The organism is Streptomyces sp. M41 (assembly GCF_043673425.1).
Classification (GTDB): domain Bacteria; phylum Actinomycetota; class Actinomycetes; order Streptomycetales; family Streptomycetaceae; genus Streptomyces.
Map to the genome: position 1 here is coordinate 56,899 of NZ_JBIMKE010000021.1, position 57,426 is coordinate 114,324.

The window sequence follows — 57,426 nt, forward strand, 5'->3', positions numbered from 1 at the left end:
GCGACCTGCGGATCGAGCAGGACCTGAGCCGCTGGTTCCCCGTCTGGGGTGCCCCCGGTCTGTGACCAGGGGCACCCGGTCACAGGCCGGGGGTCAGTGGCCCGGCCGGTCTCACTTGCTCTTCTCGCGTTCCTGACGGCGGGCCTCCAGGGGGCGCTCGCGGCGGTAGCGGCGCTCCCACTTGGCCTGCATGTCACGGCGGTCGCGGTAGGCGCGGTAGTCCGCGGGCATGGCACCCCCTGACGGGCCTCCCCCGGCTCCCCCGGCTCCGCGGCTCGATGCGGTGGAGTCCCGGCCGTAGCGCAGGTACAGGAACAGCACCGCGACCGCGGCCAGCCAGTAGATGTGGTTTCCGAATCCTAGAATCACCAGGACGACAGTCCCGGACATGACGATGGTGCCCATCACGGGCCTCCGTGAACGTGGGTCGAATCTGGATCTCGAGCGGTGACCGATGTCCCGACGGGGCGCTGGGGGAAGGACGACCGTCCGTCGGTGCGTAGAGACTAGCCCCGAGTCCGCGGGGTGACGCCTGCCCTGCGGGAAGCGGCGCGAGCTGCTCCGTTACGCGTGTCCAGCGTAGGGATCCGGTCACCGGCGGTGCATCTCCTTTTCCCGTGACACAAGTGCCGTGAATGAATGGGGCACATGACCGAGCTCTCCTCATTCACATGCGCCCACGACGGCGAACTGCTCAGCGGTGTGTACGGCGGTGACGCCGCCGGCCCCGGGGCGGCCACCGTCGTTCTGCTGCACGGCGCGGGCAACGGCACCAAGGACCGGCTGCTCCCGCTGCTCACCGAGTTCGTCTCCCGGGGCTGCCGCGGGCTCGCCTTCGACTTCTCGGGGCACGGCGAAAGCACGGGCGAACTGCGGGAGTTGAGTCTGCGGCGGCGACTGGAGCAGGCGGTCGCCGTGATCGACGCGCGGGTGCCGGCCGGCGGGCCGCTGATCGTGGTCGGGTTCAGCATGAGCGGGCAGACCGTGGCGGACGTCGTCGCGCACTACGGGCGGCGTGTGGTGGCGGTCGGGCTGTGCGCGCCCGCGGTGTACGCCGAGGAGGCGTGGGAGGTGCCCTTCGGGGAGGGCGAGGGGCGGTTCAGCGAGATCATCCGCCGGCCGGACGGCTGGCGCGGGGCGCCCGCGCTCGATGTGCTGCGGTCCTACGAGGGGCGTGCGGTGCTCGCGGTGCCGGGGACGGACGCGATCATCCCGCCGGCGGTGACGGAGGCGGTACAGGACGGGCTGGCGGCGCACGCCCAGTTCAGCCGGTTCGACGTGCCGGACGCCGAGCACATGCTCGGGCTGTGGTTCGAGGAACACGCCGAGGACCGGCGGGAGTTCGTGACGGCCGTGCTGGCCGGGCAGGGGGACGGGGGCTGGACGGCCACCAGGGCCTGGCTCGCCAAGCAGCTGCCGCAGGGACGGACGGTCACCGACACGGCCTTCTCGAAGGGCGGTTGGAGCTCGCAGATACGGCGGCTCACCCTCGACGACGGCACGCGGCTCGCCCTGCGCACCTTCGTGAAGCCCTTCTTCCGCAAGCATGCGCCGGGACTGCTGACCCGGGAGGCGGAGGTCCTTACGCTGCTCGCCGGGCGGCCGGACGTCCCCGCACCGCGGCTGATCGCCGTCGACGCCACGGCCGAGCACTGCGACCATCCGTCGCTGCTGATGTCCCTGCTGCCGGGCCGGGTACGGGTCGACGAGGACGAACTGGACCGTCGCCTGGATCTGCTGGCGGCCCAACTGGTGGCCGTCCACCGGGTCGTACCCGCGGAGCGCCCACGGACGTACCAGGCGTGGACCTCCCCCGAGCGGGTGCAGGCACCGGGCGGGGCGCTGTGGGAGCGGGCCGTGGACGTGCTCCGCCGCGAGCCCCCCGCATACGAGGGCTGCTTCCTGCACCGGGACTTCCACCCCGGCAACGTGCTGTTCGACAGCGCGGGCGGGCAGCTGCGGATCAGCGGGGTCGTCGACTGGGTGGAGACCTCCTGGGGCCCGGCCGACCTCGATGTCGCCCACTGCTCCACGGCTCTCGCGCTGCTGCACGGCCCCCGCTACGGGCTCGGCTTCCGGCAGCGCTACGAGGCCCACGGCGGACGCCGGCTCGCCGACACCGGCGACCATCTGTACTGGCGGCTGCTGGACGCCCTGGCCTACGCCCCCGACGCGGCGAAGCTCGCGGGGCCGTGGCGGGAGCTGGGGCGCACGGATCTGACGCCCGAGGTGCTGGGCGAGCGGCTGGCGGCGTATGTGACCGGGCTGCTGGAGCGGTACGGCTGACACGGCCCGGTACGGCTGACACGGCCGGTCAGCTGGCACGGCCCGGTACGCCGATGCGGCCGTGGCCGGTGCCGGCCCCGGTCAGATCCCCGGCGCGGCGTTGACGACGCCGGCCGCGACGGCCGCGCACAGGGCCGCGCGGTCGGCGGCGTTCCGGTCGGCGTAGGCCAGCGCGAAGTCGGTGACCGCGCGGTCGAAGGTGTCGGCGCCGCCGAGATAGCCCGCGATGGCGATGCGGTCGCCGGAGCGGGCGTGCGCCCGGGCGAGGGCGGTGCCGCACAGCCGGGCGTAGGTCAGCAGGTCGGCGGGGCTCATCCCGGCGACGTCCGCGGTGCCCTTCATGTCGCGCAGCTGACGCCAGTAGAAGTGGCGGCCCTGCGGCCCGGACATCCACCCGAGGAAGATGTCACCGGCGGCCTGGAGCAGCCGCTGACCGGCGACGACACGATGGCCGTGATGGTCGTAGGGCCCGCCCGGCAGATGTTCCTCGAGGACGGACTGCCGGGCCTCCTTGATCTGGAGGAACAGCGGGTCGTCGGCGTCCCGTCCGGCGAGCAGCACGATGAAGCAGCGCAGGCCCACGCTGCCGACGCCGACGACCTTGCGGGCGGCGTCGACGAAGCGGTAGCGGTCCAGGAGCAGGCGGCGCTCCTCGGCGAGGGTCGAGCGGTAGTCGCTGAAGATCTTGCGCAGCGAGGCCATGTCGGAGCTGCCCGCGGGTTCGAGGAGTGGCGGGTCGTGGATGATGCGCCGGCGCCCGTCGACCACGTCGGTGAGCTTGCCGAATGCCTGGAGGCTGGTGCGGCGGCGGGCCCGGCCGAGGGTGGCCTCGACACGGCGGCGGTCCCCGGCGGAGCGCACCAGGGGCAGCAGCTGCTCGGCCTCGATGCGGGTGTACCAGACGTCGAGCTCGCCGCGCCGGGCCAGCCGGCGGATGGTGGTGCGGTACGCGGTGACGGCCGCCAGGGCCGCGCGGCCGGCCTTGGCCTCCGGGTGGCCGTTCTCGCGGGCGGCCACGGCGACGGAGGTGGCGAGCCGTTTGACGTCCCACTCGAACGGCCCGGGGAACGTCTCGTCGAAGTCGGTCAGGTCGAACAGCAGGACGCGTTCCGGGGAGGCGTAGAGGCCGAAGTTGAGCAGATGGGCGTCGCCGCACAGCTGCACGGTGAGGCCGGTGTGCGGGGTGGCGGCGAGGTCGGCGGCCATCACGGCGGCGGCGCCGCGCAGGAAGGCGAACGGCGAGGCGGCCATGCGCCCGTAGCGGATCGGCAGCAGCTCGGGCAGCCGGTCGCGGCCCTGGCGTTCCAGTACGGCGACGGGGTCGGGGCGGTCGGGGGAGGGGACCCAGGAGGCGTGTGCGGAGCGGGCGACCCGCTTGCGGGCGAGCTTGCCGGCGAGGGCCCGGTCGGCGGGTCCGGCGGGGGTGCCCGAGCCCGTCATGAGGGTCCGGCTCCTCGTCCGGCCGGCCCGTGCGGCGGCTGCCGTATGCCGTGCGTGCCCTCGCTGCCCATCGTGCCTCCCGCTGCCGCGCCCGCCGGGGCGGGGCGCACGTCCTGATCGCAGTGAACGGCGGGACGGGCGACGTGCGCATGCCGGGTACGGCAATCGGGTGACGGCGCCGCCCGGCGACCGGGCGGGGGGCCGTTGTCAGTGCCGTCCGGGAGGATGCCCTCAGGGGCAAAGACCGGGTGACGGCGGGACGGGTGGAGGCCGGGAGATGGGTGACGGGCTGCGGTACATCGGCGTGGCGGAGCGGCGGGCCCGGCTGGGGCTGCGGCACCGGCTGGCCGCCGAGGCGCGGGCGGCGGATCCGGTGGAGGTCGCCGAGTCCCTGGTCGCGCTGCACGGCAGCGATCCGGCGACCGTGCACCTGGCCGTGGGCGCGCGGCTGACGGAGCCCGCGAAGACCGTGGCCCGGACCGAGCGGGCGCTGTACGAGGACCGGACGCTGGTGCGTATGCACGGCATGCGGCACACCGTGTTCGTGTTCCCCACGGAGCTGACGGCGGTGGTGCACGCCTCGACCGGCCTCGCGGTCGCCGCCCGGGAGCGGGCCTCGCTGGTCAAGGACATGGCGAAGGTGGGGGCGCCGGACGCGGCCTGGCTGAGGGAGGTCGAGGAGTCGGCGCTGGCCGCGCTGGCCCGGCGCGGGCAGGCGACGGCGGCCGAACTCGCCGCGGACGAGCCGCGGTTGCGTGAGCAGTTCGTCTACGCGGCCGGGAAGAGCTACGAGGGCGTGCACACGGTCTCCACCCGCCTGCTGCGGGTGCTCGGCGTGGAGGGGAAGGTGGTGCGGGGCCGGCCGCTCGGCTCCTGGACGTCCTCGCAGTTCCGCTGGGCCCCGGCACCCCCGCATCCCGAACTGGACGTCGGCGGCGCCCAGGCGGAGCTGCTGCGGCGTTGGCTCGCGGTGTGCGGACCGGCGACCGAGGCCGACCTCAAGTGGTGGACGGGGTGGCGGGTGACCGAGGTGCGCCGCGCGCTGACGGCGATCGGGGCGCGGGCCGTGTCCCTGGACGAGGGGACGGGGTACGTCGTCGCCGGCGACGACGGCCCGGTGCCGGAGCCCACCGAACCCTGGGCGGCCCTGCTCCCCGGCCTCGACCCCACGGCCATGGGCTGGCAGCTACGCGAGTGGTACCTGCCCCGGGAACTGTGGCCGGCGCTCTTCGACCGCAGCGGCAACGTCGGACCGACGGTGTGGTGGAACGGACGGGTGGTGGGCGGCTGGGCCCAGCGCAGGGACGGCGAGATGGTCTGGCGGTTGCCGGGGGACCTCGCGCCCGCGGAACGCCGCCAGGTGGAGGCGGCGGTCGCGGTGGAGGCGGAGCGGTTGCAGGAGTGGGTGGGTCCCGCCCGGGTGACCCCGCGGTTCCGGACGCCGCTGGAGCGGGAGTTGGCGGGGTAGGGGCGGCACCGGCGCCTTCGGCACCGGGCCCGGCAGTGCGAGCGCGGCACGCCCGCCCGGTGCGGACGGGTTCCGACGGGCGCCGTAGCGTACCGCCGGGCGCCGCCGCGTACCGACGGGCGCCGCTCGCAGGAGACGGCGCCCGCGGTACGGCTGCACGGCGCCCGGCGGCACGGCTACCGCGAGTACCGCATCAGCGCCCGGACCATGTGGCACGTGGTCTCCGACGGCGGATGCACGCCGATCATCTCCGCGGTGCTCCGAATCGTCTCGTTACGAGCCTGGTTCGGCATGTATACGCCCGAGTCGAGCAGGGCGATCGCCAGACGCATGGCCTTCAGGCGCCGGTTGTGGGTGACGTACCACTCGCGCGGTCGCCCCGCCGGCAACGGCCGCTTCTCCACGGGCGCGTACGGCAGGTCGAGCAGCACCGGGTGCTGCACGGTGGACTGGGTGGGCAGCGGCCCTCGGATCGTCCTCGGCTTCAGTGCGGCAGCGGGCACAGGCATCCTCCTGTCGCGGTCGGAGCGCCGGCCGGCTACCCGGCGACGCCCTTTCGAACACTACCTACAGTCTACTGCCCGCCACTGACATTCACAGGGCCGCACGGACGACTAAATCGCCTGGTCAGCAAGGAAATTGCGGTCGCGTCACAGCAGGTCCGGAAGGGACGCGTGAGACCTCGGCAAATTCGAACAGAGCCTCGCCGCACGCCGCCGTGGGCCACCCCGGGATACCGTGAGACGCATGGAGATCTGGATCAACCCGGCCTGTTCCAAGTGCCGCAGCGCCATCAGCCTGCTCGACGCCGAGGGCGCCGACTACACCGTCCGCCGCTACCTGGAGGACGTACCGACCGTGGACGAGATCCGGGACGTGCTCGACCGGCTGGGGCTGGAGCCCTGGGACATCACCCGGACCCAGGAGGCCGCCGCCAAGGAGCTCGGGGTCAAGGAGTGGGCCCGGGACGCGAGTGCGCGTGAGCGCTGGATCGAGGCGCTGGCCGAGCACCCCAAGCTGATCCAGCGGCCGATCATCACCGCGCAGGACGGCACGGCGGTGGTCGCGCGCACCGATGAGGCGGTACGGGACGCCCTGTCCCGCGAGGGCTGAGGGCTGCTGAAGTCCCCACTGCGGTACGGACCTTGGTGTGACGCACGTTACTTCAGAGACTCGCGCAACCGCTGAGTAACCTCGTTCGGTATCTCGTACATAACGACGTACGCTCCCCTACCTCCCAGGAGGCGCGCATGTCGCGTAGGAGAACTCTCGGTACGAAGAAGAAGCTCGCGCTGCTGGTGAGTGCGGCGACGGTGGCGGGAGGCGGTGCCTTCGTCATGGCGAGCACGTCCAACGCCTCGCAGACACCGACGGTCAAGTCCGCCGCGGGCTCGAACGTCTGTCAGGGGCTCGCCACCGCCCTCGGCAACAACCAGCGGTTCATCGAGGGACAGAAGGCCAACCCGGACGCGCAGTCCGCGGCGCGGATCGCCAACCGCGAGGCCGTCATCAAGCAGATCCAGGTCCAGCAGGAAGCGTCCGGATGCGAGGTTGGGGAGTCGGCTCAGGGCTCCCAGGCATCGCAGCCGGCGCAGGGCGGGCAGCAGGGCGCTGGTGAACAGGGCGCCGGTGAGCAGGGCGCCGGCGAACAGGGCGGAGGCGCGCAGGCGGGCGGCGCGGCACCGTCGCAGAGCGCCCCTGCGGAGGACGAGAACGCGGGGAACAACGGTGGCGGGGCCGCGGCCTCGGGCGAGCAGGTGTGCAACGGCTCGACGGTCACGCTCTCCGGCGAGGGCGGTGCCCCGGCGGCGTCCAGCAGCGAGTTCCCGGCGGGCACGAAGCTGAAGGTCACCAACCTGGACAACAACAAGTCCACGACGGTCGAGGTGACGTCGGTCTCCGGCAGCTGTGTGCTGCTGAACAACGCCGCCTTCGAGCAGGTCCGTGAGCCCGGCAAGTTCCTGATCCGCCGTGCGGTGATCGAGAAGGTGGGGTGATGCTCGACTAGTCACGGCGTACGTGTCACAGGTCCTGTCGCTCGCGGCCACGAGCGGCAGGACCGACGTGTTCCACGGCCGCGCTTCCCACGGCCGCGCTTCCCACGGCCCCGCACGGCCCGGTGCTTCTCGGCGGTTCTCGGGGTTCTCGGCGTGAAACGCGCCACACCACCCCCAGGTAACACGGGGTTCACATTCGAGCAATGACCGGGAAATCGCCTGTTGACAGGCTCGCGGACATCAACGGCGGCGCCCCAGTGCCGCAGCGCCGCAGCACCCGCAACTGCGCCCAGACCCACCCCCGAAGGATGTGGCCCGTGACCTTCAAGGCTGAGTACATCTGGATCGACGGCACCGAGCCGACGGCCAAGCTGCGTTCCAAGACGAAGATCATCGCGGGCGCCCCCGCCGGCCTCGAGGCACTGCCCATCTGGGGCTTCGACGGGTCCTCCACCAACCAGGCCGAGGGCCACGCCTCGGACTGCGTGCTCAAGCCGGTCTTCACCTGCCCGGACCCGATCCGCGGCGGCGACGACATCCTGGTCCTGTGCGAGGTCCTCAACATCGACCTCACCCCGCACGCCAGCAACTCCCGGGCCGCGCTCGCCGAGGTCGAGGAGAAGTTCGCCGCGCAGGAGCCGATCTTCGGCATCGAGCAGGAGTACACCTTCTTCCAGGACGGGTACCCGCTGGGCTTCCCCAAGGGCGGCTTCCCGGCCCCGCAGGGCGGCTACTACTGCGGCGTCGGCGCCGACGAGATCTTCGGCCGTGAGGTCGTCGAGGCCCACCTGGACAACTGCCTGGCCGCCGGTCTCGGCCTCTCCGGCATCAACGCCGAGGTCATGCCCGGTCAGTGGGAGTTCCAGGTCGGCCCGCTCGCCCCGCTGGAGGTCTCCGACCAGCTGTGGGTCGCCCGCTGGCTGCTCTACCGCACGGCCGAGGACTTCGGCATCTCCGCGACGCTGGACCCGAAGCCGGTGAAGGGCGACTGGAACGGCGCCGGCGCGCACACCAACTTCTCGACGAAGGCGATGCGCGAGGGCTACGACGCGATCATCACCGCCTGCGAGTCGCTCGGTGAGGGCTCCAAGCCGCTCGACCACGTCAAGAACTACGGCGCCGGCATCGACGACCGTCTGACCGGTCTGCACGAGACCGCCCCGTGGAACGAGTACTCCTACGGTGTCTCCAACCGTGGCGCCTCGGTCCGTATCCCGTGGCAGGTCGAGAAGGACGGCAAGGGCTACATCGAGGACCGCCGCCCGAACGCCAACGTCGACCCGTACGTGGTGACCCGCCTGCTCGTCGACACCTGCTGCGCCGCCCTGGAGAAGGCCGGCCAGGTCTGATCGACCAGGATGTCCGCAGGGGGCGCCCACCGTCGAGGTGGGCGCCCCTTGCGTCTTGTGGGGCGGCTCGAGAGGTGAGACGCGGGGTCCCCCGCGGCCCGGGGGTCTGCTTCAATGGAGGCATGGTCGGCATCCAGAAGTACTCCGCGACAGGTCGTCATGACCTCGAGCCCTTCTGGCCTTCCCGTCAGCACCACGACTTCGACCGGGTGTGTTGCCGCGCGATGAACGCGCCGGCCCTCTGAAGCCGTACCCCCGGCCTTCGGCCAGCGCGACACGACGTACGTCTCCCACGGACTCCTCGCGCGAAAGAGCTGACCTCTCATGGCGACCACCCGTTCTCTGTCCACCGCCACGCTCGACTCCCCCGCCCCGAACGGCTCACGGCACCATCTGCGTGCCGTGGACCGGGACGAGGTGCTCGATGTCGCGGACCTCCTGCCGCCCGGCGCCACCTGGCTGCCCGCTCCCCAGCACTCCCTGCCCACGCTGCCCGGGCAGCCGCCGATGATCGGCTATCTGGTGCTCGTCCCGGCCGACCGGCAGCCGCCGACCGCGCCGGTGCCGCCGGCCCCGGCCACCGACGGCGACCCACTCGTCACCATCGACGCCGTGCGTCGCACCGCCGCCGTCGCGGGACGTGAACTCGACCTCACCTACCTGGAGTTCGAGCTGCTCGCCCATCTGGTGGCCAACCCCCATCGCGTGCACACGCGCGACCAGCTGGTCACCACGGTGTGGGGCTACGGGCATGTGGGGGACGGCCGTACGGTCGACGTCCACATCGCCCGGCTGCGTCGCAAGCTGGGCGCCGAGCACCGGGACACCATCCGGACGGTGCGGCGGGTGGGCTACAAGTACGCTCCGCCGACCGGCCGCTGATCCGCGGCCGGACGCGAATCCCGCCGGATACTGATCCCGGCGGGCGCGGATCCCGCCGTGGGCCGGCGGGTCTGCTGACGGCAGAGTTCCGTTTCCGTTCCCCGCCGCATGGGGCACAGTCGGCGGCATGAGGCTATTGATCCTGGGTGGTACGCAGTTCGCGGGACGGGCCGTCGCGGAGGCGGCCCTCGGGCGCGGCTGGGAGGTGACCGTCTTCCACCGGGGCACGCACGAGCCGCCGGCCGGGGTGCGGTCGCTGCACGGTGACCGCACCGCACCCGACGGGCTCGCCGCCCTCACCGCGGCGGACGGCGCTTGGGACGCCGTCGTCGACACCTGGTCGGCGGCGCCCCGCGCGGTGCGGGACACGGCGCGGCTGCTGCGGGGCCGCGCCGGACGGTATGTGTATGTGTCGAGCTGCTCGGTGTACGAGTGGGCCCCGCCCACGGGGTACACCGAGGACGCGCCGGTCGTGGCGGGCGCCGACGCCGGCGCCGAGCACACCGACTATGCGCGGGACAAGCGGGGCGGCGAGCTGGCGGCCGTCGACGCCTTCGGGGCGGAACGCTCCCTGCTGGTGCGGGCCGGGCTGCTCCTCGGGCCGTACGAGAACATCGGCCGGCTGCCGTGGTGGCTGGCCCGGGTCGCCCGTGGGGGTCCCGTGCTGGCACCCGGGCCGCGCGAGCTCGCCCTCCAGTACGTCGACATCCGCGACTTCGCGGAGTGGATCCTCACGGCGGTGGAGAGGGAGCTGAGCGGGCCGTACAACCTGATGAGCCCACGAGGCCACACCACCATGGGTGAGCTCCTCGACGCGTGTGCGGCGGTGACGGGTTCGGACGCCGAACTGCGCTGGACCGACCCCGAGGTCGTCCTCGGCGCGGGCATCGAGCCGTGGACCCAGCTGCCGGTGTGGGTGCCGCCGGGCAGCGACATGCATGACGCCCTGCACGGCGCGGACGTGTCCAGGGCTCTCGCAAAGGGCCTGCGCTGCCGGCCGGTCGCGGAGACGGTGGCCGACACCTGGCGCTGGCTGCGGAGCGTCGGGGGCAGCGCGCCCCGGCGGCCGGACCGGGCGCCGGTGGGCCTCGATCCGGAGGTGGAGGCCAAGGTGCTGGCGGCGTGCGAGCAGGGTGTATCTGGCACCACCCCCTGATCCGGGGGCCTGGCCCCGTGACCCCCCGACGCCCGCTCGGCGAGACTTGGCGGCATGACCAACGACAAGTCGAGCGGGGTCGGTTCGCGGGCCCGGGGCATGGGAACGGCCGCGCTGCGGGGGCTGGCGCTCGCGCTGGTGTCCCTGCCGGGGGCGGTCCTGTGCTTCACGCTCTCCCTGGTGTCCATCGCCCTCATCCCGATAGGCATCGGCCTCGTCACGACCCCGTGGGTGCTGACGGGGGTACGGGCGTTCGCCGACTGGCGGCGGCTGCTCGCGGCCGAGTGGGGCGGGGTGCGGATTCCGCCGGCGTACCGGCCGTTGCCGAAGGACGCCAACCCGTGGACGCGCACCTTCGGGATGCTGCGCGACCCGGCGACCTGGCGGGACCTGCGGTGGCTGCCGGTCGACATGACGGCGGGTTTCGTCACCGCCCTGCTCCCGGCCGTGCTCGTCCTGTACCCGCTGGAGGGCTTCGCGCTGGCGGCCGGGTTGTGGCGGACCATGGCGGGTGGTCCGTATGCCGAGTACGGGCCGTACTGGTACGGCTTCGTGCCGGTCAGCGACCAGCTGTCCGCGCTCGGCGCCGGCGCGCTGGGAGCCGTCCTGCTGATCGTCGCCCACCGGTACGCCGTGAGCGCCTTCCATCTCCACTTCCGGCTCACCCGGGCCGTCCTGAGCCCCAGCCAGACGCAACTCGCCGAGCGAGTCCGGGTGTTGACCGAGACCCGGCGGGACGCCGTCGACACCTCCGCCGCCGAACTGCGCCGGATCGAACGCGATCTGCACGACGGGGCGCAGGCGCGGCTGGTGGCGATGGGCATGGACCTGGGGACGATCGAGATGCTGCTCGACAAGGACCCGGCGAAAGCCAAGGAGCTGGTCGCGCAGGCCCGCCGGTCCTCCGTCGACGCGCTCACCGAACTGCGCGACCTGGTGCGCGGCATCCATCCGCCGGTCCTCGCCGAGCGCGGACTCGGGGACGCCGTCCGGGCGTTGGCGCTTCGGCTGCCGGTGCCGTCCGAGGTGGCCGTGGAGCTGTCCGGGCGGGCCGAGGCGCCCGTGGAGTCGGCGGCGTACTTCGCGGTCAGCGAGGTGCTCACCAACGCCGTCAAACACTCGGGGGCCGACCGGATCTGGATCGACCTGCATCATGCGGCCGGGGGCGGCGGCATGCTGCGCGTCACCGTCACCGACAACGGCAAGGGCGGTGCGGAGATCGGGGCGGGTTCGGGCCTGGCCGGGATCGAGCGGCGACTGGGTACATTCGACGGCGTCCTGGCCGTCAGCTCTCCCGCGGGCGGTCCCACCATGGTCACCATGGAGATTCCTTGCGCGTTGTCCTAGCCGAAGACCTGTTCCTGCTGCGCGACGGACTCGTCCGGCTCCTTCAGGCCTACGACTTCGAGATCGCGGCGGCCGTGGAGACCGGCCCCGAGCTGGCCCGCGCCCTGGCCGAGCTGGAGCCGGGCGTCGCGGTCGTCGACGTACGGCTGCCGCCGACGCACTCCGACGAGGGGTTGCAGTGCGCGCTTCAGGCCCGCCGGGAGAAGCCCGGGCTGCCGGTGCTGGTTCTCTCACAGCACGTGGAGCAGCTGTACGCGCGGGAGTTGCTCGCGGACGGCAGCGGCGGGGTGGGGTATCTGCTGAAGGACCGGGTCTTCGACGCGGACCAGTTCGTGGACGCCGTACGACGGGTCGCGGCGGGCGGCACGGCCATGGATCCGCAGGTCATCCAGCAGCTGCTGACCCGCCGCGCGGCCGACGACCAGCCGCTGGCCCGGCTGACGCCCCGGGAGACGGAGGTGCTGGAGCTGATGGCGCAGGGCCGGACGAACGCGGCGATCGCCGAACGCCTGGTCGTCACGGAACGGGCGATCGCCAAGCACACCGCCAACATCTTCGCCAAACTGGGCCTGGAGGTGTCGGACGACGACAACCGTCGCGTGCTGGCGGTTCTCGCGTATCTCGACCATGGCCGGTAAAACCGGACCCACTCATTCACCCGGTGTGCGGGATCAACAACTCCTGGTGCCGCAGGGGCGGTTGAGCACACAGCGTTCTCACGAATCTCTCAACAATTCCCGAGGCGGCTGAACACCCCTGGGACGCCTTCCGTATGAGTGAGAGCCGCTTCACTCCTGTCGGGCGCCCTCGATGCCCCCGAAAAAGGAAGTCAGAGGAGTTCCATGGGACGCAACACAAGAAAACGCCGTACGCCGCTGGCCACCAAGGCCATTGCCGCATCGGCGGCCCTAGCGCTCGGTGGGGGCGGGCTTGTATGGGCCAACTTTTACGCCTCGGCGCACGAGGACAACTCTGGGTGGAACCAGACGAAGTCCTCGAATGCCCGGGTCGCGACGATCAACTGCCCTGATGTCGGCCAGAAGCTGACGAAGGTGCCGAGGAGCGCGCGCAGGGGTGTCGCCAAGGAGCTGGCGCTGCTGGACAGGCAGGTCACGGATGCCTACAAGCGTCTCGCCGAGACGCGGAAGGCCCAGGCGGGGGACGCCAACTACGTCAACAACGCCATCCTCGGCCCGCTGAAGTCCAAGCGCGTGGCCACGCTCGACCGGATCGGCATCAACATCAACCGGGCCGGCGGCAAGGCCCCGCGGAGTCTCGGCCAGTTCGCCCAGTGCCAGGGTGTCCCAGCCGAACAGCCGGAGGTCAACGACGGCAACGGTGACGGCCAGAACAACGGCGGTCAGGACAACGACGGCCAGAACAACGACGGCCAGAACAACGACGGCGGCCAGAACAACGGCGGTCAGGACCAGGGCGGCCAGGACGGCGGCGGACAGGACCAGGGCGGCAACGGCGGGCAGGCCGGCAACGGCCCGTCGGCGGACGACTTCGTGGACATCACGCAGGTCCAGGGAGACGCCCAGCTGGGCGTCGGCGCGAACGGCCTCCCCGCGAACGGGGACAGCGGTTCGACCGGCAGCTTCACCACGAATTGCGGCACCAACGAGAACGAGAACCGCAACTCGGACAACGTGATCGTCGCTCCGGGGGTCAGCAACGGTGCGCAGCACCAGCACGACTACGTCGGCAACCAGGCCAACAACGCTTTCGCGAGCGACCAGGACCTGGCGAACGGCGACACCACCTGCCAGAACCAGGGTGACAGGTCGTCGTACTTCTGGCCGGTACTGCGTATCCAGGACGGTCAGAACGACATCGACGCGGACGCGCCCGGTGGCGGTCAGGACGGCAACGTCGGCACGATCGTCGAGCCCAGCGAGGCACAGCTGAAGTTCGTCGGCAACAGGACGAGCGATGTCGTCGCGATGCCGCAGGCCCTGCGCATCATCACCGGTGACGCCAAGTCCTTCGTGAACGGCAACGCCAACGCCAACGCCAACTGGAGCTGCACCGGCTTCGAGGACCAGGTCCAGCTGGAGGACAAGCTGCCGATCTGCCCCGAGGGCAGCTCCGTGGTGCGGACGTCCAACTTCCAGAGCTGCTGGGACGGTCAGAACATCGACAGCGCCAACCACCGTACGCACGTGGCGTTCGTCCAGGGCGACGGCACCTGCGCCAACGGTTTCCAGGCGATCCCCCAGCTCCAGGTCCGCCTGGTCTACGACGTTCCGGCCCCGCAGATCCAGAACGGACAGGTCCAGAACGCCTTCGCGGTCGACTCCTTCCCGGACCAGCTGCACAAGGCGATCACCGACCACAACGACTTCATCAACTTCTTCGACGAGAACACGATGAACGAGATGGTCGACTGCATCAACAGCGGCCAGAACTGCCAGTAGCGGTCCTGAACCGGTAGCGAAAGCCGGCGGTGGGAATTCCCACCGCCGGCTTTCGTCCGTCCGGGTCCGGGCGGTCAGCTGTGGTGGCCGCCGTCGTTGTGACTGCCACCGGGGTTCATGTGCGCGGAACCCTCCTCCATGGTCCCGCCCAGCTTGCTCTGCAGCGTCGTGACCGTTTTCTCCTGTCCCACGGCGACCCACTTGCGGCCGACGAGGTAGTAGCCGCCGTAGTCCTTCGCGCCGCTCAGCCACTCGGCCTGGCCGCGGTCCGTGGCGAAGGTGGCGAGGATGTACTTGTCCTTGCCGGTCTTGCAGATGGCCTGGCGGAGCTCGTCCGCGTCGGTCTGCATGTTCGGGTCGCACTTCGCCATGGCCGCCAGATGCTCCAGGCTGCCGGTCGCCGTCTTCGGCACCTCGGCCTCCTTGTCGCCGCCGGAGCCACAGCCGGCCAGCGCGAGCACCGCCACCGCGCCGGTCAGCGCGAGCATCGGTCGGGTCAATGTCATCGGTTCCTCCGGTCCATGCCGCACAGAGCCCCGACGGGGGCCCTCGTCTCCCATACGGCTGTGGTGTGCGCTGCGCTCAATCAGAGGCTCTCACGGGCACGGATGTGCGAGTGTGACTCAGTGGACAAGGACTGGGAAGACCGCGTGACCGCCGCATGGGTGGCCTTCGACACCTCTGCCTCGACCGGGGCCGCCGACTTCCGCGCCGTCATCGACGCCCTCGTCGCCGAACTGCCGGACGACAGCCCCCTGGGCCCCTTCGAGCGGGCCTGCGCCTGGGACTCCACCGGCCACTCCGACCGGGCGGTGCCGCTGTACCGGGAGGCGCTGGCGCGGGGTCTGAGCGGGTACAAGGGCCGCCGGGCCAAGATCCAGCTGGCCAGCTCGCTCAGGAACATCGGCCGGGCGGAGGAGGGCGTCAAGCTGCTGACACCCGAACTGACCGCCCCCTCCGACGAGCTCGACGACGCGGTACGCGCCACCCTGGCGCTGTGTCTGTCGAGCCTGGGACGCGATCGCGAGGGCCTGGCTCTGGTATTGGGGGCGCTCGCCCCGCATCTGCCCCGCTATCAGCGTTCCATGGCGAACTACGCCCGTATGCTGGTGACCGGTCCGCCGGACGAGCCCCGCTGAACCGCCGACCGGCGGCAGACGGCCGTCCGCGGGTGCCCGCCCACGGGAGATTGTCCACGAGTGACTGTCTACGGGTGCTTCGTGACCGGTCGCGCCGAAGCCGTGGATCCGCGGGTGCGGGCCGGCCCGCTCCCCCGCCGGCACCCGCGCGCCGCCGGCCGGTCCGCGAGGACCTGGCAGGTGGGGAATGCGCCGTCCGCGTGGCGGTGACCTCCGGACCATTCGCTCGTTCTGCTGAACGTGCAGTCACAGGATGTCGCCCCGCGCCCCGCCCCCGCCCCGGCCGATCCGGTCGTCGACGTCGAGCGGGCCGAGGCCGCGCTCGTCGAGCACTATCCGCGTCTGGTCCGGCTCGCCTACCTGGTGCTGCCGCCGACCCTCGGCCGCAACCGGCGCGTGGTGACCGCGCACTCCCTCGCCCAGCGCGCGCTGCCCCGTGGCCGGGCGAGCTCGGCACCCGTGATCCCGGCCCAGTCGACCGGCCGCGAGGGCGACCCCGGCTACGCCTTCCTCCGGCTCAGGGTGCTGCGCACGGCGCTGGAGGCCGACCGGCCGCTGAAGCGCCTGGCCTGGCCCAAGCGCTCCCAGCTGCCGCCCCTGCTGCCCCATGTCTGGGGCCTGCGCCTCTTCCCCCGGTCGGGCGGTGCCGACGAACTCGCCCTGGACCAGCGGTTGTCGGCACTGTCCGGCCCGGCGCGGGCCGCCTATGTGCTGCGCGGCCTGGAGAAGCTCGCGGACGACGACGTGTGCGAGGTGCTGGCGGCGGCCGGCGTCGACGACTGGGAGGGCGCGCTGGAGGAGGCCGACACCGTGGAGGCGCAGTACGCGCTCCTCGACTCCCCCGAGTTCGACCCCTGCTCGCTGCAGGCCCGGCCGACCGATCTGATGCGGCGCAGGCAGCATCTGAAGGCCGCGCTCGCCGCCGGGGCCGCCCTCCTGGTGTGCGGGGCGCTGCTCGGGCTGCCCGGCGAGGGCTGGAGCCCGGACGGTCCGGCCGCGCCCCCGTACGCGCAGAACCCGGCGGCCGAGGCCGCCCTCGACCCGGCCCAGCTGACGAAGGTCCCGGCGCTGGCCTGGCAGTCCTCCGCCCGCACCGACTTCTCGGTGTGGCCGGCCCGCGGTGACCTCACCGACGACTCGGACCTGCTGCGCCGCGCCCTCGCCGTCTGGGCCCGCCCGGGCGAGACGGTCGCGGTCTCGGCGACACCCGGTACCCCCTCGGGCGGCCCGCCCGGCGCACCGCAACTGCTGTACGCGGGGAACGTCGACAACGCGCGCGTGGTGATCCTCCACGACGGTCTACGCATCGCCCGTTATGCCGAGCCGAAGGACGGCACGTCCGGTGCCGCCCTGGACTTCTCCCGGGTCGACGGCGCGACCAGGGCCGAGGCGAGCGCGGTGGTGCTGAGCCGGGCCGACGGCAACGTCCGCTTCCTGATGGCGCCCTGGGTGAAGAAGGCGGCCGAGCGGGATCTGCTCAAGCCTCGTTCCGGGGCGATGGATCTCACCGTGACCGACGGCGTCACCTCGCCGATGGCGAGCCCCGCCACCCAGGCGACCGGCACCTGCACCTCGTGGAACGTCCTTCAGCTGACCGACGGCACCGGCACCCGGGTGCTGACCGACCTCGCCGAGCTGGTCCCGGCCCGGCTCACCACGGGCCGCCCCGGGCAGGTCTCGGATGCCTCCGGACCGGCGGCGCTGCGCACCTGGGCGCCGTACTCCTGCTGGCTGGGCGCGCTGCGTTCGGCGGGTGTGCGCACGGTCAACGCCTGGACGTTCGCCCGGCAGCCGCTGCCCGACGGGACCGGCTCGGCGGACTGGGTGTGCACCCGTGCCGAGACCTGGCGGGGCGGTGGCGAGCGGGTGCTGGCCCAGTTCCGGACGCCGGGCTCGACGAACGCCGCGGTGGTCGCGAAGGCGCAGAACGTACCGGCGTGCGGGGCGCGGGATCCGCATGTGCTGGCCGGGGTGCTGTGGAAGGCGCAGACGGGCGACTGGTACCTGCTGGCGGCGGGCGCCCGGGACACGGCGTCGATCCGGGCCACGGGTGGCGTCCGCGGCACCTCGCAGGGCAGCCTCCTGACCGTGCGGGCGAAGCAGGGCGCCCAGGCGGAGCTCAAGGGCACGCTGACGAGCGGGCGGTCGGTCGACGGGCTCGGGTGACACCACCGGCGGCACGGCGGGGCGGCGAGCCTTGCTGACAGTTTCGTAAATAAGAGGCCGCACAGGGGTTCACCCCGGACCTACCCGTCAGTACATTGACGCCATGTCCAATAAGCAGGAGCGGGTGCCTCTCAAGGCCCGCAAGGTGTCCTTCGCCTGGGACGGCACCCCTTTGCACTGGGTGCCCGGGGATCCGATCACGACGCACACCATCAATGTGCTGCATCTGCTCCTGCCCGCCGGTGAGCGATGGTTCGTGCACGTCTACAAGCAGGTGCTGCCCTACATACGGGACCCGCAACTGCGCGAGGACGTCCTCGGGTTCATCGGGCAGGAGGCGATGCACTCGCAGGCCCATGACGAGGTGCTGCCGTATCTGCGCGAGCAGGGGCTCGATCCCACGCCGTACACCGCGCAGGTGGACTGGTTCTTCGAGAAGCTGCTGGGTGATCGCACTCCCCCACTGCTCAACGCGTGGGTGGTACCCCCATCGCCGGGCCGGGCGCGCCGCTGGTGGCTGTTGGAGCGGGTGGCGCTCATCGCGGCCATCGAGCACTACACGGCCTTCCTGGGCGACTGGGTGCTGAACGCCGAGGAGCTGGACCGGCGCGGCGCCGATCCGACCATGCTGGACCTGCTGCGCTGGCACGGCGCCGAGGAGGTCGAGCACCGGTCGGTCGCCTTCGACCTGTTCATGCACCTCGACGGCGGCTACCGGCGGCGGGTGCGGACCTGGGCAGCGGCGTTCACGGCCCTGGTCTTCCTGTGGCAGCGGGGGGCGCGGTTCTTCATGGAGAACGACCCGACGCTCATCGACGGCAAGGCCACCTTGAAGGACTTCTACGTCCGCGGCAGGCGCGGCACGCTTCCCACGGTCGAGGACATGCTCAAGTCGATCCCGCGGTACCTCAGCCGCGCCTACCACCCCTCCCAGGAGGGCTCCACCGAACAGGCCCTGGCCTATCTGGCCACCTCCCCCGCGGCGTCGGCCGCGGAGCGGTACGAGAAGGGTGCTGGCTGATGCCGAAGCTGCGGACCGTCATGGTCGTCGCCGGTGCCGCCCTGCTGACCCGGCGGGCGATGCGGCGCCGGATACAGGCGTCGCCGCTGTGGCCGATGCCCGCCCTGGAGGAGCCGATCTCGGGCCGGCCGCGGTCACGGGCGCTGCGGCTGCTGGTGACCGCGTGCGAGCCGGTCGCCGACGGGGTCGTCGGGCTGCGGCTGGAGGGACACGACCTGCCGCGCTGGGAGCCCGGTGCGCATCTGGACCTGGTGCTGCCGTCGGGGCTGGTGCGGCAGTACTCGCTGTGCGGCGACCCGGAGGACACCTCGTCGTACACCGTGGCCACGCGGCTGGTCGTGGACGGCCGGGGCGGCTCGCGCGAGGTGCACGAGCAGGTGCGGGAGGGGATGGAGCTGGAGGTGCGGGGGCCGCGGAACCGCTTCCCGCTGGTCGAGGCCGAGTCCTATGTGTTCGTCGTGGGCGGCATCGGGATCACGCCGGTCCTGCCGATGCTGCGGGCGCTGCCGGACGGTGTTCGGTGGCGGCTGCTGTACTGCGGGCGCAGCCGGGCCTCGATGCCGTTCCTGGAGGAGGTCGAGAAGTTCGGCGCGGACCGGGTGACCGTCGTGGAGGGGCTGCCGGATCTCGACGGTCTCCTCGCGGACGTCCCCGAGCAGGCGGCCGTCTACTGCTGTGGCCCCGAGGGGCTGATGGCGGCGGTGCAGGAGCGGTTCCCGCGGGTCCACCTGGAGCGGTTCGCGCCGCGCGCCTCGACGGGCGGCGCCTTCGAGGTGGAACTGCGGCGCAGCGGGCGGACCTTGACCGTGCCGGCGGACTCGACGGTCCTGGCCGCCGTGCGGGCCGAACTGCCGGACACGGCGTACTCCTGCGAGCAGGGCTTCTGCGGGACCTGCCAACAGCGGGTGCTGGAGGGTGAGGTGGACCACCGGGACGAACTGCTGACGGACGCGGAGCGGGGTGACTCCATGCTGATCTGTGTGTCACGGGCGCGAGGCGACCGACTCGTTCTTGATCTTTGAACGCCTCTGACCGGTCCGGTCCGTTCGCGGCTGGAATCGATCGGTAGGGTGTGCCCATGACTACCGGGGTACGGCGAAGAATGGGAGTCGAGGAGCGGCGGCAGCAGTTGATCGGCGTCGCCCTCGAACTGTTCAGCCAGCGCTCGCCCGACGATGTCTCCATCGACGAGATAGCGTCGGCCGCGGGCATCTCGAGGCCGCTGGTCTACCACTACTTCCCCGGCAAACTCAGCCTGTACGAGGCCGCGTTGAAGCGTGCCTCGCAGGATCTGGCGGACCGGTTCGTCGAGCCGCGGGAGGGGCCGCTGGGGGCCCGGCTGCTCCGCGTGATGCGCCGGTTCTTCGACTTCGTCGACGAGCACGGCCCCGGTTTCTCGGCGCTGATGCGGGGCGGCCCGGCGGTCGGCTCGACGGCGACGAACGCGCTGATCGACTCCGTGCGGCAGGCCGCGTATGTCCAAATCCTTTCGCATCTGCGGGTGGAGAACCCGCCCGCGCGGCTGGAACTGGTCGTCCGCTCCTGGATCTCGCTCGCCGAGTCGACGGCCCTGATCTGGCTGGACGGCCGGCGCATCCCGCGCGAGGAGCTGGAGAAGCAGCTCGTGCACGACTTCGCCGCGCTGGCCGCCGTCAGCGCCGCCTACGACGAGGAGATGGGCGCCCTGCTGCGCCACATCCTGCGGGACGAGCCGGCCGACGGCCCCTTCACCGACCTGGTCACCCGGCTCGTCTCCCTGGCCTCCTGAGGCTCAGGCGTCGAACTTGCGGTACGACGCGTCCAGGTCCCGCACCTCGGCCGACGCGTGCAGCGCGGTGCCGTCGGCGGGCTTCACATGGCTGCGCAGCAACTCCAGCACGGCTTCGGTGAGGCGCGCCTTCGTCTCGTCCCGTCCCGCCAGCAGCCCGAGGGTGACATGGACGATCGCGTGCCCGCCTTCGTCCCGTCCGACGGTCGTGTCCTCGGTGGCCCGGAACTGCGTCTTGCACGCCTCGTACTTCGCTGCCGCGATCTCGACCACCGCGTCGTGCAGGGCGAGCGCGAAGCCGCGCCGGTCGAAGCCTTCGGCGAGCGGTGCGGAGTAGTCGACGGTGATCTGCGGCATGGGCACTCCTGTTCTACGACGGCACGTCTCACCCTAGCCGCAGGGCCAGCATCGCGATGTCGTCCTCCTGCTGGCCCCCGAAGGCGCCCAGCAGTGTGTCGCACAGCTCGTCCACGCCGGGCGGGGCATCCGCGGCGGCGGTGCGCAGTTGCTCCATGGAGGCGGAGAGGTCGATGCCACGGGTCTCGATGAGGCCGTCGGTGACCATCAGGAGCCGCTCCTTACCGGTGAGGACCACCTCGCTGGGCTCGGGCCGGTCGAGGCCGAGGCCGAGCAGCGGTCCGGCCACGGGGACGTACTCGGCGTCGCCGTCGTCGTGCACGATCAGCGGCGCGATGTGGCCCGCGTTGGCGATACGGCTGCGTCCGGTCCCCGGGTCGACCAGGGCAAGGCAGACCGTCGCGGTGACCTCGGGGTGGTAGTGCTGGAGCATCCGGTCGAGCCGCTCCGCGAGCACGCCCGGGTCGCTCTCCTCCACGCAGTAGGCGCGCAGGGCGTGCCGGATCTCGACCATGACGGTGGCCGCCTCCAGCGAGTGCCCGACGACGTCCCCGACCGCGGTGAGCACACCCTGCGGGGTGCGCAGGGCGGCGTAGAAGTCACCGCCAATCTCGGCCTGCCGGGACGCGGGCACGTACCGGACGACGACCTCCACACCGGGCAGCTGGGGCAGCCGGTACGGCTGAGGCAGGAAGCTGTGCTGGAGGGTGAGGGCGATGTGCCGTTCGGCCTGGTACATCAGCAGCGGTTCGGCGGCGAGCGCGGTGGCCTGGGCGAGCCGGGCGAGGAGGTCGTCGTCGGCCGGGCGCACCGGGGTGGCCACGCACACGGGCGTCCGGCCCGCCTCGGGGAAGACCAGCAGCAGCCGGGCGTCCTCGCGGACACCGGGGTGGAAGAACCCGGCGGGCCACAGTGAGGCGGGCACGACGGTGTGGTGCGCGCCCCGCTGCTCGGTCCAGTTCCGGGCGATCCGGGTGACCAGCCGCGCCGCCGCCACATGCGGGGCGGTGCCGGGCAGCGCCGCCTCGGGCACGGCGGTCGGGGTCGCCGGCCGGCCGGCGGCGCCGTGGCCGCGGGGCGGGCCCGGGAGGCTGCCGCCCCAGTGCGGTTCGCCGTCCGGCCCGATGACGAAGACGACGGCGGGCGTTCCGGTGAGCCGGGCCGCACCTGCGGCAGCCGCGTCGGCCAGCTCCCCCAGGCAGCGCGCGGTCTGCACGGTGACGATCACCTCGGACAGCAGCGTCAGCCGGTGCGCGAGCGTCTCGGCGGCGGTGCGCCGGCGTGCCCCGCGGACGGCGGCCCGTACGACGGCCTGGATCTCGCTGGGCTCGGCCGGCACCGTCAGATAGGCGTCGGCACCCGCGTCCAGCCCCTGGCACCGGTCCCCCGCCTCCACGGCACTGGCGGAGAAGTGGACGACGGGCAGCGCGGCCATGGACGGCCGGGACTTCACCCGGCGGCACAGTTCGAAGCCGTTCATGTCCGGCAGCCCCACGTCGACGAGGGCCGCGTCGGGCAGGGCGCCCGCGCGCAGCCGCACATCGAGTTCGTCCAGCGCCTGGCCCGCGCTCGCGACGGGGACGACCTCATGGCCCGCGCGGCGCAGTACGGCGCCCATGGCATAGCGGTTGGCCGATACGTCGTCGACGACCATCACGGTCGTACCCGGCTGCCTGCCGTAACCGTCCATCGCCGCCAGCCCCTGGAGCCCCTGGATACACACACGAATGGGGCGGGCCCGGCGTGACGGGTCCGCCCCATTCAAACTAGCGTCGTGTCAGGGCGTCCGTGCGAAGACGGCGACAGTACGCCCCGGAACGGCGAACGTGCCGGATTCCTTCGCGTACGAAGCGGACTTGACGATAGGGTCCGCACCCTCGGCCTGCACCGGATGCAGCCGATAGCCCTCCCCGGCCAGTGCCCCGACCCGCTGTTCCCGCTGCTGGGGCGTGGCGTTGAAGACGACGACGAGGTCACCGAGCCGCATGGTGATCACGCCGGGCGTCTCGTCCTTCCCGGACAGCGGGAAGGACAGCTTCGACTGCACCTGACCGGCCGTACCGAGGGAGAAGGCACTCTCCGCCGAACGGATCCTGAGCAGGTCCCGGTATGCCGCCGAGGCTCCCTCGATCTGCTCGCACCCCACCTTCACGGTGCTCAGCAGCGGCTTGGCGTACGGCCACTTGGACTGGTTGTCGGCCGCCATCGGCAGTCCGCGCCCGAAGCCGTTGCCGTCGGCGCAGTTCCAGTGGATGGCGTTGAACCAGTCGCCGCTGTCGTAGGAGTTGCGGTCCAGCGACTTCGAGCGCAGCAGGTCGGTGCCGGCCTGGGAGAGGGCCGGGCCCTGCGAGAGGGTGGCCGTGGCCATGGCGAGGACCTGCATACGGGCGCGGTCGGCGGCGCTCACCGAAGCGGGCAGCTTGAAGGCGAGGGCGTCGAACAGCGACTCGTTGTCGTGCGCGTCGGCGTAGGCGAGGGCGTCGCCGGGGGCGTCCGCGTATCCGGCGGGTGAGCCGTTGTAGTCGACCTCGGAACCCTTGACCCCCTTGCCGCTGGTGTCGGTGAAGCGGTAGCCGGCGAGGTTGCCGGACAGGCCGACCTTGATCAGGTCCTGGTAGTGCAGCAACCGGGCCTTCTGCTCGGCCTCGGTGCCGTTGTTCTCGGACGAGTTGGGCTCGGTGTACAGCCCGGACGCGAAGCCCTGGACGCCGGGGTCCTCGTCGAAGGGCCCGCCGCCGCGTACGGCGTCTCGCGCACGGTCGGAGAAGGTCGCGATGCCGGTGCCGGCCATGTTCTTCTGCGTGGCCTGCGTGAACCGGGCGTCGTCGGCGACCTCGCCGAAGTTCCAGCCCTCGCCGTACAGGATGATCTTCTTGCCGTCGACGCCGTCGCGCGCGAGGGTCAGCTCGTCCAGAGCCTTCCTGACCGCCAGGATGTTGGCCTTCGGGTGGTGGCCCATGAGGTCGAAGCGGAAGCCGTCGACCTTGTACTCCTTGGCCCAGGTGACGATGGAGTCGACGACCAGCTTGCCCATCATGGCGTTCTCGGTGGCGGTGTTGGCGCAGCAGGTGCTGTTGGCGACCGAGCCGTCCGGGAGGAGCCGCTGGTAGTAGCCGGGGACGATCCGGTCGAGGACGGAGGTGTCCGCCTGGCCGCTCGCCGCGGTGTGGTTGTAGACGACGTCCATGACGACCCGCAGGCCGTCCTCGTTGAGCGCCTTGACCATCTTGCGGAACTCGACGTTGCGTGCGGTGCCGTCCGGGTCGGAGGCGTAGGAGCCCTCGGGGACCGTGTAGTGGTACGGGTCGTAGCCCCAGTTGTAGGCGTCCTTGGCGGCGATCTTCGCCACGCACTCCTGCTGCTTGTCGGAGTCGGCCGGGAAGGAGGCGAGGTCGCAGTCGACGCCGGCCTGCTCGGACTTCTTCTCGGGGATGGTGGCGATGTCGAACGCCGGCAGCAGATGGACGTACGACGTGCCCGCCTCGGCCAGCCTCCTCAGGTGCTTGGAGCCGTCGCTGAGCTTGTCGGTGAAGGCGAGGTAGGTCCCCTTGTCCTTCGCGGGAACCGTCTTGTCCGCCACCGAGAAGTCCCGGACGTGCAGTTCCTGGATCTGGGCGTCCTTCAGCGGCACCGCCTTCGGCTTGGTGTAGGTGGACCAGCCGCTCGGCGCGAGGGACTTGTCGCGCAGGTCGACGAGCAGGCTGCGCCGGGAGTCGGCGGTGAGGGCGAGCGAGTAGGGGTCGGTGACCTTGTTGGTGACGACCTCGCGGACGCTGGACGCCCAGACCTTCACGACGTACCGGTACGGCTTGTTCTTCCAGGACCTGGGCCCGGTGACGGACCAGACGCCGGTGCTGCCCTCGCGCTTCATGGCGACGGTGGAGTCACCGATCTCCAGCTTCACCGACTGTGCCGTGGGTGCCCAGACGGCCAGCGTGGGGCGGCCCTTGTGGAACGTCGGCCCGAGGTCGGCCTTCGTCGCGCCGGGGTACAGGTCGTCGAGCACACCGGCGATCTGCACTCCGGTCGCCGCGAGCACGGCACCGCCTGTGGCGTGCTGCGAGGCGACGACCTGGCCGCGCAGGGCCTCGCGGACCCGGTCGCGGTCGCGCGGGTCGACCGACCAGGCGGTGTGGTCCTTCAGATGCGGGAACTTCGCCTTCTGGGCGTCGGTGAGGGCTGTCTTCGTGAGCCGCAGCCATTGGGCGTCGCCGGTCAGCGCGCCGTCCCGCACCGCGATGCCGCCGTCCCGGCTGTACAGCAGCTGGGTGGAGGCGGCGGCCTCGGAGCCGTTCCAGGCGAGGGTGTTCCGGTCGATCCAGACCGCCTTGGAGGTGGTCAGGTCGAGCGCGGCGGCGGCGGACCCGGCCGGCTGCGGGAGGAGGTACCTCTCCTGGCCGCTCACCAGCCACACCTCGTGGCCGTTCGCCCTGAGGTCGAGGGACTGGTCGGTGGGCAGGTCCTTCTCGTCGCCCTTGTGGAGGATGTAGCTGAGGCTGGTGGCACCGTCGGTGAGCGGTACCTCGAAGACCGCACCATAGGTATCAGTCTTGACCGGCTTCAGCGGGTTCGACCACTCGGTGGGGTTCGCGGCACCCGTCCAGGTGTGCAGTCCCCAGCCGTCGTAGTTCCCGTCGGGCCGGTGGTAGTGCAGCACGGCCTTGGACTTGTCCGGGGCCGGGTAGTCGGCGGCCGGCTTCTCGGTGCGTTGGGTCTCCTTGCCCTGCTCGATCCAGATCTCGCCGGTCTTGGTGACGTCGATGGTGCGGTCGGCGGAGACGTCCTTGTCGCCGTCCTTGTCGATGACGAGGTAGCCGACGCTGGAGGCGCCCGGCTTCAGCTTGACGTAGGCGAAGGCGCCGTAGGAGTCACGGCCGGTGAAGGGGTGGCTCTCCGGCCATTCGGTGGCCTCGCCCTCGGCCAGGTCGCCCCAGGCGTACAGGCCCCAGTCGGCATAGTCGCCGTCGGCGCGCTTGTAGTGGACGATCGCGTAGTCGCGGGAGGCGGCCGTGGGGGGTTCGGGGGCGGGCGGGGTGCCCGTGGTGGAGGCCGCCATGGCGCTCGCCGTGCGGCCCGCCGAGTCGATCACGACCGCCTTGTAGCGCAGGGCCGTGCCGGGCGGTACGTCCTTGCCGATGGTCTGGGTGACCTTGTAGGGGGCGTGGTCGGCGGAGCCGAGGGTCCGCCACTTGCCGCCGCCGACCTGGGCGGCGAAGACGACGCGGTTGAGCTGCCCGCCGTCGACGTCGGCGGAAAGCTCCACGGTGCCGGTGGCACCGGCGTCGGGGGCCTTCAGGGTGAGCGAGGGCTTCGAGGCGGGGGCGCCGGGCTTCTTCGCCGCCTTGTACACCACGGCCGAACCGGCCGGGACGGTGACGGTGACCGACTTGTCGGCGTCGCTCCGGACCGAGCCGTCGGCCCCGTAGATGCCCTTGAACGTCATGCCTGCCGAACCGGTCGCGAAGCTCGCCGTCCTGGCGTCGTCGGCGTTGTTGAAGGCGACGACGTACTCGGTGCCCGTTCTCGCGTCGGTGCGCGAGAAGGCGTAGACGCCGGCGCCGTCGGCCGCGTGGCGCTCGGTCTGGATGCCGTCGGCGAGGGCCGGGTTGGCCCTCCGCAGCTCGGCCAGGGCGCTGATCCGACGGTAGAGCGGGGTCTTGGTGTCGTAGGCGTCGCTCGCGTGGGTGCGGTCGGTGCCGAGCTGGTCGTCGTCGAGGTAGTCGGCCGTCTTCGAGGCGAACAGGGTCTGGCGGGCGTCCTTGTCGCCGCCGGCGCCGGTGAAGCCCTGTTCGTCGCCGTAGTAGACGACCGGGTTGCCGCGGCTGAGGAACATCAGCTCGTTGGCGAGCCCGGCCTTCTTCACCAGGTCGGCGTCCGTGGCCTTCGGGTTGTCCTGGTTCAGGAAGTACCCGATGCGGCCCATGTCGTGGTTGCCGAGGAAGGTGACCTGTTCGTAGGCGTTGGCCTTGTCGGTCGTGTACTTGTAGTCGTCGCCGAAGACGGCTGCGAGCTTCTTGGCGCTGCCGCCCTGGGAGGCGTACTGCCGTGCCGCCTCCTGGAAGGGGAAGTCGAGGGTGGCGTCGAGGCGGCCCTGGGTGACGTACGGCGAGGTGATGTTCGTGTCGGCGGAGTAGACCTCGCCGAACATGAAGAAGTCGTCGCGGCCCTTCTTGGCGGCGTAGGAGTCGAGGGCCGTGGCCCACTGGGTCCAGAACTCCATGTTGACGTGCTTCACGGTGTCGATGCGGAAGCCGTCGATGTCGAAGTCCCTGACCCACCGCTGGTAGATCTTCTCCATGCCGCTGACGACCTCGGGACGCTCGGTCCACAGGTCGTCCAGGCCGGAGAAGTCGCCGTGGGTGGAGCTCTCACCCGCGAAGGTGGAGTCGCCCCGGTTGTGGTACATCGTCGGGTCGTTGAGCCACGACGGGACCTTGTTCTTCCTGGCGACGACGGGCGTGCGCGGGAAGGAGTCCCGGCCGACGGCGGGGAAGCGCTTGGTGCCGTCCGCGTAGTCGGCGTCGTCGAAGGGCTTTCCGTCCTTCGTCAGATACGGGAAGGCGCCCTTGGAGAGGTAGTCGTACGACTTCTCCTCATAGTCGACGAGGTCCGCCGTGTGGTTGGTGATGACGTCGAAGAAGACCTTCATGCCCTTGGCGTGGGCCTTGGAGATGAGGGTCTGGAGGTCCTTGTTGGTGCCGAAGTGCGGGTCGACCTGGGTGAAGTCGGTGATCCAGTAACCGTGGTAGCCGGCGGAGGCGTTGCTCCCCGTCCCCTGCACGGGCTGGTTCTTGAAGATCGGCGCCATCCAGATGGCGGTCGTGCCCAGACCCTTGATGTAGTCCAGGCGCTTGGTCAGGCCCTTGAGGTCGCCGCCCTGGTAGAAGCCCTTGTCGGTGGGGTCGTAGCCGGTGGCGAGGCGGGATCCGGTCAACCCGCCCTTGTCATTGCCGCGGTCGCCATTGGCGAAGCGGTCGGGTAGGACGAAGTAGAACTGCTCGCGGGTGGCGTCGTGCCGGGCGGGCTCGGCGGCGAGCTTCTTGTCGGACGGAGGCGGGGGCGGGGCGTCCGCCCGCGCCGCGAGGGGCTGGACGAGCGCTGCGGCCAGCACGGTCACGGTGACCGCAGCGACCCGTCCGGTATGGGCGGTTCGGCGCCTCGACGGCGTCGGCCATCTCGGTATCACAGATGGGCTCCTTGCGATTACGGCTCAGTGGGTCCGACCCCGCGTGACCGTATCGCCGCCGCAATGCTTACAGCAAGAGGCTTGAAACCATCGGAAAAAACTTTCAGTTGGGCGTTCAGCAGCTGGACTTGCCCGCGTAGACGGCCAGGGCGGTGCCGGAGCCGAGGGTGGCGGTGAGCCGGCCGCCGGAGTCCACGGTCACGGTGGTGTTGTTCTGCACGTTGCAGTACGTCCCGGCCGGCAGCGACGTCTGGTACGTGCGGCTCAGCGAGCCCGGCTCGTGGTTGATGGCGACGAAACCCTTGCTGCCGCGCCCGAAGGCGATGGCGTCGCCCCCGTTGTCCCACCAGTTGGTCACGGCCTGGCCGCGCGTGGCGTTACGGAAGGCGACCATGGACTTGATCTCCGGCCAGTTGTGCTGGCACTTCCAGCCGTCCTGCCAGCAGGCGTTCACCGCACCGCCGTTGGGCGGCCCGGCGTCCGTGTCGGAGAACTCGTAGCCGGAGTTGATGTCGGGCGCCCCGTAGGGCCAGGCCAGCATGAAGACATTGGCCAGCGTGTAGGTGGCGCCGTTCTTGTAGTTGAGGGTGGAGCCGTTGCGCTCGGTGTCGTGGTTGTCGACGAAGACGCCGGAGACACCGCTGTTCATATAGCCCCAGCCCTCGCCGTAGTTCTTCAGATAGGCGAGGTTCTCGTTGTTGAAGACCCGCTTGAGGTCGTAGGCGTAGCGGAACTCCTGGACGTCGCCGTTGCCGGTGTACTCGCTGGGCTGGACGGCCTCACCGGAGCCGTGGATGGCCTCCTGCTTCCAGTACACCGACGGGTTGCTCAGCCGGGACTTGATGTTCGCGAGATCGGCCGCGTCCATGTGCTTGGCCGCGTCGATGCGGAAGCCGTCGACGCCGAGTGAGAGCAGGTCGTTCATGTAGCCGGCGATTGCCCCGCGGACGTAGTTCTCACCGGTGTCGAGGTCGGCGAGCCCGACCAGCTCGCAGCGCTGGACGTTCCAGCGGTCCTGGTAGTTGCTGATCTGGCTCGTGCAGTCGTCGAAGTCGAACGACGAGTACAGGCCCGGGTAGTTGTACTTCGTGTACGACGAGCCGCCGGTCCCGGTGCCGTTGCCCGCGGCCATGTGGTTGATGACCGTGTCGACGACGACCTTCACGCCCGCCGCGTGACAGGTGTTCACCATGTTCCGGAAGGCCGTACGGTCGCCGAGCCGGCCGGCGATCTTGTAGCTGACCGGCTGGTACGAGGTCCACCACTGGGCGCCCTGGATGTGCTCGGCGGGCGGGGAGACCTGGACGTAGCCGTAGCCGGCGGGGCCGAGGGTGCTGGTGCACTCCTTGGCGACCGAGGCGAAGTTCCATTCGAACATCACCGCGGTGACGTCCTTGGTGCCGGGCGGGGAGGCGGAGGCGGTGGTGGCCGGAGCGAGAACGGCTGCCGCCGTGGCGGCGAGCACGGTCGCGGTGGCCGTGGCGGTGGCGGACCATCTCGATATCACAGGCAACTCCTTGCGAGGACGGCCAGGCGTCGTTGCCGGGCGCCGGCGTGAACGTACCGCCACGAAAGGTTTACAGCAAGAGAGTTGAAAGTCATAGCAAGTACTTTCATTCACGACCTTGACGCGCTCTGCTCAACTCCCTCACGCTCCCCAGTGGTTGACGCCATGGACGCGAGTGCCCGGCCACCGCCGAAGCGGTGGCCGGGCTGCTGCGGTGGCCGGGCTTGTGTCGGGCGTCGGTCAGACGGTCGTCCACCACACCGTGGTGTCCGACGGGACCTTCGTCTCACCGTCCGCCTCGGTGATCTCACCGCTGGCCAGCAGCACGCGCCCGTACGCCGGGAGCGTCACCGACTCGCCGCTGGTGTTCGCGACGCAGACGAACTCCCCGCGGCGCAGCGCCAGGACGCCCTCGGGAGCGCGCAGCCACTCCACCGAGTCGCCGGCGCCGAGGTCGGGGTGCTCGCGGCGGGCGGCGAGGGCGGCGCGGTACAGCTCCAGAGTGGAACCGGCGGCACCGCTCTGCGCCTCGACGCTCAGCTCGCCCCAGCCCGCCGGCTGCGGCAGCCAGCTGCCCCCCGTGCCGAAGCCGTACGACGATCCCGTGCGGGTCCAGGGGATCGGGACGCGGCAGCCGTCCCGGAACCCGTCCTGGCCCTCGCCACGGAAGTACGCCGGGTCCTGGCGCACCTCGTCCGGCAGGTCGACGACGTCCGGCAGGCCCAGCTCCTCGCCCTGGTAGACGTAGGCGGAACCGGGCAGGGCGAGCATCAGCAAGGTGGCGGCGCGGGCGCGGCGCAGGCCCAGCGCGCGGTCGCCGGCGGTGCGGATCTGGGTGCCGAGGCCGGGCGGGTTGGCGAAGCGGGTGGCGTGGCGGGTGACGTCGTGGTTGGACAGCACCCAGGTGGCCGGGGCGCCGACCGGGCGCATCGCCTCCAGCGTGCGGTCGACGACCGCGCGCAGCTCCTCGGCCTCCCACTCCGTCGACAGGTACTGGAAGTTGAAGGCCTGGTGGAGCTCGTCGGGGCGGACGTAGTTGGCGGTCCGCTCGACGGTCGGGGTCCATGCCTCCGCGACGAAGATGCGCTCGCCGCTGTATTCGTCCAGGATCAGCCGCCACTGGCGGTAGATCTCGTGCACCCCGTCCTGGTCGAAGAACGGCATGACATCGTTGCCCAGCAACTTGAGCTGGTCGTGGTTTCCGAGGTCGGGCAGGCCCTCAGCCTTCACCATGCCGTGTGCCACGTCGATACGGAAGCCGTCCACGCCCATGTCCAGCCAGAAGCGCAGGATGGAGCGGAACTCGTCGCCGACGGCCGGGTGCTCCCAGTTGAAGTCGGGCTGTTCGGGGGCGAACAGATGCAGGTACCACTCCCCCGGTGTGCCGTCGGGCTCGGTGACCCGGGTCCAGGCGGGTCCGCCGAAGATGGACTCCCAGTCGTTGGGCGGCAGTTCACCGTCCGCGCCCTTGCCGGGCCGGAAGTGGTAGCGATCCCGGGAGGGCGAGCCGGGGCCCTCGGCGAGGGCGCGCTTGAACCACTCGTGCTGGTCGGAGGAGTGGTTCGGGACCAGGTCGACGATGATCCTCAGGCCCAGCTCGTGGGCGTCACGGATCAGCGCGTCCGCGTCGAGCAGGTTGCCGAACATCGGGTCCACGGCCCGGTAGTCGGCGACATCGTAGCCGGCGTCGGCCTGCGGCGAGGCGTAGAAGGGGCTCAGCCACACGGCGTCCACGCCGAGGTCGCGCAGGTACGGGAGGCGGGAGCGTACGCCTTCCAGGTCGCCCATGCCGTCGCCGTTGCTGTCGGCGAAGCTGCGCGGATAGACCTGGTAGATCACCGCGTCCCGCCACCAGTCACGGCGCTTGGCGACGGTGGCGACGGCGGAGGTTTCGGCCGGGGCGGTGGGGTGCTGGCTCATGGCGTCCTTGATGCGTAACGGATGAGTGGTCGAAGTCATGGGTGCGTCTTCGCGAGCGGGGGGCGGGAGGACGAGGCGGCCCGCGGTGACAGCGGGGTCGGATGGACACCGCGGGCCGCCGCCCGCGCGACGAGCGCACGGGAGTCGAGGTGAGCCTCGGGCTCAGCCCTTGGTGCCGCCCGCCGTCAGACCGGTCACCAGGTTCTTCTGCACGAAGTAGAAGAACGCGGACACCGGTATGGCGATCAGCACCGCGGTCGCGGCCATCAGGTTGCGCTGCGCGTCGTGCTCACTGACGAAGGTCTGGAGCCCGACCGCGAAGGTGTACTTGGTGTCGGACAGCATGAACGTCGACGCGAAGGCGACCTCGCCGAAGGCCGTGAGGAAGCTGTAGAACGCGGCTACCGCCAGGCCCGGCTTGGCGAGCGGCAGGATCAGCCGCCCGAACGTGCCGAAGGGGCTCAGCCCGTCGACGCGCCCCGCCTCGTCGATCTCGAACGGGATCGTGTCGAAGTAGCCCTTCATCAGCCAGGCGCAGTACGGCACGGTCGTCGTGCAGTAGACGAGGATGAGACCGAGGTAGCTGTCGACGAGCTGGAGCCCGGACAGGATCTGGTACATCGGCACCATCAGGACGGCCACCGGGAACATCTGGGTCACGAGCAGCACCCACATGAACTTCTTGTAGCCGGGAAAGCGCATCCGCGAAACGGCGTAACCGGTGGTGGCGGAGATGACGACGCCGATCAGGGTGGTGCCCAGCGTGACGATCAGGGTGCTGGTCAGCCAGTCGAAGAACTTCGTCTCCTGAAGGACGAACGTGTAGTTGTCCAGCGTCATCTTGCCCCAGATGCCGCCCGGGTGGAGGTAGTCGTCCTTGTCCGGGCCGAGGGACAGGAAGACCAGCCAGGCGACGGGGAAGAGCGCGATCAGGCTCGCCACGATCAGGATGCCGTGGGAGACGAGCGACGTCCCCCGGCTGTTCTCGCCGCGGCGGCGGGCCTTGCGGGGGCGGGCCGTGGTCATGGAGTCCTGCTTGGTCACCGGGGCCTCAACAGTGGTCGTACTCATGGGGACTCCTGCCTCAGATCGCGAGCTGCTGGTCATTGCGGTTCAGCCAGCGGCGGTAGAAGGAGGTGAAGACGATCAGGATGGCCAGCAGCAGGATGCCGTAGGCGGCCGACTGCGCGAAGTCACGCGGCTGCTGTCCGAACCCGAGGTAGTAGGCCCATGTGACGAGGATCTGGGCGTCGGGGGCGGTGTCGCCGAACAGCAGGAAGATGATGGCGAACTGGTTGAAGGTCCAGATGATGCCGAGCAGCACGACGGTGGAGCTGACGGACCTGAGGCCAGGCAGGGTGACGTACCGGAACTGCTGCCACCTGCTCGCGCCGTCCATCTCGGCGGCCTCGTAGAGCGAGGAGTCGATGGACTGCAGTCCGCCGAGCAGCGAGAGCATCATGAACGGCACCCCGCACCAGGTGTTGACCATGATCGCGGCGAACCGCTGCCAGAAGGTGTCCTCCAGCCACAGCGGCGTCGGCAGGTGGAGTGTCTCCAGGAAGGAGTTGATGATGCCGCCGTCGGCGAGCATGAACCGCCAGCCGAAGACGGTGACGAAGGTCGGCACGGCCCACGGCAGGATCAGGATCAGCCGGTACAGGGTGCGCCCGCGCAGCTTCTGGTTGAGCAGCAGGGCGAGACCGAGGCCGATGGTGTAGTGGAGGGTGACGCAGGCCGCCGTCCAGAAGATCGTCCAGATGAAGTGCGACCAGAAGCGGTCGTACGCCGTCTCGCCCCACAGGATGTCGGCGTAGTTGTCGAAACCGATGAACTTGTAGGTGGCCTCGATCTCGTTGACGCCGATCGTGCGGGCCGAGTTGAGGCTGTTGGCGTCGGTGAGGGTGAGGTAGAAGCCGTACACCAGGGGGTAGAGCACGAGGACGCCGAGGACGATCACCACCGGGGTGATCATCGCGTAGGCGTACCAGTGCTTGTGGTAGCCCTGCTTCAGGCGCTGACCGAGCCCGCGGCGTGGCCCGCGGTCACCTCGGGTTTTCCCGGTCGCGCGGTCGATGGCGACTGTCATGGTTCGACAACCTTCTCGAAGTTCGGCAGATCAAGGGGTGTACGGCGGACAGGCCGGTGGCCGCCGGAACTCTCCCCCCACGAGCAGGGAGTTCCGGCGGCCACGCGGGATCACTTGCTGAAGTCCGGGACCAGCTTGGCGATGGAGGTCTCGGCGGTGCCCAGACCCTTGTCCAGGGACACCCTGCCGCCGGCGATCTTCAGCAGCTCGGCCTCCAGCGGGCCCCACAGGGAGCTGTACTCGGGCAGCGCGGGGCGCGGCTGGGCGGCGGCGAGGACGGTCTGGTAGCCGGCGATGCCCGGGTCGGCCTTGACCTCGGCGGTGTAGGCGTCGTCGCGCGTGGGCAGCGTGTTGTTCTTCAGCGCGATGGTCTCCTGGGCCTTCGCCGAGGTCATGAAGTTCACGAACTTCAGCGCGGCCTTCTGGTGCGCCTCGTCGGAGCCGGCGTACACGGAGAGGTTGTGGCCGCCGGTCGGGGCGCCCGCCTTGCCCGTGGAGCCGGCCGGGACGGTGGCGATGCCGAGGTTGGCCTTGTCCTTGAACGCGGAGCCCTTGTAGAAGTTGGTGATCTCCCAGGGGCCCTGCATGATCGAGGCGACCTTGCCGTTGACGAACGCCTCCTGGATGTGGGCGTAGGCGTCGGCGGTGGTGTCGGCCTTGTGCAGGCCCTTGCCGTCGAACAGGCTCAGCCAGGTGCCGTAGCCCTTCTTGGCCTCGGCGCCCGCGACGGTGATCTTCTTGCCTTCGGCGTCGACGGTGTCGGTGCCCTCGCCGTAGAGGAACGTCTGGGCGTAGTAGGCCTGGGTGGAGCCCCAGTAGCCGTCGACGCCGGTCTTGTCCTTGATCTTGGCGGCGGCCTTCTTCAGGTCGTCCCAGGTCTTGGGGGCCTCGACGCCGGCCTTCTTGAACAGGTCCTTGTTGTAGACGAAGGCGAGGGTGTCCGTGGTGAACGGAACGCCGTAGACCTTGTCCTCGTACTTGGCCTGCTCGATCAGGTTCGGCTGGAACTTGGCTTGGTCGGCGAGGGCCTCGGTGCCGTCCAGCGGCAGGAAGAAGCCCTTCTTGGCGAAGGCGGGCGTCCACCCGACCTCGGAGCGCAGGATGTCCGGGGCGCCCTTGGAGCCGGCGGCCGTGTCGAACTTGTTCTGCGCCTGGTCGAACGGGACGTTGACGTACTTGACCTTGATGTCCTTGTTGGCGGCCTCGAACTCCTTGACCAAGGCCTGGTACGTCGGTGCCTCGTTGGTGGCGTTGGAAGTGTCCCACCAGGTGATGGTGACCGGCCCGTCGGCACTGTCGCCGCTGTCGCTTCCGCCGCAGGCCGTCGCCGCGAGGGCGAGGGACGCCACCAGCGCGGTGGCCGCTATGCCACGCCGCATGAGATCTCCTTGAGGGTGAAAGCCCGTTGGGTGGGCCCTGTCGTCACATTCCCGTCGTCCGCCCGTGGGGCGGGCCGCGAGGCGGACGGGAGTGACGACTGGGCCCGCGGGGTCGGCCCCGTCTGCCTGACCCTGCTGTCGTGCCGACTGCGCCGTTGCCGCCGCCGGGCGACGTGAACGTAACAGCGTTGAAAGCACGACGAAAGACCTTGCAGAAAAAAAGTGCAAGAGATCTCCGAAGTTATCCGGGTGTGACCTCTCGGCGACCGCCGTGAGACGCTTCTTTTCAACGGTGGAGCGGTACACCGGGCACTTGTGCAAGACTCTGCAAGCTCTTGCCATCACTTTCACGAGGGAGCGCGATGACGCAGCAGCCCGGTACGGGCCGGTCAACAGGTCGCCCACGACGTCCCATTGGTGTGCAAGGCGACATCCGGCCGGTACAGTCCGGTGCCGTGACCACACGGCTTGCGGACATCGCTGCGCAGGCGGGGGTGAGCGAAGCGACCGTCAGCCGGGTCCTCAACGGGAAGCCGGGCGTCGCCGCCACCACCCGCCAGTCCGTGCTGGCCGCACTCGACGTGCTCGGCTATGAGCGCCCCGTGAGGCTGCGCCAGCGCAGCGAGGGCCTGGTGGGCCTGATCACGCCGGAGCTGGAGAACCCGATATTCCCGGCGCTGGCCCAGGTCATCGGCCAGGCCCTGACGCGCCAGGGCTATACGCCGGTGCTGGCCACCCAGACCCCGGGCGGCTCCACGGAGGACGAGCTGACGGAGATGCTCGTCGACCGCGGAGTGGCCGGCATCATCTATGTCTCCGGACTGCACGCGGACACCACCGCCGACATGCAGCGCTACGAGCGGCTGCGCGCCCAGGGCGTTCCGTTCGTGCTGGTCGACGGCTTCTCCCCCAAGGTGCAGGCGCCGTTCATCTCGCCCGACGACCGCGCGGCGATGACCTTGGCGGTCACCCACCTGGTCTCCCTCGGCCACACCCGCATCGGCCTCGCCCTCGGCCCGAAGCGCTTCGTGCCGGTGCAGCGCAAGATCGAGGGCTTCGTCCGTACGATGCAGGACCAGCTGGACCTGGCGCCGGACGTCATAGAGAACGAGCTGGTCCAGCACTCCCTCTACACCCTGGAGGGCGGCCAGGCCGCCGCCAAGGCGCTCATCGACCGCGACTGCACGGCAGTGGTCTGCGCCAGCGACATGATGGCCCTGGGCGCGATACGAGCGGCCCGCCAGCACGGCCTGGAGGTCCCGAAGGACATCTCGGTCGTCGGCTTCGACGACTCCCCACTGATCGCCTTCACCGACCCGCCCCTGACGACGGTCCGCAAGCCGGTCCCGGCGATGGGACAGGCGGCGGTGCGCACACTGCTGGAGGAGATCGGCGGGACGCCCGCGCCGCACAGTGAGTTCGTCTTCATGCCGGAGCTGGTGGTGCGTGGTTCGACCGCTTCGGCCCCTGGAAACCGAAATCACCCTTAAATCCTCCTTGAGGCGGGGAATCCCCCTGTCCGCCCCTGCGTTGGCAGGAGAACCGAGCCGTCCGCCGGTCGTAGAACATGCATCCTGAACCCAACCGGGGGATGATCGGTCGGGGAAGTCTTTTCTGGCAGACTCTGTGCCCATGGGTGACACGTCCGTGACGACACTGGAAGGCCGGGAAGCGGCCGTTCCGCCCCCCGTCGCGACCGAGACGGGGCAGGGTCTCCTGCGCCGGATGCGCGCCCCGCGTCGCCCCCGCCTCTGGTTCGAGATCCTGCTGATCGCGGTGAGTTACTGGACGTACTCACTCATCCGCAACGCGGTACCTGAGCAGAAGACCGCGGCACTGCGCAACGCCGACTGGCTCTGGAACCTCGAGCATCATCTGGGCATCGCCGTCGAGCAGTCGGTCAACCACGCCGTGAACTCGGTGACTTGGCTCATCGTCGGCATGAACTACTACTACGCGACCCTGCATTTCATCGTCACCCTCGCCGTACTGGTCTGGCTCTACCGCAGCCACCCCGGCCGTTACGCGGCGACCCGCCTGGTCCTCTTCGCCACTACGGGCGTGGCCCTGATCGGTTACTACCTGTATCCGCTCGCTCCCCCACGGCTGATGACCGACACCGCCTTCATCGACACGGTCCTGGTCCACGACACCTGGGGTTCGATGGCCTCCGGCGACCTGAAGAACATGTCGAACCAGTACGCCGCGATGCCGTCGATGCACATCGGCTGGTCCGTGTGGTCCGGTCTGACGATCTTCGCCCTGGCCCGCACCCCGTGGGTCCGGATCCTCGGCCTCCTCTATCCGGCGGCCACGCTGGTCGTGATCGTGGCGACGGCGAACCACTTCTGGCTGGACGCGGTGGGCGGCCTCGTCTGCCTGGCCTTCGGCTACACGGTGGCACGCCTGTGGTACGGAAAGCTGCCGCACGCCCTGCCCCGGCGGGTGCCGCACCCGCACGGGGCGAGAAGGGCACGTGCTGGGGTGCGTCCGCCCGCGGCGGTGGACGGCGAGGAACGCCGCCTCTTGCCCGACGGCGACCGCCCGGCCGAGGACGAACCCCTCCCGGCACGGCCCGGGCCCGCGCCGGGACCGTAGGCGCTACGGACAGCGGCGTAGCCCTCGCTCACAGGCACCAGCGCACACGCACACGCACCCGGCATCCCGCATCCCGCGCCCACCGGGTGTCACCCGCCGTAGAACAGCTCGTCCACGACCCCCCGCGCACGCCGCGTCGTACGCCGGTACGCGTCGAGCATGTCCCCCACGTGACCGGGTTCGTACCCCAGGTAGCGTCCCACGGCGGCCAGCTCACGGCTGTCCGACGGGAAGGTGTCGCCGGCCCGCCCCCGCACCAGCATCACGGCGTTGCGCACCCGGGTCGCCAGCACCCACGCCTCGTCCAGGACGGCCGTCTCCTCGGCCGGGATCAGCCCCGCCGCGCACGCGGCGGCGAGCGCCTCGCGGGTGCGGGTCGTGCGCAGGCCCGGCTCGGCCGAGCCGTGCTGGAGCTGGAGCAGCTGCACCGTCCACTCGACGTCGGACAGGCCCCCGGGCCCGAGCTTGGTGTGCAGCTTGGGGTCGACCCCGCGCGGCAGCCGCTCGGACTCCATACGGGCCTTCAGCCGGCGGATCTCGCGTACGGCGTCGTCGTCGAGTCCGTCGGCGGGATAGCGCAGGGGATCGATCAGCTCGATGAAGCGGCGGCTCAGATCCTCGTCCCCCGCCACCGGCTCGGCCCGCAGCAGCGCCTGCGACTCCCAGACGAGGGACCAGCGCCGGTAGTAGGCCGCGTACGAGTTCAGCGTGCGGACCAGCGGCCCGGACTTGCCCTCCGGCCGCAGATCGGCGTCGATCAGCAGCGGCGGGTCCGAGCTCGGGATCTGGAGCAGCCGGCGCATCTCGGAGACGACCTTGTTCGCCGCCGCGGCGGCCTCGTGCTCGTCGACGCCGTCCTGCGGCTCGTGCACGAAGACGACGTCCGCGTCACTGCCGTAGCCCAGTTCGTGCCCGCCGAAGCGGCCCATGCCGATGATCGCGAAGCGGGTGGGCAGGGTGTCGCCCCAGCCGTCGCGGACGACGGCCCGCAGCGTGCCCGCCAGGGTCGCCGCGGTCAGGTCGGACACCGCCGCCCCGACCCGGTCCACCAGCGCCCCCTGATCGGCCTCGGCGGGCTTCGTCTCGGTGCCGTAGGAGTCGACGACGTCGGCGGCGGCCGTACGGAACAGCTCGCGGCGCCGGACGCCTCGGGCCGCCGTGACCGCCTGTGCGGGGCCGTCGGCGCGGCGCACCGCGGCGAGGATCTCCTGCTCCAGGTGCCGGCGCGAGCGCGGCTCCAGACCGCTGCCGCCGTCGCCGTCACCGAGCAGCGCCACCGCCTCCGGGGCCCGCATCAGCAGGTCGGGGGCGAGCCGGCCGGCCGACAGGACCCGGGCGAGGTTCTCGGCGGCGGCGCCCTCGTCGCGCAGCAGCCGCAGATACCAGGGGGTCTTGCCGAGCGCGTCGGAGACCTTGCGGAAGTTCAGCAGCCCCGCGTCCGGGTCGGCGGAGTCGGCGAACCAGCCCAGCAGGACCGGCAGCAGGGTGCGCTGGATGGCTGCCTTGCGGGTGACGCCGGAGGCCAGCGCCTCCAGATGACGCAGCGCGGAGGCCGGGTCGGCGTACCCGAGCGCGACCAGCCGCTCGCGTGCCGCGCCGGTGCTCAACCGGGCTTCGCCCGGGGCGAGTTGGGCGACCGCGTCGAGCAGCGGGCGGTAGAAGAGCTTCTCGTGCAGGCGCCGTACGACACTCGCGTGCCGCTTCCATTCGCGGTTGAGCTCGGCCACCGGGTCGACGCGCAGGCCGAGGGAGCGGCCGATGCGGCGCAGGTCGGCGTCGTCCTCGGGGACCAGGTGGGTGCGGCGCAGCCGGTAGAGCTGGATGCGGTGCTCCATGGAGCGCAGGAAGCGGTAGGCGTCGTCGAGTTGGGCGGCGTCGGCGCGGCCGACGTAGCCGCCGGCGGCGAGGGCCTGGAGGGCGTCCAGGGTGGTGCCGCTGCGCAGGGAGGCGTCGTGCCGGCCGTGCACCAACTGCAAGAGCTGTACGGCGAATTCGACGTCCCGCAGGCCGCCGGGGCCCAGCTTGAGCTGCCGGTCCAGTTCGGCCACGGGGATGTTCTCCACCACCCGGCGGCGCATCTTCTGCACGTCGGAGACGAAGTTCTCGCGCTCGGCGGCCTTCCAGACCAGGGGTTCCAGGGCGGTGATGTAGTCCTCGCCCAGCTCGATGTCGCCGGCCACCGGACGGGCTTTGAGCAGGGCCTGGAACTCCCAGGTCTTGGCCCAGCGCTGGTAGTAGGCGACATGGCTGCTGAGGGTGCGCACCAGGGGGCCGTTGCGGCCCTCGGGGCGCAGGTTGGCGTCGACGGGCCAGATCGAGCCTTCGACGGTCGTCTCGGAGCAGATCCGCATCATGTGCGAGGCGAGCTTGGTGGCCGACTTGAGCGCCTTGCCCTCGTCGGCGCCGTCCACGGCCTCGCCGACGAAGATGACGTCGACGTCGGAGACGTAGTTCAGCTCATGGCCGCCGCACTTGCCCATCGCGATCACCGCGAGCCGGCACAGCGCGGCGTCCTCCGGGGCGGCGGCGCGGGCGATGGCGAGGGCCGCGCGCAGGGTCGCGGTGGCGAGGTCGGCGAGTTCGGCGGCGGTCTGGGCGACGTCGGTGGTGCCGCAGACGTCGCGGGCGGCGATCGACAGCAGACAGCGCCGGTAGGCGACGCGCAGCGACACGGGGTCGTCGGCCTCGGCGAGCCCGCGCACGAACTCCTCGACCTCGGGGTGCAGGTCCTGCGGCTCGTACATGACCAGCGCCTGCCAGTCGCTGGGGTGCCGGGAGAGGTGGTCGGCCAGGGCCGCCGAGGCGCCGAGGACGCCGAGCAGCCGGTCGCGCAGCGGCTTGGCCGCTATGACGGTGTCGAGGAGTTCGCGCTGGGCCGAGTCGCCGGGCTGCGCTTCGAGGAGCCGGACGAGGCCGTGCAGGGCGAGGTCCGGGTCGGCGGTGGCGCCGAGGGCCTCCAGCAGCACCGGGTCGTTCTTGATCGGTGCGAGTTCGGGGCTCTCCAGGAGGCGGTCGGCGGCCGACGGGTCGGTGAATCCGTGCCGCAGCAGCCGTGTGAAGGTACTGCTCCTGCGCCCCGGCGCCGTCATGGTCCGCCTCCCGTCCGATCAGGGTGGTACGCACCCGATCAAGGTCGTACGCGGTCGAGCCTAGCCGCAGTCCCTGACAGTGGCGCCGATGAGTTACGGCGGCCCGTGCGGTCTGCCCTGTGGAGCGAGATGTCTGGAGGGCGTCCGATGACCGAGAAGCAACCGCAGACCCTGCTGGACGCGCGGTACAGCGACGAGAGGGCCACGGCGACCGACTGGGCCGAGGCCGAGAAGATGCTGGCCGAGGCGGAGCTGTTCTGGATCTCGACGGTACGGCCGGACGGGCGGCCCCATGTGACACCGCTGCCCGCGGTGTGGTCGCGGGGAGCGCTGCACTTCTGCACGGGCCCGCAGGAGCGCAAGGCGAGGAACCTGGACCAGAACCCGAACGTCGTCCTGACGACCGGCAAGAACTCCTGGAACGAGGGCTACGACCTCGTGGTGGAGGGCGAGGCGGTGCGGATCACCGACGACGCCCGGCTGCGCGAACTGGCCGCGGGGTGGGAGGCGAAGTACGGCAGCTTCTGGCACTTCGAGGTACGGGAGGGGTATTTCCAGCACGGTGCGGGACACGCGGCGGTCTTCTCGGTGGCGCCGCGCACCGTTTTCGGCTTCGGTAAGGGTGAACCGTTCAGCCAGACCCGTTGGCGATTCATCCTGGAGGACCAGTAATGGACTTCACGCTCGAAGTGATCCCGCTGCCCGTGAGCGACATCGACCGCGCCCGCGACTTCTACCGGGACAAGGTCGGCTTCCATGTCGACATCGACCAGGAGGTCATGCCCGGCATGCGCATCGTCCAGCTGACGCCTCCGGGCTCGGGCTGTTCGATCGCCCTCGGCGACAGCATCTGGGACATGACCAAGGGCGAGACCGTGCCCGAGCCCGGCTCCTACCAGGGCCTCCAGCTGTGCGTCGCGGACATCAAGGCGGCCCGCGCGGAACTTCTCGAGCGCGGCCTGGAGATCTCGGAGCCGGTCCAGTACGCCCCCGACGACGGCGCCACGTTCATGTACTTCAAGGACCCCGACGGCAACGGCTGGTCCATCCAGGAATACCGCCGCCGCACCGACGAGCCCCTGCACCGCCTGCTCACGGACCTGGCGAACAAGCGGGAGCAGTGACGCCGTGACGCCATAACGGGCGCGGGGCTGCGGCACAGGACCACGACGGACCGCACCGGCCGCGGCACCCGCGCCCCTCGCGGCCAGGTGGGCTCTAGAGCACCGGCAGATTCTTCCGCAGCTCGAACGCCGTCACCTCGGACCGGTACTCCTCCCACTCCTGCCGCTTGTTGCGCAGGAAGTGACGTCGACGTGGGGCGACCTCGCGCGATCGGCACCAGTGCAGCGCTGGCCTGCGATCGAGCGGCCGTCAATGGTTGTTGTTGGTCGCTGTGGGCCACCTTTCGACGGCCCACAGACGGCCCAACGGATCATGGATTCGGCGTAAGAAGCTCGTTGTCAAATTTGATTGACTTCCACTCAATCGCGTTCGAGTCAGCGCGTCCTGTCATCTCCCAGGCAACCCGCTTATATTCGTGCACCGAGATTGTCCGATATGGACGCCCGTTGTAGCGATACTCAGTTTCATGGGTATCTCCCTCGAATTCCCATGACACTACCGGCACCCATGTGCAATCACATGATTTCACACCGACAGTAATATCCAACGTCAGAGTGTCCCCCTGAGCCACGTGCCTTGGAAAGCTTATGCCAGCACGCGGGTCCGACGCGACGCCCACTGACTGAATTCTTCCATCGATGACGGTGTAGGCCTTAAGTGTGCCTCCGTTCCCTCCGCAGCCACTGAACTTAAAGCCTATTACCGTGGCATCCTGCGCCTGAGGAGGATCTTCTCTCTTCAGGGTCTTAATCTCCACACCCTTTACCCAAATGCCACCTTCTCGCCTGGCATTGACGGAGAGAATCAGGTGGGTGTAGTTCGCATCTCCGCCCTTCTCGTATGACAGGAACTCTGACAGCTCTTCTTCAAGATCCCCTCCGAGTGGCACGCTTGGCGGCTCTCCGACATCTTCAGGCGGGGTAGTTACGGTTCGCACCTCCCAGGGGCACGCAGCTCCAGTTCTCCCGACTGTAACCCCCCGCGACTTGGCTACTTCCTCCTCGGTTGGGGATGTCATCTCCGCCCTAATCCACAACACCAATTCCGTAATGCCCCATATGGCCAGTCCCACCAAGATGGGGATGGCGATTATCTCGATGATCACCCTTCGAGAAAGATGCAGCATTTTGACTCTCCTGGTTGGCCATTTGGTCGATAGTTGAACTCCTCCTCATTGCACCTCTCCTCTACATTAAGGCCGTTCTGTCGAACTTGCGTCTGCGAGTGCCAGTACATGAAACAGCGACGTGCCGCGAGGGCAGTTGGTTGACCAAGTGACGGATTCTGAACCAGGCCAAGCCCGGACAAAGGGTCCGGGCTCTTCGCATCGGGCCCAGCAAGCTGGCTCCGGGCTCGCAGCCAGGCAGGCCAGCTACCCACCCGATCACTGGCTCTGTACGGTGAAACGGGCTCCTACAACGAGCAGGAGGCAGCACATAATGCGTGGTCTTGGAGATCACCTCAGCATCGGTGAGCGGATCGCGTTCTACCGGAAACGTCGCGGCTACACGCAAGAGGTGCTCGCCGGTCTGGTCGGGCGGAGCACGGACTGGTTGGCAAAGATCGAGACGGGGCGCCGGAAGGCTCCCCGAATCGACATGCTCGCGGAGCTGTCGCGCATCCTGCGCGTGCCCCTCGGAGACCTGCTCGGTCAGACCGTACTCATGGAGGACGAGAGGCAGCAGGACGACGTTCCGGCCGTGCGTGACGCGCTCATGAGCCCGCGCCGGCTATCTCGTCTGCTCTTCGGCCCTGAGGCTGAGGTGCAGCTTCCCACGCCTGCGCCCGTAGCCGTGCGGGTAGAGCAGGCATGGAACGACTACCAGGGCGGGCGGCTCGGTAGCGTCATCGCGGCGCTTTCCGCGCTCCTCCAGACTGCACAGGAGCTGGAGGAGCGAGCAGCACGGCGCGGCGAAGACCGTAGCGACTGCTGGGCAGTATCGGCCCGTACCCACCACCTCGCAGCAACGACGCTCGCAAAAATCGGTGAATCGGACATCTCATGGCTCGCGGCCGAGCGCGCGATGCGGGCGGCAGACGAGTCTGAGGACCCGCTCGTGTTGGCATCCGCCGCACGGTCCGGCACGCACGCCCTGCTGGCCAACGGCCGATACGACGATGCGTTGGAACTGGGCAACACGGCCGCTGCATGGCTCTCGTCTAAGGTTGCCGACAACGACCCCGCGGCACTGAGTTTGCTGGGGATGATCCACCTGCGGGCCGCTGTCGCGGCTGCCCGCCATCAGGACCGGCCCACCGCAGCCGGTCTGTTGGATCGGGCCGAGGAACTTGCGGATGATCTCGGCTCGGATGAGAACTACTGGCAGACCGGCTTCGGGCCCACGAACGTCCTGCTTCACCGTTTGTCGGTTGAGCTGGACCTCGACAACGTGTCGTACGTGGTGGAACACGGCCGGATCAACGTCGACCACATGCCGCAGGAACGCAGCGTGTCGCACCGCATCGACTTTGCACGTGCCCTGTCGCTCAACGGGCAAGGCGATGAGGCGTTCACGGAACTCCGCACGGCCGAGCGCACGTCACCGCAGCTTGTGCGCAACAATCCGAGGGTGCGCGAGACACTGCGGGACCTGATCAAGCAATCACCGGTCACCGGCGGCTCACGATCGTCCGAGGTGTTCGTGATGGCTCAACGGTGCAGGGCGGTGCAGTGAGTTCAGGCAAGCGTGGGGTGCTCGGAGTCGTCGGGTCAGCGGCCGGAGGCGTAGAGGCGCTGCGCACCGGTCTGGTTGAGCCCGCGATGCAGCGCGGCTGGCAGGTGGCCGTCACTCTGACGCCGACAGCAGGTCAGTGGCTACGGATGAGTGGCGAGGTCGAGCAGTTGGAGAAGCTGACCGGCCTTCCCGTGCGCGATGAACCGCGCCTTCCTGGCGAGGCGCGACCGCACCCGCCAGTTGACTGCTACGTGGTAGCCCCCGCGTCGGCCAACATGGTGGCCAAGCTCGCCACGGGCCTGATGGACAACCAGGCGCTGACCCAGGTGGGCGAGGCGATCGGCACACTCCGGTTGCCCGTCGTCGTCTTCCCTCGGGTCAACGCGGCGCACGCCCGCCACCCAGCATGGCAGCACCACATCGACACCCTCCGGGCGGGGGGCGTACGCATCATCGACGACCCGGACGTGTGGCCGCTGTACGAGCCGCGCGAAGCGCCGGCAGGGCGTGAACTCCCGTGGGGGGCAGTGCTGGACGCCGTGGAGGAAGCCACCCAATGACGAATCGTCAACCTCCCTGACCTGCAAGGAAAAAGGACCCGGACACTCTGTCCGGGTCCTTAGCCGTTCACGGCTGCATGCTCATTTGCATGCCAGGGATCAATGAGCGAAGCGGCGAGCTGTCGTGCATGACTCCAGCTGAACTCGCGCTGATCGAGGCGAGTTTGAGGGACGCGCGCATCAAGGTCGAACGACTACTGAGGCGGGCCGACGATCTCACTGCGAAGGTGGGGTCTCGCTACCCACAAGCCGCTCAAGCCGGTCAAGCCGCTCTCCGAGCGAATGGAGAGCGTCATGGATCGTGCTGAGCTCTGCGGCCAGGGCCACGAAAGCGGGGCTACTGCCCGGCTGGGTGCCGAGGGGTACCTCAGGGTCGCGGACGAACGTCCCGCGTCCCTGCTGGGTGAGAACCAGCCCCTCATCACGGAGTTGGCCGTAGGCGTTCTGAACAGTCATGAGCTGCACGCCAAGCTCCTTGGCGAGCGCGCGAGCTGCTGGTAGCCGATCACCTGCACCGTACGCGCGATCGGGGCCCGTGATCTTCTCGCGAAACTGCGCCGCAATCTCCCTGGCCGTCGGCGTGGGCTTAGGCACCTCGGGGCTCTGATCCATACCTCCGAGAGTAACTGGACCTAGGTCAATCTCCCGCCATCTAAGCATCACCCCTTGACACTCAGATTGACATAGGTCAATCTAGGCGGGTCAGAGGAAGAGGTCAGAAGGGGCTTCGTAGGCCCTGCCTGCAAGTCTCTGACCTGCAAGAACGCGCCAGAAGGCCCCGTCGGACCCGCTTGCACGCGGCCCGTGCGGCAGTGGGAGACGTAGAAGTCCGCCGTCTTCACGGATTGATCGGTGTCATCGGCTAAGCCGTTGGTCTGACCCTCGGGCGTAGACCCAGGGACCGGACCGGCGGGGATCCCGGTGATTGGGCTGCACCCGGTCCATGACAGGTAGCCATTCCAGGGAGATCGACTCAGCGAGTGACGACTGAGTGACGCGGTGACCGCGCGCCGTCCAAGAGGAGGCGGAGTAAGGCGCATACGGGAGCCGCGAGACGACGGTGGCGGGCTTGCCCGTCACTCGTCATGCGGGCAGGGCGCCAGCCTCACGTCGGCGCCCTGCCCGTTTGATGAGGAAGCAGAGCGGTCCCCCGGGTGGCACCCCGGAGGACCGCGTACAGGCACCTGATTGGGAGGCACCTGTGGTCACGAGTCTGACAGACGCGGAGCGCGACGAACTGTCGCGGAGGGTTCAGGACCAGAACAAGCGCAGCGAGGACGATGCACGTGCCCGGGGCGGCCGTTGATGGCCGGCGAGGAGCACGAGAAGACCAAGGACCCGCTGCCGCCGCGTCCGCGCGGTCCGCACCCGTACTGACGCTCAACCGCCCCGATGGTCGCAGGCCCGGTTCGACTCCCGGCCGGGGCGCTCCGGCCCGCCGCCTTGCGCGGCGGCGCCGCACTTCCGGACCAGCCGCCGCCCCTTGGGGGTGCTCTCGCGGCCTCCGGCACCTTCTCTGCCCCTTCGACATGGGAGCTCCCATGCGCAATTACGTCTGTGGCCATCGTGCCGACACACCAGAGGACTTCGCCGAACTGGCCCTCGGCACGCCGGCCGAACTGTGGCTGGGGGTTGAGGGCGAGAGTGAGGAGGAGCGGGCGGCGCGGTTGGACGCGGCCCGGGACATCCTCGCCGACCCCGAGTACCGCAGCCTGGCGGACGATCTGATCCGCCTGGCCGCGCGGGTCGTGGACGAGAATCCGGACCTGTTCAATGTGGTTCCGCTGGCTCGCCCCGCCCGCCGGCGTCCCGTACGCCGGGGGGTTGCGGCATGAGCGCGGCTGGACAGGGCCTGACGGCTGCTCATGCCGAGGTGAAGGCTGAGATTGCGCGGACCGACACGAAGACGGGCCTGCTGTTGGCGTTCGTCGGTGCGGTGCTCGCCGGCGCCTGGACGGTTGCGCGTGACCTGCCGCTGAACGTTCCCGCCTGCGTGGCGGGTGGTCTCGGCCTGGTCCTGCTGCTCGCGGCGGCTGCTCTGTTATTGCGGTCGGTGCGGCCGAACCTTCGCGGCGGGCACGGTTTCCCGCTGTGGGCCTCGCTGGCGCCCGAGGAGATTCCCGCCGTCGTCTCTGGCGATCTCGCCGCTGATGTGGCGGGGCTGTCCCGGCTGGCGATGTGCAAGTTCACCTGCCTGCGCCGCGCGATCGACCTGACCTGTGCGGGCGGCGCCCTGCTCATCTTGGCCGCGCTGCTCGCGCTGGGGGGTACGGCATGAGCGAGGGTCTGACGCTGGACGGTCTTGTGGTAGCGCTGCGGTCGCTGCGCCTGCTGGCCGTGGACTTCGGGCACCTGCCCGCGCCGTGCGTGGACGTGAGCACCTACTTCCCCGACCGGTTGGCACTGTCGTTCCACGACGACCTGGCGGGCTTCGAGACCTGGCGCGAAGCACTCGGCATTGCCCCGGACGCGGTATCGCACCGCACGCAGAGCGACGGCCGCACGCGCGTGTTGAAGGCGACCGCGGACTATGCGGGCGCGGCACTGGAACTGACCGCCTTCGCCGACATCGCCGTCCCGGTGCCGGTTGGGGGTGCGGCATGAGCGCTCTGGCCACGGTCCTGCTGTCCGCGCTGCCTCTGGGCGCTGGGTGGGCGTTGCATGTGTGGTGGCTGCGCGGCTGCCTGAACACGGCACGGCGTGACCCGCTCACCGGGTTACGCACCCGCGACGGCTTCACCCGCCGCGCCACCGTCCTGCTCAAGGACCCGCGCGCGGTCGTCGTGCTCGCCGACGTCGACAAGTTCAAGGACATCAACGACCGCCACGGGCACGCGGCCGGGGACGCGCTGCTGAAGGCGATCGCGAACCGGCTCGCCCACCACGTCGGCCGGTCCGGGGTGGCCGGGCGGCTCGGAGGAGATGAGTTCGCGGCCGTCCTGATAGACCACCACGGCACCGCTGGTGACCTGCTCGCCGTGCTGCATGGTGTGCTGGCCCGGCCGGTCGACGGCCACGATCCGGCCCTGCGCACCACGGTGTCGCTCGGCTGGGTGCGCGCGGCGGACTTCCCCGCCGATGACCTGTCCGGCCTGCTGCGGCGGGCGGATGAGGCGATGTACGCCGCCAAGCAGGCACGCGCCGGAATGCGCCGGGCCGGGCTCGGCAGGCTGTTCGCCACCGTCACCGGCCGCCGCGCCGGCCGCACCGGCGCACGCCAGGACCCGCCCGTGGTGGCGGTGGCTGCCTGATGGCCGCCTACGGCAAGTGCTTCGACCCAACCGGCGCCCGCTACGGGGTGCCCACGTACCCGTGGCAGTTCGCCCCGGACGGCTACGCCACCCGCCGCCAGCTGCGCGAGCGCGGCTTACGGCCCGGCGGTCAGCCGATCGCCGGGCAGGTGATGCGCCGGCACCGGGGCCGCAAGGCCGGGGTGCAGGTCGCCTACCTCTACCGCGAGGACCTGGCCAAGCCCGTGCGGCCGATGACGTCGCGCAAGTGGGGCGCGCTCGCGCTGGCCATGCTCGCCCGGCGCACCTGTCCCAAGTGCCGGATCACCTACAGCTACTGCATGCCGACCTCGCTCGGCATGTGCGTGCTGTGCGCCTACCCCGACGATCAGAACAAGGAGTGAGATCACGTGCAGTGGAAGGAAGTCGCCCGCCGGGCGGTGCCGTGGAGTCTGCCGGTCGGTCTGACCGGTCTGTCGCTGGGCTGGACCGTGTACGCGGTGGGGGAGATTCTCGCCCACCAGGCCCCCGCACAGCTGGCATTGACCGTGGCCGTCATCTACGACGCGGTGTGGCTGTACGCGCTGGCCATGGAGACCGCGCACCGCCGGCAGGGATCGAAGGGAACGCTGCCTGCCGTGCTCGGCTGGGTGTTCCTCGTGACCTCGGTCGCTGTGCTGTTCACCCACGGCCTGATGTACGCAACGCCGGTAGTCGCGGTCATCGGCGCGGTGGTCCCGGCCGCGGCCAAGGCCACGCTGATCATGGCCGTGGAGCGGGACGCGACCCGCATTTCTCCCCAGGCGCAGGAGCAGATCGACGCGGTGCGCAGCGCCACGCGGGATCAGGTGGCGATCGGCCGCGCGGTCACCCGCGCCAAGGTGAACCGGCAGCAGACCGCCGCCGCGCTGGAACGCGAGGAGCACAAGGCTCGCGGACAGGCCCAGAAGGTGCGCCACGAGGCAGCCGAAGAGCTGACGAAGGTCACCTCGGAGCACCCCGTGGCCGACCCTACGCAGGAGGTGCCGGCGCTGTTCTCGGATGAGGCCCTGGCCCGGGTGCTGGGCCAGTGGTCGGGCGGGGGTGTGTCCCCGGGTGTGTCCCCTGTGTCCCCGCAGGTCGGGCCCGTGTCCCAGACTCCGGAACTGACCGCAGGACACGGTGAGGGACACACGGGACACACCCCGCTTGACTGGGCGGCGCTGGCCCGGGTGGCATCGGTAGCAGGCGTCGAGACGCCGCAGCCCGGCGAGCCGCTGAACGAGGAACAACTGACGGTCGTCCTGCGGTGGTTGCGTCACTCTGAGAACCCCCCGCTGTCCTACCGCAAGGCGCTGGCCGCCTACCGCGGCGCGGGCTTCTCCGCGAAGGAAGAGCGTGTGCGCAAGGCGTACGCCGCGCTGATCGATGCGGAGGACGCACAGCCGTAAGGCACCGTCCGGCATGACGCAATGAGGGCCAGCCCACAGGCATTGGGCTGGCCCTCGTCGCGACTGCCGGAAGCAGTCGACGCAAACCAGTGAAGCAGACCCGGTGAGCCCTCCGACGAGCGGCACCTTCGCAGACCCGGAGCGCAGACCCGGCCAGCCTCACGAGCACCACAAACCCCTGGAATCGAGCGCACGTTCTAGCTACCATCACATATTCACGATCGCAAAGGATTGAGGGATTGTGGGGAGAGGTAAACAGCAGCATAAGCAGCAGACTCAAGGCGAGGACGTGTACGCGCAGCTTGCGGGTGCAATCGGTGGCCTTGCTGTCGCGTTCGGCGTCCTCGCCGCCATCAAAGACAAGCTGGGCCTGTCCTGGCCCGTCACCGTGGCGCTCACCGCCGGAGGGCTGGTCGTACTCGGCTACGGCATCTTCAAGCTCAATGCGACCGTCAAGCGCGTGCTCGCAGGCGAGTTGCGGCCGTCCGCGGCTCTGAAGCAGGACGCCCCCGCACAGCCTGTGGACAACCCGGAGACAGCCGTGCAGGCGCAGGTGGCCCATGGCCTGGATGCGGGCGGGCAGGTACAGGCGGCTGCGGAGGCGGTGCCGGCGCATCCTGAGCTGACCGAGGCGCTGATCACGGCCCAGGTCATCGACAAGACCGAGAAGATCCGGGCCGATGAGGTCACGATCGAGCCGGTGTCGACGGGCAAGCGGTACACCTTCCTGTTGCCCAAGACCCGCACCTACAAGGACGTTGAAAGGCGACTGGAGAACGTCGCCGCCTGGTACGGCATCAGCCGCACCTACCTCGATCTGGAACGCGACCGGGACAACGAACGCGGTGTACGACTGCTCATGCTGGACGCGCCGCCGTTCTCGAAGCCGTTCCCGGCGCCCACGCGGGAGGAGATCCGGGCCTTCAATGGGGTGCCGCTCGGGCATGACGTCACCGGCGCGCTCGCCGGGGTGCCGACGCTCGACAAGGCATCGATGGTCGTCGCCGGCATGAGCCAGACGGGCAAGACCACGCTGATCAACGGCCTGATCACCTGCCTGCTCATCGCGTACGGCGATTTCGACCTGTACTTGCTGGACGGCAAATTCTGCGGGCTGGTCACGTTCGAGAAGAACTGTGTCCGCTACGAGTCCTCGGACGACCCGGCCGTCTTCGAGAGCATGGTCGATGAGCTGAACGCCCGTGTCGCCAAGCGCTACGCGAAGAAGCGTCAGGCGAAGCTGAACCGGCAGCCGGAGCCGAAGTTCAAGCCCGTCATTTTCATCGTGGACGAAGCGGCAGACTTCTTCGCCGATGATGGAACCAACAAGGGCAAGGAGCGCGCGGCAGGTATCGCGGAGAAGGCCCGCAAGCTCGCCGCCAAGTCGCTGGAATCCGGGATCTCTGTCGTGCTGCTGACACAGCGGCCCGACAAGGATGCCATTCCGGTGCAGGTGCGCAATCAGTGCCAGTACCGGCTGTGCCTGTACGTGGAATCCGAAGGAACCGCAAAGGTCGCCCTCGGAGACTCGTACTTCACCACGGCCGCCCCGATCAATCCGACTCACCTCAACCCGCGTTACCGGGGCCAGGCAGTCATGTTCGCGGGCGGTACTTCCACTCTCATTCGCGGATTCAACTTCGCAGATGAGTTCATGTGGGAAGTCGTGGACGAGGTAGCCGAGCGCCAGAAAAGGGTGCTGGAGACAGTGCCGGGATCACCGCTCACGCAGGCCATCGACCTGATGCGCAGTACCGGCGCGGACTTCATTCCCACCGCCGACCTGGCCCCCGCCCTCGGCATCACCGAGACCAGGCCAGGAGAGCGAGGAAAGCAGCTCTCCAAACTGCTCGGTGTCGCTCCCGGGAAGGCCGAGAAGAGCGACGTGCGCGGCTACGCGCTCGCCGACCTCATCGCGGCCACCGCGTCCGACGCGTGAGCGCCAAGGCCCGTCCCTACGCCCGCCAGCAGTCCGCCGAACGTCCGCCAGACGCCCGCCAGAAGACGGCACCCGCCCGCCAGCCGGACGGGCGCCCGGCGGACCGCTGGCGGACTCCTGGCGGACCCACGGACGGACCTGAACAGCACGAACACGCAAAACCCCATGGAAGGAGGGAGGAAGCTCGTTGCGTGCCTCTATAGCCGTCACAGCCGGCGTAGGAGCAACCGCGGCCGTCATCGTGGCCGCTCTCGCCCAGAGCGCCGGCGACGACCCCTTAGTCGGGGCGGCGCTCAGCCTGTCCGTCCCCGCCCAATACCGAACGCTGGTCGAAGAGGCAGGGACCACCTGCACCGAGGTCAGCCCGAACCTGCTCGCCGCACTCCTCACCCAGGAGTCCAACTTCAATCCGAAAGCGCGGTCGCCGGTCGGAGCGCAGGGCGTTGCCCAGTTCATGCCGTCAACGTGGGAAACCCACGGAATCGACGGCAACGGCGACGGCAAACGCGATGTATGGGATCCCGAGGACGCGGTCCCCTCATCCGCCAAGTACCTGTGCGACATAGCTAAGGACGTCAAGAACGTCCCCGGCAACAAGCAGAGCAACATCCTCGCCGCCTACAACGCCGGACCCGGAGCCGTCATCAAGGCCGGAGGCGTACCCCCTTACAAGGAGACGCAGAACTACGTCCGGTCCATCACGGCACTCGCCGGAAAGGAGCCCGGCGGGAAACCCTCCACCCCAGACCAGGCGAAAGCCGCCATCAACGCCGCAAGCAAGATGATCGGCAAGCCGTATTCGTGGGGCGGCGGAAACGCGAGCGGTCCCAGCACAGGGATCTGCTGTTCTCCCCGGGGCCGGTCCGGAGCATCCATCACCGGCTTCGACTGCTCCGGGCTCACGCTCTACGCCTATGCGAAGGCCGGTATTTTCCTGCCTCGCACGGCAGCCCAGCAGTACGCCGCATCGGAGCCCGTTAAGCCCGGCCAAATGCGGCCCGGTGACTTGGTGTTCTACGGCAAGAGTGCCGCAAGCATTCACCACGTCGGCATTTACATCGGGGGCGGCTACATGCTCAACGCTCCCCGCCCCGGCACAAAGGTCCGCGTCGATCCTCTCGACATGATGCGCGACCTTTTCGCCGTCGCACGGCCCGTACCCAGCCAGAACAAGGAGATCTGACGTGCCCAAGTTCAACCTCGCCAAGCCCGTCGACATGAGCACCGGCTTCAAGGACTTCTTCGACACCATCGGCCTTACTGGCGGCGGCCTGGTCACCAAGGGCATCGCCGCCGTGATCGCCGTCATCGCCGTGCGCATGATGCTCCAACTGTCCAACGACCCCAAGGGCGCCCTGCGCAAGGGGTCGACGGCCGTCGGCACGCTGTTCGTCGCGGTCATCCTCGCGCTCTACGGCGACACCCTCTTCTCCACCGTCACCGAAGCCAAGGGCTGATGCCCGGTGCCCGACAACGACCCGTGTGACCTGCTCAAAGGCACACCCGGCTACAAGTACTGCGTCGAGGACAACTCAGGCTCAGACTCGGACAGGCCTCCCGGCATCGGAGGCGGCTCGGACGGCATCACCGATGGCGCCTCCGACCACGTCCGGGACCTGGCCGAGAGTCTCATCGCGAAGATCAAAGGCCTGGTCGCGTCGAAGGACGGGTGGGCGCCGGAGAAGTCTGACAGTGGGCTGTACGAGCCGTTCCTGTGGCTCGGGCAGCACCTGGCCGTCGCCATCTTCGTGTGTGTGGTCGTCGTGTGCGCCCTGACCGCCTGGCAGGGCGCACCACGCCTGAAGCAGATGGGCGCATCCACCGGATGGACCCTGGCGGCCGTCGCCGCCATGGCCTCGGTACCCGGGATCGTGATGCTGCTGAACAAGGCCGTGAGCGAAGCGTTCACGGTCGCTTTCAACAGCGACGAATCGACGCTGTTCACCGTCATTCAGGACGACCTCAAGGACGGAGCAGATGCCGGTAACCCACTGGCCATCCTGATCATCATCAGCGCGCTGGTCGTCGCGCTCGCGTTTGCGGCGCTGGTGTTCATGACGCGCCAGCTCGGCATCCTCGTGTTCGTGTGCATGGCCCCCCTGGTGCTGGCCTCGCTGGCCCGCGGGGGCGACACGAGCGCGGTCAAGGCGTGGGCGCAGCGGCTGTTGGGGTTGATGTTTGCTCCGTTCGCGCTGCTGCTGATCTCGCCGTTCGTGGAGTTCGCCAAGGGCTCGCTGGTGGTGGACGCCGTCCTGCTGATCGCTGCGGACGTTCTGATGCTGCGGATGATCTTCCACGGTGTGCCGTACTTCGGGCCCCGGGTGGCCGGTGCCGCCCGGGCCATGGTCGAAAGTCGCACCAGCAACCCGCTGGCGCGAGCGGTCGTCCGGGCCGGTGCCCCGGACTTCTACGAGAAGGAGAACAACCCGCGCGGTCCGCGCACCGTGGACACCCCGGGCCGCGCCATGTCTCAGGACCGCGGCGTCCTGTTCGCCGCCTACGGCATGAGCAAGCCCCAGACGTCCGGACGGCTGACCACCCTGTCAGCCGTCGAAAAGGAACGGCGAGACGCGAGCGAAAGCGCCACCCGTCGCGCCCAGCTCCGTGCGGTGCGCGAGCAGTACCGGCCCGCCCGGCCCGCGGCGGCTCGCGCCGGCCGGTCGGCCAACGCCCCGGCTCCGACGCCGGATTCCCAAGGCCCGGCCGCGAACCCGCAGCCGTCCCCGGGCCCGCCGCCCACCCCGTAAGAGCCGCCCCTGTCCCTGGCGCCGCCTCCCACCGCACCTGCGGCGGGAGCGGCGCCGGGTCCGGGCCGCTCACCCCAAGACTTCAGGAGGTTGCTTCCGTGTACTCCCTGGCCCCCGGCTACCGCATCCCCGCCGTGCAGCGCGGACTCAGCCGCACCGAGACCCTGCTGACGAAGGCCAACGCCGGGGTCGGGAGCGCCGTGCTGATGTCGGCAATGATCACCCCACCGCCGGTGTGGACCTTCGGCGCGGTGGGCGCCGCCGCGGCTCTGCTCAACCTGGCGCCCGGACCACGCTCAATCGCCCGATGGGCGACCGTGGGCCTGCGGCATCTGCGCGAGCGCACCGCGCCGGACACGATGACCACCCACCCGGGCACGACCACCACATGGGCGCTGTACCCGGACCACGGGACCATGCAGGACCCGCAGCGCCGGACCGCGTTCCACGAAGCCTTCGCCCGCGCGCTCACGTTCGCCGGCGAACAGGCCCGCACCGCGGGCGTCCAGGTGCACGTCACCCACCACAGCACGGCGCGCGACTACACGGACCACACACAGACGATCTCCGTCCACGTCCCCAAGGGCCTCGTCGGCCACCCCGCCCGGGTGCTCGACAGCCTGCACGGCGAGTTCGCCGCCCTCGGTGCGCTCACCCCCGTGGAACCCACGCCGCCCCCCGCGGTCATCGAGCGGAGTACGGGCTGGGCAGGCCTGGACGACGGACGATACGTGGCGACCGCGCGGCTTACCGCCTGGCCCAACGAGACCGACGGCGACTTCATGCCGAAGCTGCTGCTCGGGCCGGGAACAGACCGCTCCTTCGCCGTCCTGTACCGGCCGCTACCGGCGGGCCAGTCCCTCCGATCCGCGAAGTGGACAGGCGCCGCGCACGAAGCCTTCGTCACCGACAAGGTCAAGCAGGACGCCCACGCGATCACGAGCGGATCGACCCACGGCGCGCTGGTCCAGGGCGCCACCCTCGTCGACGTCGACGGCTACCTGACGGTCTTCGGTGACAGCCCCGAGACCGTCACCGACGCCCGCTGGCAAGCGTCCCTCGCGGCCGACCGGCACCGCATCCGCCTCGACTGGCTCCCCGGCCAGCAGCACCGCGCGCACGTGATGACCACCCCGCACGGAGCCTCCACCAGGAAAGGGGCAATCCTGTGATCCGCCTGCCCTCCACCCACGCCGCGATCACGGCGCCGCTCGTCGCCTCCAGTACCCGATTTCCCGGTATCCCGATCGGACGCTCGCTCCTGGACGGACGCCCGTTCCACCTCTCTCCCGTCCAGACGCCGGCCGCGCTGCTGCCGTCGACAAACAGCCTCGCCCTGGGCGGCCTCGGCTCCGGCAAGAGCACCACAGCCAAGACACGAGCCCGGCGCGAGATCCTTGAGAACGGCCACCAGTACGTCGTCATCGACTCCTTCGGCGAGGACAACGCAGGCGAGTGGGCACCACTGACCCGCTCCCTCGGAGGCCGCGTCATCGAGGCCGGCACGTTCACACTGAACCCGGTCAGCTCGCTCCTCCCGCCCCAGGTCCGGGAGCAACTGGTCCGGTCTCTGATCCTGGCAGTCGAACCCGGCGCACTCACCTACCAAGCCACTCACGCCCTCCAGCACGCACTGAACCACCCCAAGGCCACCTCGCTCAACGGCCTGGTGGACGCGCTGGCCAGCCCAGAAGACGGCCGCTGGCCGGCCGCGAAACTGACCGCGTGGGGCGAGGGCGCGGCGATCAGCCTGTCCCGCTACACCGAAGGCTCCCTGCGCGGGCTCTTCGACGGCCAGGACGCGAGCCTGCCCGAGACAGACCTGCCGATCCTGTCCTTCGACTTCTCCCACCTGGACCGCAACAGCCCCGCGATCCCGTCCCTGATGGCCGCAGTGTCGTGCTGGGCAGAGCACGTGTGGCTGCGCCAGTCGACCGCCGTGCACAAGCACCTGGTGCTGGAAGAGGCGTGGCAGATCCTCCTGTCCCCGGCCACCAGCGAGCTGATCCAGCGACTGCTGAAAAACTCGCGCAAGGCCGGGCTGTCGCTGGACGTGCTGATGCACACGCTGTCCGACCTGGGCGAGGGCAAGGCCCGCGACCTGGCCCGCCTGTGCGAGATCGCCCACGTCGGACGCCTCAACCCCGAAGAGGCCGCCATCGTCGGCGTCCTGCTCGGTCTGCCCGCCTGGGCAGTCGAGAAGATCCCGACACTCGATCCGGGCCAGGCCGTATGGAAGGTCGGCCCTGACTACGTCGACATCATCCAGACCGTCCTGAGCACACAGGAATCTGCGCTCACGGACACCTCGTCACGGCGCCGTGCAGCACAGCAGACCCCGGCCGTCGAACAGGACTCCGCTGGCGTAGAACAGGCCACAGAACCGTCCGAGGATGGCGACGTCGACACCGATCGGGGCGAGGACCTGCACGCGCAGTTCCTGAACGGCGGCGGGGGCCGGAGTTGGGATTGGGAAATGCCGCCCAACGTTGTTGACGGTTGGCAGGCCGACGTCGCCCGGCATGAGGCCGTCCTCGAGGCCGCGCACGCGGGCCGGTTCAATGAGGCCGCTCAGCTGGCCGCCATCCGCGAGCGCGAGGACATCAGCGCACATGGACTCAACTCCGCTCAAGCTCTTGCCTGGTTGGAGACCCGTGCCCAAGTGGCAGAACTGCGCGGGGACCCCGGACAGGCCGCGCAGCTGCGCGCTACCGTCGCCCGCATGGGCAACGACGACGTGGAATGGTTCGAGAAGAGCGGCGACAGCACACACCCGGCATGGCACAGCGGGCCCCAGCCACCCGTCACAGCTCAGCCTGCTGCCACCGAACAGCCGACGTCGGTACGGCGACGCACCTGGCCCTACGTGGCGGCGATCGCAGCCCTGTCCATCGCCGCTGCGGGCGTGTGGCAGTACGCAGAGAACGAACAGCAGCAACAGGAGCGGCAGCAGAGGGCTGCCGCTTACAAGGGCAGGTCGGGCGCAGCGCTCACCATCGAAGGCGTGAAGGCCGACGTCGTAGCACACTGGACCAGCGACAGGGACAACGTCATCGTCGAGCTGCGCTCCTACTTCGATCGAAATGCTCGGTTCCTGCGGATCGACGGCTCTGGTAAGAGCGCGCACAGCGTCCGAGAGGGCGGGTGGCTCCCCAA

At 69.9% G+C, this 57,426-nt stretch carries 49 protein-coding genes and 1 pseudogene (2 of these 50 cut by a window edge); 34 read left to right on the forward strand and 16 right to left on the reverse strand.

From position 1 onward, the window contains the following. Positions 1–65: the final stretch of a hypothetical protein gene (locus tag ACHBTE_RS24040; protein WP_394726125.1), read on the forward strand. It extends 520 nt beyond the left edge of the window; the window shows 65 of its 585 coding nt (coding positions 521–585); its start codon lies off the left edge, out of view; the stop codon is at positions 63–65. 46 nt (positions 66–111) lie between these two features. On the opposite strand, the gene ACHBTE_RS24045 is transcribed toward ACHBTE_RS24040, so the two are convergent. Continuing rightward, complete coding sequence (locus ACHBTE_RS24045) at positions 112–405, reverse strand: hypothetical protein (RefSeq protein WP_394726126.1); 294 nt, start codon at positions 403–405, stop codon at positions 112–114. A 234-nt stretch (positions 406–639) separates the two neighbouring features. On the opposite strand from ACHBTE_RS24045, the gene ACHBTE_RS24050 reads away from it, so the two are divergent. Continuing rightward, the gene (locus ACHBTE_RS24050) at positions 640–2,286 is read left to right on the forward strand and encodes an alpha/beta fold hydrolase (protein ID WP_394726127.1); all 1,647 of its coding nucleotides are present in this window, start codon (positions 640–642) and stop codon (positions 2,284–2,286) included. 81 nt (positions 2,287–2,367) lie between these two features. Here ACHBTE_RS24050 and ACHBTE_RS24055 read toward each other — a convergent pair whose 3' ends face one another. Beyond that, positions 2,368–3,726, reverse strand: coding sequence for a DUF2252 domain-containing protein (locus ACHBTE_RS24055; protein ID WP_394726128.1), 1,359 nt, complete (start codon positions 3,724–3,726; stop codon positions 2,368–2,370). A gap of 277 nt (positions 3,727–4,003) precedes the next feature. Between ACHBTE_RS24055 and ACHBTE_RS24060 the strand changes: the two genes are divergently transcribed. Further along, positions 4,004–5,194, forward strand: a complete 1,191-nt coding sequence (locus tag ACHBTE_RS24060) for a winged helix DNA-binding domain-containing protein (protein WP_394726129.1) — start codon at positions 4,004–4,006, stop codon at positions 5,192–5,194. 176 nt (positions 5,195–5,370) lie between these two features. Here the strand turns inward: ACHBTE_RS24060 and ACHBTE_RS24065 are convergent, their stop codons facing one another. Next, positions 5,371–5,697, reverse strand: coding sequence for a hypothetical protein (locus ACHBTE_RS24065; RefSeq protein WP_394726130.1), 327 nt, complete (start codon positions 5,695–5,697; stop codon positions 5,371–5,373). A 244-nt stretch (positions 5,698–5,941) separates the two neighbouring features. Between ACHBTE_RS24065 and ACHBTE_RS24070 the strand changes: the two genes are divergently transcribed. From ACHBTE_RS24070 to ACHBTE_RS24105, 8 genes are all read left to right on the forward strand, one after another. Beyond that, complete coding sequence (locus tag ACHBTE_RS24070) at positions 5,942–6,307, forward strand: arsenate reductase family protein (RefSeq protein ID WP_394726131.1); 366 nt, start codon at positions 5,942–5,944, stop codon at positions 6,305–6,307. 137 nt (positions 6,308–6,444) lie between these two features. Then, on the forward strand, positions 6,445–7,191 hold the full coding sequence (locus tag ACHBTE_RS24075; protein WP_394726132.1) for a hypothetical protein: 747 nt from the start codon (positions 6,445–6,447) through the stop codon (positions 7,189–7,191). 317 nt (positions 7,192–7,508) lie between these two features. Further along, positions 7,509–8,540 carry a glutamine synthetase gene (glnII, locus tag ACHBTE_RS24080; RefSeq protein ID WP_394726133.1) on the forward strand — a complete coding sequence of 344 codons (1,032 nt, stop codon included), beginning with the start codon at positions 7,509–7,511 and terminating at the stop codon, positions 8,538–8,540. A gap of 324 nt (positions 8,541–8,864) precedes the next feature. Continuing rightward, positions 8,865–9,422, forward strand: coding sequence for a winged helix-turn-helix domain-containing protein (locus ACHBTE_RS24085; protein ID WP_394726134.1), 558 nt, complete (start codon positions 8,865–8,867; stop codon positions 9,420–9,422). Between the two features lie 127 nt (positions 9,423–9,549). Then, the gene (locus ACHBTE_RS24090; protein ID WP_394726135.1) at positions 9,550–10,578 is read left to right on the forward strand and encodes an SDR family oxidoreductase; all 1,029 of its coding nucleotides are present in this window, start codon (positions 9,550–9,552) and stop codon (positions 10,576–10,578) included. Between the two features lie 54 nt (positions 10,579–10,632). After that, positions 10,633–11,925 carry a sensor histidine kinase gene (locus ACHBTE_RS24095; RefSeq protein WP_394726136.1) on the forward strand — a complete coding sequence of 431 codons (1,293 nt, stop codon included), beginning with the start codon at positions 10,633–10,635 and terminating at the stop codon, positions 11,923–11,925. After that, the gene (locus ACHBTE_RS24100) at positions 11,910–12,563 is read left to right on the forward strand and encodes a LuxR C-terminal-related transcriptional regulator (RefSeq protein WP_394726137.1); all 654 of its coding nucleotides are present in this window, start codon (positions 11,910–11,912) and stop codon (positions 12,561–12,563) included. The genes ACHBTE_RS24095 and ACHBTE_RS24100 overlap by 16 nt, the downstream gene beginning before the upstream one ends. Before the next feature lie 204 nt (positions 12,564–12,767). Next, positions 12,768–14,345 (forward strand): DUF1996 domain-containing protein, encoded by a 1,578-nt coding sequence (locus tag ACHBTE_RS24105; protein WP_394726138.1) that lies wholly within the window; start codon positions 12,768–12,770, stop codon positions 14,343–14,345. 74 nt (positions 14,346–14,419) lie between these two features. Here the strand turns inward: ACHBTE_RS24105 and ACHBTE_RS24110 are convergent, their stop codons facing one another. After that, the gene (locus tag ACHBTE_RS24110; RefSeq protein WP_394726139.1) at positions 14,420–14,851 is read right to left on the reverse strand and encodes a hypothetical protein; all 432 of its coding nucleotides are present in this window, start codon (positions 14,849–14,851) and stop codon (positions 14,420–14,422) included. Positions 14,852–14,953: 102 nt separating this feature from the next. Here ACHBTE_RS24110 and ACHBTE_RS24115 point away from each other — a divergent pair, with 102 nt between their 5' ends. From ACHBTE_RS24115 to ACHBTE_RS24135, 5 genes are all read left to right on the forward strand, one after another. After that, on the forward strand, positions 14,954–15,484 hold the full coding sequence (locus tag ACHBTE_RS24115) for a tetratricopeptide repeat protein (RefSeq protein WP_394726140.1): 531 nt from the start codon (positions 14,954–14,956) through the stop codon (positions 15,482–15,484). A 240-nt stretch (positions 15,485–15,724) separates the two neighbouring features. Continuing rightward, complete coding sequence (locus ACHBTE_RS24120) at positions 15,725–17,650, forward strand: hypothetical protein (protein ID WP_394726141.1); 1,926 nt, start codon at positions 15,725–15,727, stop codon at positions 17,648–17,650. A 103-nt stretch (positions 17,651–17,753) separates the two neighbouring features. Continuing rightward, on the forward strand, positions 17,754–18,671 hold the full coding sequence (locus tag ACHBTE_RS24125) for a metal-dependent hydrolase (protein ID WP_394726142.1): 918 nt from the start codon (positions 17,754–17,756) through the stop codon (positions 18,669–18,671). Then, positions 18,671–19,693, forward strand: a complete 1,023-nt coding sequence (locus tag ACHBTE_RS24130) for a PDR/VanB family oxidoreductase (protein WP_394726143.1) — start codon at positions 18,671–18,673, stop codon at positions 19,691–19,693. Before ACHBTE_RS24125 ends, ACHBTE_RS24130 begins: the two co-directional genes overlap by 1 nt. Before the next feature lie 56 nt (positions 19,694–19,749). Next, positions 19,750–20,439 carry a TetR/AcrR family transcriptional regulator gene (locus ACHBTE_RS24135; protein WP_394726144.1) on the forward strand — a complete coding sequence of 230 codons (690 nt, stop codon included), beginning with the start codon at positions 19,750–19,752 and terminating at the stop codon, positions 20,437–20,439. 3 nt (positions 20,440–20,442) lie between these two features. Here the strand turns inward: ACHBTE_RS24135 and ACHBTE_RS24140 are convergent, their stop codons facing one another. The 8 genes from ACHBTE_RS24140 to ACHBTE_RS24175 form a co-directional block, all read right to left on the reverse strand. Then, positions 20,443–20,796, reverse strand: coding sequence for a 5-carboxymethyl-2-hydroxymuconate Delta-isomerase (locus ACHBTE_RS24140; protein WP_394726145.1), 354 nt, complete (start codon positions 20,794–20,796; stop codon positions 20,443–20,445). A gap of 28 nt (positions 20,797–20,824) precedes the next feature. Beyond that, positions 20,825–22,486 carry a SpoIIE family protein phosphatase gene (locus ACHBTE_RS24145; protein ID WP_394726146.1) on the reverse strand — a complete coding sequence of 554 codons (1,662 nt, stop codon included), beginning with the start codon at positions 22,484–22,486 and terminating at the stop codon, positions 20,825–20,827. 87 nt (positions 22,487–22,573) lie between these two features. Further along, complete coding sequence (gene pulA / locus ACHBTE_RS24150; RefSeq protein ID WP_394726147.1) at positions 22,574–27,982, reverse strand: pullulanase-type alpha-1,6-glucosidase; 5,409 nt, start codon at positions 27,980–27,982, stop codon at positions 22,574–22,576. A 115-nt stretch (positions 27,983–28,097) separates the two neighbouring features. Next, a complete protein-coding gene (locus ACHBTE_RS24155; protein ID WP_394726148.1) occupies positions 28,098–29,489 on the reverse strand; it encodes an alpha-amylase family protein in 1,392 nt (463 codons plus the stop codon). Between the two features lie 240 nt (positions 29,490–29,729). Continuing rightward, positions 29,730–31,409: a glycoside hydrolase family 13 protein gene (locus ACHBTE_RS24160; RefSeq protein WP_394726211.1), complete on the reverse strand. Its 1,680-nt coding sequence runs from the start codon at positions 31,407–31,409 to the stop codon at positions 29,730–29,732. Between the two features lie 162 nt (positions 31,410–31,571). Further along, complete coding sequence (locus ACHBTE_RS24165) at positions 31,572–32,480, reverse strand: sugar ABC transporter permease (protein ID WP_394726149.1); 909 nt, start codon at positions 32,478–32,480, stop codon at positions 31,572–31,574. Positions 32,481–32,493: 13 nt separating this feature from the next. Further along, a complete protein-coding gene (locus ACHBTE_RS24170) occupies positions 32,494–33,498 on the reverse strand; it encodes a carbohydrate ABC transporter permease (protein WP_394726150.1) in 1,005 nt (334 codons plus the stop codon). Between the two features lie 110 nt (positions 33,499–33,608). Then, positions 33,609–34,877, reverse strand: a complete 1,269-nt coding sequence (locus ACHBTE_RS24175; protein WP_394726151.1) for an extracellular solute-binding protein — start codon at positions 34,875–34,877, stop codon at positions 33,609–33,611. Positions 34,878–35,332: 455 nt separating this feature from the next. Between ACHBTE_RS24175 and ACHBTE_RS24180 the strand changes: the two genes are divergently transcribed. Together ACHBTE_RS24180 and ACHBTE_RS24185 are read left to right on the forward strand one after the other, a co-directional pair. Further along, positions 35,333–36,367: a LacI family DNA-binding transcriptional regulator gene (locus ACHBTE_RS24180; RefSeq protein WP_394726152.1), complete on the forward strand. Its 1,035-nt coding sequence runs from the start codon at positions 35,333–35,335 to the stop codon at positions 36,365–36,367. Positions 36,368–36,509: 142 nt separating this feature from the next. Beyond that, on the forward strand, positions 36,510–37,475 hold the full coding sequence (locus tag ACHBTE_RS24185; protein ID WP_394726153.1) for a phosphatase PAP2 family protein: 966 nt from the start codon (positions 36,510–36,512) through the stop codon (positions 37,473–37,475). A gap of 89 nt (positions 37,476–37,564) precedes the next feature. On the opposite strand, the gene ACHBTE_RS24190 is transcribed toward ACHBTE_RS24185, so the two are convergent. Then, positions 37,565–40,564 carry a bifunctional [glutamine synthetase] adenylyltransferase/[glutamine synthetase]-adenylyl-L-tyrosine phosphorylase gene (locus ACHBTE_RS24190; RefSeq protein WP_394726154.1) on the reverse strand — a complete coding sequence of 1,000 codons (3,000 nt, stop codon included), beginning with the start codon at positions 40,562–40,564 and terminating at the stop codon, positions 37,565–37,567. Positions 40,565–40,711: 147 nt separating this feature from the next. Here ACHBTE_RS24190 and ACHBTE_RS24195 point away from each other — a divergent pair, with 147 nt between their 5' ends. Both ACHBTE_RS24195 and ACHBTE_RS24200 read left to right on the forward strand, forming a co-directional pair. After that, entirely contained in the window at positions 40,712–41,236 is a 525-nt protein-coding gene (locus ACHBTE_RS24195; RefSeq protein ID WP_394726155.1) for a pyridoxamine 5'-phosphate oxidase family protein, read from the forward strand. Continuing rightward, a complete protein-coding gene (locus ACHBTE_RS24200) occupies positions 41,236–41,688 on the forward strand; it encodes a VOC family protein (protein ID WP_394726156.1) in 453 nt (150 codons plus the stop codon). Before ACHBTE_RS24195 ends, ACHBTE_RS24200 begins: the two co-directional genes overlap by 1 nt. 94 nt (positions 41,689–41,782) lie before the next feature. On the opposite strand, the pseudogene ACHBTE_RS24205 reads toward ACHBTE_RS24200, so the two are convergent. After that, a pseudogene (locus ACHBTE_RS24205) lies at positions 41,783–41,869 on the reverse strand (glutamine synthetase); the annotation flags it as partial. Positions 41,870–41,999: 130 nt separating this feature from the next. Next, positions 42,000–42,815, reverse strand: a complete 816-nt coding sequence (locus tag ACHBTE_RS24210; protein ID WP_394726157.1) for a hypothetical protein — start codon at positions 42,813–42,815, stop codon at positions 42,000–42,002. Positions 42,816–43,128: 313 nt separating this feature from the next. Here ACHBTE_RS24210 and ACHBTE_RS24215 point away from each other — a divergent pair, with 313 nt between their 5' ends. Next, positions 43,129–44,364: a helix-turn-helix domain-containing protein gene (locus ACHBTE_RS24215; protein WP_394726158.1), complete on the forward strand. Its 1,236-nt coding sequence runs from the start codon at positions 43,129–43,131 to the stop codon at positions 44,362–44,364. After that, the gene (locus tag ACHBTE_RS24220; protein WP_394726159.1) at positions 44,361–44,924 is read left to right on the forward strand and encodes a flavoprotein; all 564 of its coding nucleotides are present in this window, start codon (positions 44,361–44,363) and stop codon (positions 44,922–44,924) included. Before ACHBTE_RS24215 ends, ACHBTE_RS24220 begins: the two co-directional genes overlap by 4 nt. Before the next feature lie 216 nt (positions 44,925–45,140). Here ACHBTE_RS24220 and ACHBTE_RS24225 read toward each other — a convergent pair whose 3' ends face one another. Next, positions 45,141–45,536: a GntR family transcriptional regulator gene (locus ACHBTE_RS24225; protein ID WP_394726160.1), complete on the reverse strand. Its 396-nt coding sequence runs from the start codon at positions 45,534–45,536 to the stop codon at positions 45,141–45,143. 929 nt (positions 45,537–46,465) lie between these two features. Between ACHBTE_RS24225 and ACHBTE_RS24230 the strand changes: the two genes are divergently transcribed. The 12 genes from ACHBTE_RS24230 to ACHBTE_RS24285 form a co-directional block, all read left to right on the forward strand. Continuing rightward, complete coding sequence (locus tag ACHBTE_RS24230) at positions 46,466–46,759, forward strand: hypothetical protein (RefSeq protein WP_394726161.1); 294 nt, start codon at positions 46,466–46,468, stop codon at positions 46,757–46,759. Beyond that, positions 46,756–47,202 carry a Pycsar system effector family protein gene (locus ACHBTE_RS24235; RefSeq protein WP_394726162.1) on the forward strand — a complete coding sequence of 149 codons (447 nt, stop codon included), beginning with the start codon at positions 46,756–46,758 and terminating at the stop codon, positions 47,200–47,202. Before ACHBTE_RS24230 ends, ACHBTE_RS24235 begins: the two co-directional genes overlap by 4 nt. Beyond that, positions 47,199–47,528, forward strand: coding sequence for a hypothetical protein (locus tag ACHBTE_RS24240; RefSeq protein ID WP_394726163.1), 330 nt, complete (start codon positions 47,199–47,201; stop codon positions 47,526–47,528). Before ACHBTE_RS24235 ends, ACHBTE_RS24240 begins: the two co-directional genes overlap by 4 nt. Continuing rightward, a complete protein-coding gene (locus tag ACHBTE_RS24245; RefSeq protein WP_394726164.1) occupies positions 47,525–48,175 on the forward strand; it encodes a GGDEF domain-containing protein in 651 nt (216 codons plus the stop codon). Before ACHBTE_RS24240 ends, ACHBTE_RS24245 begins: the two co-directional genes overlap by 4 nt. Then, on the forward strand, positions 48,175–48,558 hold the full coding sequence (locus tag ACHBTE_RS24250; RefSeq protein WP_394726165.1) for an RRQRL motif-containing zinc-binding protein: 384 nt from the start codon (positions 48,175–48,177) through the stop codon (positions 48,556–48,558). Before ACHBTE_RS24245 ends, ACHBTE_RS24250 begins: the two co-directional genes overlap by 1 nt. 6 nt (positions 48,559–48,564) lie before the next feature. After that, positions 48,565–49,584 (forward strand): hypothetical protein, encoded by a 1,020-nt coding sequence (locus ACHBTE_RS24255; protein WP_394726166.1) that lies wholly within the window; start codon positions 48,565–48,567, stop codon positions 49,582–49,584. A gap of 289 nt (positions 49,585–49,873) precedes the next feature. Continuing rightward, positions 49,874–51,523: an FtsK/SpoIIIE domain-containing protein gene (locus ACHBTE_RS24260; protein WP_394726167.1), complete on the forward strand. Its 1,650-nt coding sequence runs from the start codon at positions 49,874–49,876 to the stop codon at positions 51,521–51,523. A 241-nt stretch (positions 51,524–51,764) separates the two neighbouring features. After that, a complete protein-coding gene (locus ACHBTE_RS24265; protein WP_394726168.1) occupies positions 51,765–52,706 on the forward strand; it encodes an NlpC/P60 family protein in 942 nt (313 codons plus the stop codon). A gap of 1 nt (position 52,707) precedes the next feature. Then, positions 52,708–52,980, forward strand: coding sequence for a hypothetical protein (locus ACHBTE_RS24270; RefSeq protein ID WP_394726169.1), 273 nt, complete (start codon positions 52,708–52,710; stop codon positions 52,978–52,980). 6 nt (positions 52,981–52,986) lie between these two features. After that, the gene (locus ACHBTE_RS24275) at positions 52,987–54,270 is read left to right on the forward strand and encodes a hypothetical protein (RefSeq protein ID WP_394726170.1); all 1,284 of its coding nucleotides are present in this window, start codon (positions 52,987–52,989) and stop codon (positions 54,268–54,270) included. 98 nt (positions 54,271–54,368) lie between these two features. After that, the gene (locus ACHBTE_RS24280) at positions 54,369–55,442 is read left to right on the forward strand and encodes a hypothetical protein (protein ID WP_394726171.1); all 1,074 of its coding nucleotides are present in this window, start codon (positions 54,369–54,371) and stop codon (positions 55,440–55,442) included. Next, positions 55,439–57,426, forward strand: the 5' portion of a protein-coding gene (locus ACHBTE_RS24285; protein ID WP_394726172.1) for a hypothetical protein. It continues 178 nt past the right edge of the window; the window shows 1,988 of its 2,166 coding nt (coding positions 1–1,988); it begins with the start codon at positions 55,439–55,441; the stop codon falls past the right edge of the window. The genes ACHBTE_RS24280 and ACHBTE_RS24285 overlap by 4 nt, the downstream gene beginning before the upstream one ends.

Bases quoted from the DNA above. Each gene is read 5' to 3' on its own strand.
- ACHBTE_RS24240 (WP_394726163.1), top strand. From the start codon at position 47,199: ATGAGCGAGGGTCTGACGCTGGACGGTCTTGTGGTAGCGCTGCGGTCG.
- ACHBTE_RS24230 (WP_394726161.1), top strand. From the start codon at position 46,466: ATGCGCAATTACGTCTGTGGCCATCGTGCCGACACACCAGAGGACTTC.
- ACHBTE_RS24190 (WP_394726154.1), bottom strand. From the start codon at position 40,564: ATGACGGCGCCGGGGCGCAGGAGCAGTACCTTCACACGGCTGCTGCGG.
- ACHBTE_RS24110 (WP_394726139.1), bottom strand. From the start codon at position 14,851: ATGACATTGACCCGACCGATGCTCGCGCTGACCGGCGCGGTGGCGGTG.
- ACHBTE_RS24125 (WP_394726142.1), top strand. From the start codon at position 17,754: ATGTCCAATAAGCAGGAGCGGGTGCCTCTCAAGGCCCGCAAGGTGTCC.
- ACHBTE_RS24165 (WP_394726149.1), bottom strand. From the start codon at position 32,480: ATGAGTACGACCACTGTTGAGGCCCCGGTGACCAAGCAGGACTCCATG.
- ACHBTE_RS24245 (WP_394726164.1), top strand. From the start codon at position 47,525: ATGAGCGCTCTGGCCACGGTCCTGCTGTCCGCGCTGCCTCTGGGCGCT.
- ACHBTE_RS24075 (WP_394726132.1), top strand. From the start codon at position 6,445: ATGTCGCGTAGGAGAACTCTCGGTACGAAGAAGAAGCTCGCGCTGCTG.
- ACHBTE_RS24175 (WP_394726151.1), bottom strand. From the start codon at position 34,877: ATGCGGCGTGGCATAGCGGCCACCGCGCTGGTGGCGTCCCTCGCCCTC.
- ACHBTE_RS24045 (WP_394726126.1), bottom strand. From the start codon at position 405: ATGGGCACCATCGTCATGTCCGGGACTGTCGTCCTGGTGATTCTAGGA.
- ACHBTE_RS24195 (WP_394726155.1), top strand. From the start codon at position 40,712: ATGACCGAGAAGCAACCGCAGACCCTGCTGGACGCGCGGTACAGCGAC.
- ACHBTE_RS24135 (WP_394726144.1), top strand. From the start codon at position 19,750: ATGACTACCGGGGTACGGCGAAGAATGGGAGTCGAGGAGCGGCGGCAG.
- ACHBTE_RS24070 (WP_394726131.1), top strand. From the start codon at position 5,942: ATGGAGATCTGGATCAACCCGGCCTGTTCCAAGTGCCGCAGCGCCATC.
- ACHBTE_RS24050 (WP_394726127.1), top strand. From the start codon at position 640: ATGGGGCACATGACCGAGCTCTCCTCATTCACATGCGCCCACGACGGC.
- ACHBTE_RS24095 (WP_394726136.1), top strand. From the start codon at position 10,633: ATGACCAACGACAAGTCGAGCGGGGTCGGTTCGCGGGCCCGGGGCATG.
- ACHBTE_RS24160 (WP_394726211.1), bottom strand. From the start codon at position 31,409: ATGAGCCAGCACCCCACCGCCCCGGCCGAAACCTCCGCCGTCGCCACC.
- ACHBTE_RS24085 (WP_394726134.1), top strand. From the start codon at position 8,865: ATGGCGACCACCCGTTCTCTGTCCACCGCCACGCTCGACTCCCCCGCC.
- ACHBTE_RS24145 (WP_394726146.1), bottom strand. From the start codon at position 22,486: ATGGACGGTTACGGCAGGCAGCCGGGTACGACCGTGATGGTCGTCGAC.
- ACHBTE_RS24235 (WP_394726162.1), top strand. From the start codon at position 46,756: ATGAGCGCGGCTGGACAGGGCCTGACGGCTGCTCATGCCGAGGTGAAG.
- ACHBTE_RS24170 (WP_394726150.1), bottom strand. From the start codon at position 33,498: ATGACAGTCGCCATCGACCGCGCGACCGGGAAAACCCGAGGTGACCGC.
- ACHBTE_RS24140 (WP_394726145.1), bottom strand. From the start codon at position 20,796: ATGCCGCAGATCACCGTCGACTACTCCGCACCGCTCGCCGAAGGCTTC.
- ACHBTE_RS24200 (WP_394726156.1), top strand. From the start codon at position 41,236: ATGGACTTCACGCTCGAAGTGATCCCGCTGCCCGTGAGCGACATCGAC.
- ACHBTE_RS24060 (WP_394726129.1), top strand. From the start codon at position 4,004: ATGGGTGACGGGCTGCGGTACATCGGCGTGGCGGAGCGGCGGGCCCGG.
- ACHBTE_RS24090 (WP_394726135.1), top strand. From the start codon at position 9,550: ATGAGGCTATTGATCCTGGGTGGTACGCAGTTCGCGGGACGGGCCGTC.
- ACHBTE_RS24185 (WP_394726153.1), top strand. From the start codon at position 36,510: ATGGGTGACACGTCCGTGACGACACTGGAAGGCCGGGAAGCGGCCGTT.
- ACHBTE_RS24250 (WP_394726165.1), top strand. From the start codon at position 48,175: ATGGCCGCCTACGGCAAGTGCTTCGACCCAACCGGCGCCCGCTACGGG.
- ACHBTE_RS24225 (WP_394726160.1), bottom strand. From the start codon at position 45,536: ATGGATCAGAGCCCCGAGGTGCCTAAGCCCACGCCGACGGCCAGGGAG.
- ACHBTE_RS24105 (WP_394726138.1), top strand. From the start codon at position 12,768: ATGGGACGCAACACAAGAAAACGCCGTACGCCGCTGGCCACCAAGGCC.
- ACHBTE_RS24130 (WP_394726143.1), top strand. From the start codon at position 18,671: ATGCCGAAGCTGCGGACCGTCATGGTCGTCGCCGGTGCCGCCCTGCTG.
- ACHBTE_RS24210 (WP_394726157.1), bottom strand. From the start codon at position 42,815: ATGCTGCATCTTTCTCGAAGGGTGATCATCGAGATAATCGCCATCCCC.
- ACHBTE_RS24055 (WP_394726128.1), bottom strand. From the start codon at position 3,726: ATGACGGGCTCGGGCACCCCCGCCGGACCCGCCGACCGGGCCCTCGCC.
- ACHBTE_RS24115 (WP_394726140.1), top strand. From the start codon at position 14,954: ATGTGCGAGTGTGACTCAGTGGACAAGGACTGGGAAGACCGCGTGACC.
- ACHBTE_RS24215 (WP_394726158.1), top strand. From the start codon at position 43,129: ATGCGTGGTCTTGGAGATCACCTCAGCATCGGTGAGCGGATCGCGTTC.